Below are 56,493 nucleotides of genomic sequence, written 5' to 3' on the forward strand. Positions count from 1 at the left end.
TGTCTTTGTGCCTTCGTCTTTGCGCGACCAAATAAATAATCCCTGCGTCCCGCATCTTCTGTAATTCAGTCAGCGTCCCGGCCCCACAACGACTTGATCCAGGCCCGATATCGGGCTGGGCCTATCAGATAAAAGGCGGAACCTATATGAGTTTGCAGCTGCCAGGAAACACCTGAAAACGAGCATCTCGCGTTTCGGTGCAGTCGTCCCAAACGTCCTGGTAGTGGCTAATCCTTTATAAACGGTTCCGCCCGGCAGACTTATCTGATTGCCGATTTCAGTGTGATCAAGGCATCTAGGCAAACGGCGCCATCCTGCCTCAGGATGAAGGGGTTGATGTCTATCCCCGATAGAACGACCCGCCAGTCATTGGCCAGGTGGGACAGCGCGACCAAGGCGTTCGCCAGTACTGGGATATCGAGTGGGGGCTTTCCGCGCCAGCCGTTCAACAGTTTGTACGACTGTACAGACTGGATCAGCGCGAGGGCTCGTTGCGTCGTGAGCGGTGCGCTGGCGAACGCGACGTCTTTGAAGAGCTCAACTGACACGCCGCCCAGGCCAAACATCACCATGGGGCCGAACCAGGGATCTACATGCACTCCCAGTATGGTTTCGGTGCCGCCTTTGCTCATCGGGGAAATCAATACGCCGGAGATGTGCGGATTGCCCGGCACGCTTGCGGCGCGCTGTTGCAGAGTGGCATAGGCATCCCGGACGGATTGATCATCCGGCAGCTCCAGCAGGACACCGCCCATCTCGGTTTTATGCAGAATGTCCGGCGATACGATCTTTGCGACGACAGGATAGCCGATCGTGTTGGCGGCCTGCACGGCTTGTTCGGCAGTCGTGCACAACGTTTCGCGCAGCATAGGCAATCCGTATTGCGCGAGGATATGCTTTGCTTGGGCTTCATCAAGTTGCGTACCGATAACAGGGGCAGCAACGAGAGGGACGCGATCTATTTCCTGATGACGAACCAGATGACGCCGACGTTCCACCAATGCAGCCAACCCTCCCAATGCGGCCATGGCACGCCCGGGGTCTGCAAAGATAACCAAATGGCGGGCTTCTATCTCTGCACGCATTTTTTCGCTGTGCGGCCCGACCAGAACGATGAGTTTGTCTGGATAGTCGCGGCGCAATTTCCCCAGCGATTCGAGCATGTCGGGAAAACGACGTTCGTCGCAGGGAATCTGCGCCAGATAAATACACAGAATGGACCAATCGGTGTCCTGCAGAAGCATCTCGGCCAGCCCCGGGACGCCTTGCTTGACTGTGCTGACTTGCGCTGTGGTGTCCAGCGGGTTGTCGCCGATGGCAAACGGAACGAGTCCGTGTATACGGTCTTGTAGCGCTGGCGGGATAGACGGAATATCAATGCCATGACGTTCCGCATCATCAGTCATGAGTACGCCGATACCGCCCGAGACGGTCAGGATGCCGGCCTGAGGGTTCGTGGGCAGAGGCAGATGGGTACACAGGTAGGCGATATCCAGCATTTGTTCGATGGTGTTCGCCCTATATGCGCCGCACTCGCGTATGACTGCGTCAAAGATGCGATCATTGCCTGCGACCGCGCCCGTGTGAGTGGCTGCCGCAAGCTGTCCGCGAGACGAGGTGCCTACCTTCATTAAGATGACCGGCTTGTTGGCAGCGGCGGCCTTTAACAAGGCTTGGCGGAGCATAGCGCCGTCTCTGCATCCTTCGATCGCAGCGCAGATAATGTGTGTGGCGGGATCGGAAGCCAGAAAATCGATGCACTGAGCAACGTCGACATCCGCCTCGTTGCCGGTGGCGACAATGCGTGAGATACCCAGGTTTCGCTGGATAGCCTGAGCATAGGCGCACGAGCCAAATGCGCCGCTTTGCGTCGCAAAACTAATGCCGCCGGGTTGAGGGGAGAGGGCTTCCAGGGCCGTGGAAAACGTGGCATAGAAGCGGTTGCTGGTGCTGACGATGCCCAGGCAGTTGGGGCCCAGCAGCCGCACGCCGTGTCTGGCTGCCAAGGCAACCAGCGCATCCTGCAGCACTTTCCCGTTGGGACCGTCTTCGGCAAAGCCCGAACTGAGGATTTGTACGTGACGTATCCCTTTGTCGATACAGGCCTGCAGAGCGTCGTACGCGCCCGTCGCAGGAACAATGATCATGGCGTGATCTATCGCATCGGGGACATCGTTCAGTGCGGGATAGGCTTTCAGGCCCTGGATCGTGTCGTATCGCGGGTTGATGGGAAAGATTTTTCCTTCATAGCCAGCCTCGCGCAGGAAACGAATCGGTCGCCCGCCGAGCTTATCGGGGTCCGACGAAGCGCCGATGATGGCGACGGATGTCGGATCAAAGAAACATTGCAAAGGATGTGCGATCGCAGTCATCTGTCGCCTCAAGAGACCTGGGTATTTACACCATGGGAAAAAGAGTTGTGCTCGGCAGACCGCAGATGATGAATTTTCTGCTCGTAAGTCAGCGGGTCTCCATAGCGCAATGCGTTGGCCAATAGCCGAGTCGCCAGTTGTGCAGCCGGCATTTCCCGGGTCATGCCCATACCGCCGTGCAGCTGGATAACCGTTTCCGCAAATCGAATGGCTTCCTGCCCTATGTACAGACCCAGCAGATCTAGCGCTGACGTATCAGCGTCGTTTGCTTGCGTTTGTTCCAAGGTTCTCAGGGTGGCTTGCAGCAAGCTACGGCAAAGTTCGTAGGTGACATATAGCCGAGCCACGTCATGGCGCAGCGCCTGGAAATCGGCAAGCGCATGGCCGAACTGTTTGCGCTCCAGCAAATACGAAATGGTGCGGCTCAGGGCGCTGCCCATGCTGCATACCGAGTCGGTGGCCGTGGCCGCGGCTGCGATGCGCCACCCCGCATGGATGGAGTGTGCTGCGGCTGCGCCGCTGGCGAGAATATCATCGTCACGCACGGGAAACTTATCCAGATCAAAGACGGCAATCTGGCGGTCATCCATCGTGCGATAGACGGTGTTGCTGCAGCTCAAGTGCTCTGTGGCGACGCATATCAGAATGGCTTTGTTGTCGATGGCATCTCGGCCGATCAATAGCACATGGGTGCAATCATCTGTCAGCTCGATGCCGGTGGTTGTTCCCGATAGCAGCCAGCTGTCTTTGCCTTTGCTCGCTGATAGAGCGGGAGTCGGATCGCCGGGATGAAGCGGCCCTCCTAGTTCAACGACCAAAGCGCCTTCGGCGATACCGGTTTGCATGGTCTGGACAGAAGGCTGTTTGGGCAATGCGCTCAATATGGCAGGTATCACGCCGCATCGCGTCACGACGGGGAGGTTAACAGCATGCGTCGCGAGGCCCTCGATGATCGCCGCCAGGTCTTGAAGATCGCCGCCGGCGCCGCCTTGTGCCTCTGGAATGAGTACCGCGTTCCATCCCATTTCACTGATGAGCGCGGCAGCAGGGTGGCCGCCAGGATGATTGGCAGCGTCCTGCGCGACGCGGGTAGCGCTTTCCGATAACAATCCCGGGAACAATGTGTTCGGTTCAAACGGCATATCTCATGCTCCAAACAACGATTTTGCGATGACGTTCAGCTGGATCTCGGTCGTGCCTCCTGCGATCGTTTTGGATCGTGAAAACAGGTAGTTTTGCACCCATAGTCCGTCGGTTGTTGATGCTTCGTCATTACGCACGAGCTGTTGTGCACCGATGGGTCCAGCGACGAGCAAGGCGATTTTCGTCAACGATTGCGCAACGGCGCTGCATGCCTGTTTCAATGCGGAAGGTTTGGCGCCTAGCGGTTCGCGGCGCATCATGGCATCAATAGCCGAGGCCAACATTTCGCGTGCGCCTTTTATCTGCGCCGACAGCATGGCCATTTGATGCTCGAGCGAGGAGAAATCGCGCAGAGGCTGTTTAGCTTGGTGCTCTGCGAGCAGGCGCGCCACGCGTCGCCATTGTCGTATCAATTGCGAAACACTGGCCGGCGGTAGCCGCTCGCGCTCCAACAGATATTTGGCGCAGGCCCATCCTTGACCCTCTGTGCCGAGGAGCCTGTCCGCAGGAACACGGACATTGTCCAGAAAGGTCTCGTTGACATGATGCCAGCCGTCTATCGTGCGTATTGGTCGCACGGTGATGCCAGGCGTATTCATGTCGATCAGGAAAAGCGAAATGCCTTCTTGTTTTTTAGCCTCGCGCGATGTGCGGGCCAATAGATAAATACGGTCCGCTTCGTGGGCATGCGACGTCCAGATCTTTTGGCCATTGATGACGTAGTGATCGCCATCACGTACCGCCGGTGTGCTCAACGAGGCGAGATCCGAGCCCGAGCCAGGTTCGGAATAGCCTTGGCACCACCAGTCGGTGGTGTCCAGAATGCGCGGCAGGAAATACGACTTCTGCGCGTCGGTGCCGAACTGCATGATGACAGGGCCAATGTGGCCCAGGCCATGGTGATACAGCGGCGGGCAGTCCAGGTCGGCCATGACCTCTTCAAAGATCATGCGTTGACGCAGGCTCCAGCCCGTACCGCCATACTCGACGGGCCAGTTTGGCGCAGCCCAGCCGCGCTGATAGAGAATCGCTTGCCATTTGCTGTAGACAGGGCGTGTGATTTTTTCGCCGGACGCGACGATTTGCCGGATCTCGTCGGGGCAGTGAGCCTGAGCGAATTGGCGCAGTTCTGCACGGAAAGCGGCGTCTTGCCCGCTTTCGCGATGACCGTCGGACAAGAGCGAGAAATATCGGGAATTCAGCTCTGGTGGCATATCAACGGCCTTTGTAGACGGGAGTACGCTTTTCCAGAAACGCGCGTTGTGCTTCGTTGGCGTCTTCGGTTTTTGATAGTGCGACGGTGATGTTTTGTTCGAAGCGGTAACCTTCCCGCGGTGGCATGGACGAGGTGACCTGCGAGGCCTCCTTGGCGTAGCGCAAGGCGATGGGTGCTTTGCTGGCGATCTCCTGTGCGAGTGCCATGACGTAAGGCATGAGTTCTTCCGGGGGCAGGCTGGCCTCGATCAACCCCAAGCGATAGAGCTCGTCGGCCGAGACTTTCATGCCGGTAAAGAACATGCGGCGTGCGCGCGATTTGCCGAATACGCGCTGCAGCAGCGCAGTGCCGCCGGCCAGTCCAACGTTGATTTCCGGCATGGAGACGTAGGCATTGTTGGACGCGACCCAGATGTCGCACGAGGTCATCAAGCCAAAGCCAGCGCCCAGTGCAGGGCCATTGACGGCGGCAATCACGGGCTTGTTGCATTCTTGTATCGCCAGCGACGATTCACGCACCAGGCGGTTGTGCCGCCAGTAGGCGCCAGGGCCCTTTTGTTTGATCGCCGGCCTTTCCGATACGTCCGCACCGGCGGAGAACACGGCTGTCTTGCTGGCCAATACGACGCAGCGGACATTATCATCATCGTTGAAGCTATCGAAGACCTCCACGATTTCCGCACGCATCTGCGCATTCTGTGCATTGACGGGCGGGCGGTTCAAATACACGATGGCAACGTGACCGTCGCGTTCGACTTCCAGGCATTCATAGGTCATGCTTTACTCCTCGTTCAGGGTCAGTACGGCATTCGTGTTGCCGACAGGCGTTATTGCAGGCGCAGGTCGGCGCTCGTCTTGGCGAGTTTTTGCAGACGTTCCGATTCGTAGTTCAGGAAATCGGAAAATTGTTGGGGTGATCCGGCGGATAACAGCAGCCCCGTTTTGTCGATGGCGGCTTTCACGGTGGGGTCTTCTACGGCGCGGCGCAGGTCGGCATTGATCTTGTCGACGATCGCATCAGGCGTGTCTTTCGGGACGAGAAATCCGAACCAGCTGCCAAAGACCAAATCGATACCCAACTCCCGGAAGGTAGGAACACCGGGGGCAAAGGGATGCGGGTTTTCGCTGGCGATGGCAATTGCCCTGAGCTTGCCCGCCTTGACGTTGGGCATGGCCGACGGGCCATCGAAAATCCCGTCGACTTCTCCGGCAAAGACATCATTCATTGCCGGTGACGTGCCGCGATAAGGTACGTGCGTAATCTGAACACCGACTTCGCGGGCCCATAGTTCAGCGGCAATATGCGGGCTGGACGCAATCCCCGACGAGGCCAATCGTAAGTTTCCCGGGGATTTCTTTGCTTTGGCGACGACATCGGCCAGCGTATGCAGATCGCTGCGGGCCGATACCACCAGCATGTTGCGGCTATTGCCCAATAGCATCACCGGGCGCAATGCATTCTGGTCGTACGAAAGATCTGTGCGCAAGATGGGGTTGGATGTGTACGCATAGCTCGTCAGTAGAATCGTGTTGCCGTCGGGGGCGGCCCGCGCCGCAGCCGAGGTGCCGATCATGGTGCCGCCTCCCGCTTCGTTCTTGACGATGACCGGCACTTTCCATTGGCGTCCCAGATAGTCCGCGATGACGCGGCCATAGACATCGGTGACGCCGCCCGGAGCATATGGAACGATGATCGTTACCGGTTGATCGGGATAGTCCTGGGCCGCGGCGGCCGTTGCCGTGATTGCGGATGCACTAAAGATAGCGGCACATAGATGCAGCAGTTTTTTCATGGTTTGTCTCCGTCCTGCTTGAGGGGTGGCGCCTATTCGATTTTTATATTGGCGCTTTCAATGAGGGCTTTCCATTTCTTGCTTTCCGAACGGACCAGAGCATCCATCTGTTCGGGGGTACTGCCTTGCGGTGTCGTGCCCACGGCGATCAAGTTCGCGCGCAACGCGGGGTCGCGCAATGCCTGGTTCAGCGTGGTGTTGAGCTTTTTGATGATGGCTTCAGGCGTGCCGGCAGGGGCCGTGATGTAGTTGATGGGGTAGGCCTCAAACCCGTGCAGGGTCTCCGAAATGGCCGGGATGTCGGGGGCAGTGGGATTGCGTGCCAAGGTGGACACGCCCAGAGCGCGTACAGCGCCTGATCGGATATCGGGCAGATAGACGCTGAGCGTGTCTATCGTCATCGGTACTCGTCCGCCCAGGACATCAGTGCGTGCCGGCCCCGTGCCTCGGTAGGGAACGTGAAAGATATCGACGGCCGCTTCTTTCTTGAAGAGTTCACCCGCCAAGTGGCTGCTGGAGCCGACCCCCGAGCTAGCAAACCCCAGCTTGCCGGGGTGCGCACGGGCGTAGTCGATCAACGACTTTACGTCGCGGACGGGCAAATCTTTGGACACCACCAGGACGTTTGCGCCCTCGGTGACTTTGCCGACAGAGACGAGATCGTCAAAAGGCCGATAGGATAAATCCTTTAACAGATAGGGCGCGGTCATCTGTTGCCCGGGAGTGGTGTAGAGCAGGGTGTAGCCATCGGCGGTCGCGTGGGCGACGTAGCTCGCACCGACGGTGCCGCCTGCTCCGGGCTTGTTTTCAATCACGATCGTCTGGCCCAGCGCCCTGGACCAAGGCTCGGCGATTTGGCGGGCGTTGTTGTCGGCGCCGCCGCCCGGCGCAAAAGGAACAATCAAATGGATCGGGCGCTGCGGAAAAGCGTCTGCTGCCTGGGCCTGTGGCATGGCCGTGAATACTGCGAGCATCAACCACAAAGTCAGCGGAACGCGGACATTGCTATTCATGTTGTCTCCACCTATCTACTTGTTTTATCTGAGAAAAACTTGTGCTTTAGGCGTATGCTGCTAGGTATTACGCGAACTGACCGACCGGTCGGTAAGTTCGGATATGATAGATCGTTTCTTCAGAAATTCAAGTCATTGAATTCCCGTATCATCCATTTCGTGTTTTCCAGGACAGATCGTCAGCTATGACCACACGTGAGCCCGAACGTAATAATCAGATCATTGACGTTGCCCGCCGGTTGTTTGCCCGCCACGGTTATCGCGGTACGTCGTTGAACATGATCGCGGCCGAGGTCGGGGTGTCGAAGTCGGCGCTCTATCACCATTTTCCGGATAAAGAGACGCTGTATCGAAACCTGGTTGCCAGCGGCATGCAGGTATTGTTCGAGTATGTGCGTGACCGGATGCCCTCTGCGGAAAGTGGCGCGGCGCAGCGCTTGTATGGTTTCATGAGAGCGTCGATTCAGTACTACGAGCAGTCCCACGATAGCTGGGTGTCCGGCTCGCAACTTTTTTGGTCCGCCGAGAACGAGGAAACCCGAGCCCTGGTGCTGAAGTGGCGCGACGCTTATGAGGAGCTGTTGAAAGCAGCGATTCGCGATGGCATTGCGACGGGGGTATTTCGACCCGACACCAACGTCAGTTTGGCCAGCAAATTTCTGCTGTCATCGCTGAATCAGTTGTCTCGTTGGTATCGCCCCGATGGCGAAAAGACGGCGACAGAGATCATGGACAGTTTTGTGACGATGTTCTTGCAGGGGATCGAGGAGCCGCCGAAGATCTCTTGAGTGTGTTGGACTGAATCAGGGTATACCCCCCACTTTTCGCTTTGCCGCTGCAATGGCACTAATTGGATACGGAGCCATCGTTGTTACCTTGACGGCAAGGTTGGATGGAACCAATGCGAGACGAAAGGCACTCACGAACATAGAAACCTGGGTGGCTACGCTGGTGGACATGCCGGGGCCCTCTAATTTCCTGTTCAGGAAGTGCCTCCATGATTTCCTCTTCGCTCTCCGCTATTAGTGCCGCTTGGTCATATCTCGTCGGTACGGGTGCTGCTGCCCAAGCCGGTGACAGACTGCCGTTGTCGATGGACAAGCTGTTCGATGTGCTGCAGCATGCCGACGTCGAGACATTCGAGTATGTCCTCTCTATGCATGCCGATATGGACCTCACGCAGTGCAATGACGAAGGCGAAACGCTGTTGCATGTGGCGGCGGCCGATGGTAATCGTGAGGCAATCGAGGCGCTGTTGCGTACGGGCAAGCTGGATGTCGATGTCCGCGCGACTCGTGCTGGGACGAGCGCGCCTGCGTCCACCGACGTGACGCCGTTGATCCTTGCTATCAAAGGCGGCCATAGGGACGCTGTGCTGGCGTTGATCGAGGCTGGGGCGAATATTAATGCCGTTACCAGCCAGCAATACTCGGTGTTGATGCTCGCCGTCTGCCTGAATAAGCCTGACGTCGTCGATTTGCTGCTAAAGAAGGGGGCGTGGGTGGATAACGTGGAGCCGCCTGAATTCACCCTGTTATCGGCAGCCGCCCGCTATAGCAGCGATCGTGTCATGAACGCTTTAATAGCTGCCAATGTGGGCGTGAATGCCACCGACGGCGAAGGGAACAGCCCTCTGATGGTGGCGGCGCGTTACGGCACGAAAAAGATGATCACGGCGTTGGTACAAGCGGGTGCCAAGGTCAACGCAACCAATTACGCGGGGGACACGGCGCTTCTCATTGGCGCTGCACATGGGCGCGAGCGTGCGGTGCACGCGTTGATAGCAGCCCATGCCGCGGTCAACGTTGCAAATCTGGCGGGAGACACGGCATTGATTCTTGCCAGCAGATTTGACCGGAATGCCGCGATACAGGCCTTGCCAAAGCCGCACGACTATGACAGCGCCTGCGTTTGGGACGCTCTGGCCGCGGATATGCGTTTGCGGCCGCAAAGGATCGTAGGGGCATTGATCTGTACTCATGCGGATATCCATGCCGCAAACCACGAGGGAGAAAACGGCGTGATGGCCGCTGCCCGAGTCGGGAACACTCAAGTCGCAGTCAGATTGATACAGGCAGGGGCGGATATCCATGCCACGGATAATTTAGGTCGCACCGCCGTGGAGTACGCGGCGGCGCACGGTCATGTCGCCCTGGCTGCTCAATTGCACGACTTGATGGAGCAGACTGAGCCCGTGGCCCCGGTGGGAATCGCGTGAGGCCGGTTCCGCCTGCTACCGGGAGGGCTCCTTCGAGCGGAAATGTTTGACAGACCAGATATGTGCGACCAGTGCCGGGGCAATCTATAGCGTACTCAACGACGCTTGCCATGGGGCATTGTCTTGTGTGTTGCCACTCATGCGTTTGCCTGACACTCGACCGGTGTATTGCTGATCTCCCGCCGTAAATTGAATCGTCTCTCCCTCGAGCCTAGCATCGGTGATCGGCGTGACGTTATCCCCGTCGCGTAGTGATCCGTTGAGCATTTGATAGGTTTGTTCCAGCACCAGCTCTTTGTCGCCGAGTTTCCAGGTGCCAGCGACTTTGGCGGGAACGATCCATTTGTGGGCGTTGCAGTAAGCGGTGCAGTTTTCGCTGACTTGCGCGGATTCGTCGGGTTGCCAGTCGCCCATGGTGAATGAGTTCGAGACGACTCGTGTGCCGGGTTTCATCTCCAGGATGATGGGGCGTAGACGTTCGTTCAGGCTGGGCAGCAGGAACAAGGTCAGTACGGTGGCTTCGGAGAAATCCGATTTGAAAATATCCGCTTGTTCGAATGTCGCTTTGTCTGCGACGCCCTCGGCTTTTGCCGCGCGTTGCGCCAGGGCTACCATGTCGGGATTGAATTCGATGCCGCGTGCCGTAGCGCCACGTTTGGCGGCGGTGATGACGGTGCGGCCATCGCCCGAGCCCAGATCGACCAGGCGGTCTTTGGGGGTGAGCTCGGCCATTTCCAGCATGCGGTCGACGAGTGCTTGAGGAGTGGGCACCCACACCACGTCTTTACCCGATTGACCTACGGTGGGCTCGTAGGTCGAGGCCTTGTCGGCCGTCGTTTGAGCGGCTACGCTGGCATGCCAGGCCATGGCGCACAGCACGGCAGATACTAGGGATTTTTGCAGCGTTTGCATTGACGTTCTCCTTGTTGAGAGGGCAAGTCAGAGGGCGGCATCGTCCCGCGGTTGGGCGGTGGCGACGGGGTCTACAGCTTTGTTTCTGAGCAACAAGAGCGGAGTGCCTGCGGCCAGTACGGCCAGTCCGATCCAGGCCGCAGCACCAGTGTGCAGAATGCTCGCGTGCAGCATGTACAGGCACGTCAGGCAGAACACGATCGGCGTGAGCGGATAGAGCGGGACGCGGTAGGGCAGTTGGCGTTCAGGGTGCCGCCAACGCAGCACGAATACGGCGAGCCCGATCAAAAGCAGGAATCCCCAGAACACCGGTGCGGTGTAGTCCACCATGGCTTTGAAGCCATCGCGGGTAATGGCGCCCATGCCTATCAGGGCCAGTGCGATGGCGCCTTGCACCAATTGCCCGTTGGCGGGTGTTTTGCCGCGGCCGTCCCAGACGCCCATCCAATGCATGACCGAGAGGTCTTGTGCCATGGCATAAAAGACGCGGGCTCCGGTAAAGATGGTGGCGTTCAGCGTGGATATGGCGGCGACGATAATGGCCAGCGTGACGATGGTTTCGCCCGTGGGGCCGGCGACTTGCCGCATCATGTCGGAGGCCACGGCATCCGAGGCGCGTAAACCGTCCAGGCCCAGAATGGAAACGAGGGCGAGATTGGCCAGCACATACAGGAGAATCAGAATGAGTGTGCCTGTGACGAGGACTTTCGCGATGTTGCGCGGCGCGTCTTTGAGTTCGCCGGTCAGATAGGACGCCTCGTTCCAGCCGCCAAAAGTGAGCAGTACAAAAATCATCGCCAGCCCTATCGCGGCGGTGTCGGGTGGGATGGGTGTTGTGGATGCAGCGACCTCCGCCGGCGTGCCGAATAGTCCAAAGAGAATGACGGCAGCGAGAGCGCCCACCTCGACGAGCGTCACGACGACCTGCAGCGTTTTGCTTTGCGCCGTGCCGATGATGTTGATACCCGTGAACAGGATGACCGAGAGGGCGGCGTAGAGTGCCGGGCCATAGGGACCTAACGGAAATAGTTGAGCAACATAATCGCCCAACATGAAAGCGACGCCTGCGATAGCGCCAGTCTGGATGACGGTGCCTCGTGCCCAGCCGAACAGCATGGCGACAGGACGTCCATAAGCGCGCGAGAGAAAGTGATATTCACCTCCTGCATGAGGATGCGCCGCAGAGAGTTCGGCATAACACAGCGCGCCGATCAGCGTGACCACGCCACCCGCCACCCAGACCATGATGAATGCCCATTCAGAGTCGACATTCGCCGCGACGATGGATGGTGTCCTGAAAATACCGATGCCGATGACCAAGCCTACGAGAATGACGACGGCGTCGAAGACCGAGAGCAGAGCCGCAGGCTTTGCCTCGATGTGATGAGCGTCTTGGGTGGGCTTCGGCCCCGCATGACGAACATTACCGGAGAGCGCGAGAGAGTCCGTACTATGCTGGTGTGGATTGTTCATGAGTTTGTAAGCTTCAGGACAATAAGCCGCCAGCGTGGCGGGGCGGAACTGCGGGAATTAAACGGACTTCAACAGGGAAAAGCCGAAGGTGTTGATGCCGTGTTCGCTACGGATACAGACAGACCCGCCATGCATGGAAGCGATGGCACGCACGATGGATAGACCGAGGCCGTGATGGACGCCGCTATGGGTGCGTGCGGCATCGCCACGGTAAAAGCGTTCGAATAGACGAGCCTGTTGTTCAGGCGGGATCGGGTCGCCGTGATTGGAAACGGAAACCCATGCATAGTCGCCGCGCATTTCAATGGCGACAACGACTTCGGTGCCGGCATACGCATAGCGCACGCTGTTCGAGAGCAGGTTGGCCAGTGCGCGATGGAACAGGCGTTTGTCGGCGTGTATGTGCGCATCGCCATCGACGCGGACAGTGAGATCGCGCTCGAAGAAGGTGTCCTCGACGTATTCCACGGTTTTACGAGACTCGGTCAACAGTGAGATATCGCTGAGTTCCGCGGCACGATGTCCGTTCTCGGCGCTGGATAGGAACAGCATGTCGTTGACGATGCTGCTCATTCGCTCGAGCTCTTCCAGATTGGATTCGAGCAGGTCTTGAAGTGCGCCGAGATCACGTTCGCGGACAAGGGCGACTTGCGTCTGACCTATGAGATTGGTCAGCGGTGTACGCAGTTCGTGGGCGACGTCGGCGTTGAATCCCTCAAGCTGCAACCACGCGGCCTCGCGGCGTTCGAGCGCGTTATTGAACGACACGGCGAGCTCGCGGATTTCCGGTGGCAGGCCGACGACGTCCAGCCGCTGCCGCGGATTATTGGGCGGCAGGCGGTTGGCCTGCCGGCTGAGCCGGCGCACGGGGCTTAGGCCCAGTTTTGCGATCCAGTATCCCAGTATGGCGACCAGCAAGATGCCCAGGGCTGAGGCGATGCTCATGACCCGGGTGAATTTTTCTTTGGTGTGGATGTAGGCCGAGCAGTCGAGTGCGACGATGAATTCCACTTCGGGCCGGTCACCGGAGGCGGGAATGATGCGGCTCAACGTTGCCCAGATGTTGGACGGCTCGCGGACTTTGATGAATCCGAACGGTTCGTCGGGCATTTTCCAGCCGTCCTCGAGCAACAAGGGGGCGCCGTATGCAAAGCGCTCGTCCGAGGAGCGTATCCAGTAACGAACCCGCGCACCTTCTTGGGAAAAACCGTCGAGTTTGCGGCGTACGGTCTCCCATTCGGGTTCGGTAGCGCGCGAGTGGATGTAGGGATCCAGCAACGTATGGTGATATTCAAGCTCACCGCGCACCTGTTCGCGTACGGAGTCGGTCAGTACGCAGTACAGAAAAAAAGCCACGCCGGAAAAGACCACTGCGGCGGTGATGGCGAACATCGTCGCCAATCGCCATGCAATGGGCAGGCTGCGTCTGGGCCGTATCATGCGGCGTCGTCCGATTGATCGCTATGCCGGTTTTCGAGTACGTAGCCCATGCCGCGAACGGTGTGCAGCAATTTGCGGCCATAGGGGGCATCGACCTTGGCGCGCAGGCGTTTGACGGCGACTTCGACGACGTTGATGTCGCTATCGAAATTCATGTCCCAGATCTGCTCGGCGATCATGAGTTTGGAGAGGACTTCCCCCTGATGGCGGGCGAGCAGGCTGAGCAGCGAAAACTCTTTGGCGGTGAGATCCAGGCGCTGGCCTGCACGGGTGACTTTACGCGCGAGGAGATCGATCGTCAGATTGTCGATTTGCAGCGTGGTGACCTCGTGGCCCTCGGTGCGGCGTCGCGTCTGGGCTTGCAGGCGGGCTACCAGCTCTGTGAACGAAAAGGGTTTGGGCAGATAGTCGTCGGCGCCTTTGCGCAATCCGGTCACGCGGTCGTCGACGGCGCCGCGAGCCGATAGCATGATGACGGGCGTGGATTTCTGGCGGCGTAACTGAGTCAGCACCCCATAGCCATCCAGGCCAGGGAGCATCAGGTCCAGGACGATGGCGTCATAGTCGAACTCGAGTGCCAGATGCAGCCCATCGACACCCGTGTCGGCGACATCGACGGTATAGCCGAGTTCGGTCAGTCCTCGCAGAATGTAGGAAGACGTTTTCGCTTCGTCCTCGACGACAAGTACTCGCATGGTGGAATGTGGCTTTTGTACCAGGGGAAAAATGGCTCGTACAGCAGGGAATCAGTTTACGCAGGCCCGTAGGTCATCGCGCTGACGATACGCTGACATTTTTGTCAGCCGGAAGGCGGTGCTGCCCGGGGGCAGCGCGCCGGGTCTCTGGCCGTGGCAAACGCCCGGTATCAAACCATGCCTAGTGTAGGCCAATCAGCGATGTTCGCCGTCCACATAGAGCCAATGTCCGCCAACGCGCAGAAATCGACTGAGTTCGTGCAGGCGCGTCGCACGGCCGGCCTGACGGCAGCGAGCCACGAATTCGACTGTGGCGTGATCGGCGTCTGGCTGGTGGTGTTGCTTGATCTGCAAGCCTAGCCATTTCAGATCGGAGGGGTTGCGCTCTAGTTGAGCGGGACGTGTGTCGGGGTGCCAGGTGTCCAGCAGGTATGGCAAGTCGTCCAGCACAAAGGCGCTGTAGCGCGAGCGCATCAAGGCGAGGGCATCAGGGGCGAGCAGGCGTTGCGGGCCGCGATGCCATCGCTCGCAGCAACGCGCATAGGCCAGGCCGCTTTCGCACGGACAAGCGGGCATCGTTCAGGCCACCAGATCCTGATAGTCGGGGTGCCGGGCAATATAGGCTACGGCATAGGAACACAAGGGCAGGACGCGCCAGCCGCGTTGGCGAGCCGTGTCCAGGGCATGGCGAGTCAGTGCCGCTGCGATGCCCCGGCCGCCGACGGCACTGGGGACACCGGTGTGCTGGATGATCATGGTGTTGTCGCGCAACTGATAATCCAGGACGCAGGCGTGGCCGTCGACGCGGGTTTGGAAGCGGCCTTGCGGCTCGTTATGATCAATGATGAGCGTGGTGTCGGACATGGTCGTAAAGCCAGGAAGACAAGCCGGTTTGCGATGACCGGCGAACCGGCCGCGATATGCAGATCAACGATACAGGAACAGGATAACCCAGACTGCGATCATGGCGGCAAGGCCCACCCAGCACGACACCCAGAAGCCTACGATGGGGACTTTTACACTGAACGGCACGCGTTTGGGCTCAACGTGGCTGAGTTGCTTGTTGGCGTGGGCAAACAGGCCGAAATTGAATCCCGGAAAGGCCAGGCGAAAGAAATAGTCCTGCAAGATGGAGGTCTTGATGACCAATGGGAATTGCCGAAACGATCCGTGCTTCAGCAAGGGATGTTTCAACGTCGCGTTGATTCTGTCCGTTTGTATAAAGAACAGCAAAACGCCGCAGATCGAGCAGACAAGGAAGCACAACGTGACGAGACTGAATGCGTAGGCGAGAACGGGAGTGGACATGAGATGCAGTGCAGTAATGCAGTAATGGATGGCTAGGCGTGCTGGGCGGTGAGGCGGGAGCTACCCGCGTGTCTGTCCTTCGCCGCTAAGTACCCATTTCAGGGTGGTCAGGCCTTCGAGGCCGACAGGGCCGCGTGCGTGCAGCCGGTTGGTCGATATGCCGATTTCAGCGCCCAGGCCATATTCGAACCCGTCTGCGAAACAGGTGGGCAGATTGACATAGACTGAGCTGGAGTCGACCTCGCGTTGAAAGCGCTGGGCGGCCGAGAGGTCTTCGGTCACGATGGCGTCGGTATGTCCGGAACCCCAGCGAGCGATGTGTTCGATGGCCTGGTCCAGCGAGTCGACGATGCGCACGGCCAGAATCGGGCCCAGGTATTCAGTGGCCCAGTCTTCGTCGGTGGCGGGCTTGGCGGCGGGCACGATCTCGCATGTGCGAGGGCAGCCACGCAGCTCGACGCCGTGTGCGGTAAACGCGGTCGCCAGGCGCGGCAGGATCGAGATGGCGGCGCCGGCGTCGATCAGCAGAGTCTCCATGGCGCCGCAAATGCCGTAGCGATAGGTCTTGGCGTTAAAGGCAATGGTGTGGGCCTTTTGTGGATCGGCGGCGGCATCGATGTAGACGTGGCAATTGCCGTCCAGATGTTTGATCAAGGGCACGCGGGCTTCGCGCGCCAGCCGGGCGATCAGGCCTTTGCCGCCTCGGGGAACGATGACGTCGATGTGCTCCGTCATGGTGATGAGCTTGCCCACGGCGGCGCGGTCGGTCGTGCCGACGACCTGGACGGCTTCGGGGGGCAGATTGGCGGCTTGCAGGCCGGTTTGTACGATCTGTCCGAGCGCGACATTGGAATGAAAGGCTTCGCTGCCACCGCGCAGGATGGTGGCATTGCCGGATTTCAGGCACAGCGCCGCCGCATCGATGGTGACGTTGGGGCGCGATTCGTAAATGATGCCGATCACGCCCAGCGGCACGCGCATTTGAGCTACGCGCATGCCATTGGGGCGGACGGTGCCTGCCGTGGTGCTGCCAATTGGGTCTGGCAGATTGGCGATCTGACGCAAGCCTTCTGCCATTTTGCCGATGGCGTTGTCCGATAGGGTCAGGCGGTCGAGCAGTGCGGGCTCCAGGCCGTTGGCGCGTGCGGCCGCGAGGTCTTTGGCGTTGGCGGCCTTCAGGGGAGCGCGATTTTCCAGGAGCGCGTCGGCCATGGCGAGCAGCGCCTGGTTCTTGGCCGCGCCACTGGCACGCATCATGGCCCGCGAGGCGCGCCGGGCGTTTTCGCCCAAGGCCTGCATGGCGTTATCGATATCGGAAGAGGACATGAGAGTGTCTGGCATGATTCGGAAGACGGTGCAGCATGCACCGGCAGATAGCCCTAAGTGTATCGTGCTGGGCGGCAGTGAAGGGAGGGCCGCCGCTGCGCGGCACCAGGTCCACCAGTGCACGGCGCCAGGCCGCTATGGGAGAGTGCAACCGCAGGGAGCGGCAGCGCGGTGTGGCGGCTGGACGGCACAGCATGCAGCAGCCTGGGCCGCGAGCCGCAAGACCTGACCGTCATCGGGCACGGCTGCCGGCGGCCGCGACGCGCAGCGCCAGTCGGGTCATTTCTTCCCACGCGTCTGCGAGGCGTCCGGGGACGGTCAGGCCCTTGATCAGCCGGTCTACCTCGTGCGCATGCTGGACCGCCGCCGGCCAGGCTTTGGCGGGGATGCGGCCCAGGGCTTGCAGGGCCAGTTTCTCGTGAGCGCCAAATATCCTCAGCCGGCGCATCAGTGCGCCGGCGTCCTGGCCCGTGGCGCGGGCTTCGGCAACTCGTGCCAGCAGGCGGATCTCGTCGCCAACGGCCCACAGGACCAAGGGCAGGGCCTCGCCTTCGGCGCGCAGGCCCTCCAGCATGCGGATGGTGCGCGGTGCGTCGCCCGCCAGCATGGCATCGCGCAGGCCGAAAACATCGTAACGGGCGACGTTGAGCACGGCACGTTCGACGTCCTCAGCGGCCAATTGGCCCTCTGGATAGAGCAGGCCCAGTTTCTGGATTTCCTGGTGGGCGGCCAGGAGGTTGCCTTCGACTTTGTCAGCCATCCATTGCATTGTGGCGGCGTCGGCACGCTGGTTCTGGCGCGCCAGGCGGGCGCCGACCCAGGCGGGCAGGCGGCTGCGTTCGATCGAGGCGATGTCTATCATCATGCCGCTCTGCGCCAGCGCCTGGACCCACTTGGACTCGCGCGTCGCCTTGTCCAGGCGGGGTAGGGCCACGACGATCAGAGTGTCGTGATCGGGTTGCGCTGCGGCTTGCGTCGCCAGTTTCGTCAGTGTGTCCGCGCCAGTTTTTCCAGGTTTGCCGGTGGGAAGCTTGATTTCCAGAATGCGCTTGTCACCAAAGAGCGAGACGCTTTGTGTTGCGGCGAAAACCGCGCTCCAGTCACTGCGCGCATCCATGATCATGGACGTGCGATCGGTGTACCCGGCCTGGCGTGCAGCGGCTCGCAGGGCGTCAGTGGCTTCTATGACGAGCAGAGGTTCGTCGCCAGATATGGTGTACAGCGGCGCCAGGCGCTGCCCGGCGCGTTGCAGATGCTCTGCCAATCGGTCAGCGTCTAGCGACTGCCCCATGCGTCACCACGTGCCCGTGCCGGGCGTTCCAGGTGTTTGCCATGTTTCCGGTCGATTGTCGGACGGCACGGCATTCGGATCGTAGACCGGCGATTCGGGATCGCTTTCGCCACGCTGGGCGGCCTCGTACGCATTATGTACGTCTGGCGCCGTCAAGCGTCGGAGCAAGCGGCTGACCAGGGCTTGCTGCATGGATTGGTACAGGGTCTCCATTTGCGCTTCTTTGGCCTGGACGACTTGATCGTCGTACGGCATTTCGCGATAGATCGAGAGCGTGGTGTCGGGCAGGATGGCCACACCCTTATTGGTGATCAGGCGAAATGTGAAGTTGATGCCGAGTTCGTATTCCTCGACACGGCCTTGTGCATTGAGCGATACCTCGCGCAGTGAGCGGCTATTGTCGACCACTTGCAACACGGCGTCCGCTTCTTTGGTTTGCTCTACCAGGCGCGTGTTCGGTGATGCTGCGCGTACTGCCCGCCGGACGTCGGCACCGAAGCGCGTGTTTTCGGGAATGCCGACATAAAGCGTGCTGAACGGCAATGGCGTTACGCCACGCATGGCGAAGCCGCACGCCGCCAGCAGCATGACGGTCGCCAGGCTGGCCGCGCGCAGCCACCAGCGTGAGCGGAAATGTTGCAGACGGGGCGGAGCAAAGTGCATGCGTGACCTCTTAACCAACGACGTTGACGAGCTTGCCCGGCACGACAATCACGCGCTTGGGCGGGCGGCCTTCGAGGAAGCGGGAGACTTCCTCCTGACTGGCGGCGAGTTGTTCGATTTCTGCTTTCGAGGCCTGTGCGGCGACGCGGATCGAGCCACGCAGTTTGCCATTGACTTGCAGCATGAGCTCGATCTCGTCGGCTACCAGCGCGGCCTCGTCGACGTGCGGCCAAGGCGCATCCAGCAGATCGCCCAGCGGAGCTGCGTAACCCAGATCACGCCACAGATGCCACGTGATGTGCGGTACGACCGGATACAGCACGCGCAGCAGGATGCCGATGGTTTCGGCGCGAGCGGCATCGGCATGGGTTCCGTCGGGGAGCTTGGCGCTGTCGATGGCGTTGAGCATTTTCATGCAGGCAGACACCACCGTGTTGTATTGGATACGCTGGTAATCGTAGTCGGCTTGCTTGAGCAGGCTGTAGACCTCGCGGCGCAGATCCTTGACGGGGGCGGGGGCTTGCGTCCAATCGCTGCCGGCAGCCAGGCCGCGGGCAATGGCCTCGTGTTGGCCATGGCACAGCGCCCACAGGCGGCGCAAGAATCGATTCGAGCCGTCTACACCAGAATCAGACCACTCCAGCGTTTGCTCGGGCGGGCTGGCGAACATGACAAACAGGCGCGCGGTATCGGCGCCCAGGGTATCGATGAGCGCCTGCGGATCCACGCCGTTGTTTTTCGACTTGGACATGGTGCCCACGCCGCCATACTGCACGTCGGAACCGTCGGCCTTGAGCTTGGCGCCGATGATGGCGCCCTTGGCGTCGTACTGATTTTCGACTTCTTCGGGCCAGAAATACTCGATGCCGCCCTGGGCGTTTTTACGCGAGTAGATGTGGTTCAACACCATGCCCTGGCACAGCAGCTTGGTGAAGGGCTCGTCAAAGTTCAGCAGGCCCATGTCGCGCATGACGCGCGTCCAGAACCGGGCGTATAACAGGTGCAGCACGGCGTGTTCGATGCCGCCGATGTACTGGTCCATGGGCATCCAGTAATCGTTGCGGGTGTCGACCATGGCCTCGTCGTTGCCCGGCGAGGTGTAGCGCATGAAATACCACGACGAGTCCACAAAGGTGTCCATCGTGTCGGTTTCGCGCCGCGCGGGCTTGCCGCAGCTGGGGCACGAGCACGACAGAAATGCCTCGTTTTTGGCCAGCGGGTTGCCGCTGCCGTCGGGAATCAGATCATCGGGCAGAACGACTGGCAGGTCTTTTTCGGGCACGGGGACCGGACCGCAGTCGGGGCAGTGGATGATGGGGATGGGGGTGCCCCAGTAACGCTGGCGCGAAATTCCCCAGTCGCGCAGGCGCCAGGTGGTTTGTTTTTCACCGAGGTCCTGGGCCGTCAGGTCGGCCGCAATCGCGTCCACGGCTTCGCGGAAGGTCAGGCCATCATATTTGCCGGAATTGACGGTACGGCCGCTTTGTTTGTCGCCGTACCATTCTTGCCAGGCATCGGTGGAATAGGTCTTGCCCTCCAGCGCGACGACTTGCTTGATGGGCAATTGGTATTTCTGAGCAAAGGCGAAATCGCGCTCGTCGTGTGCGGGCACGCCCATGACTGCGCCGTCGCCGTAGCTCATGAGCACGTAGTTGCCTACCCAGACGTCAACTTGCTCGCCTGTCAGAGGGTGAGTGACGGTCAAGCCCGTAGGCATCCCGGATTTTTCGCGGGTGGCGATTTCAGCTTCGGTCGTGCCGCCGAGCTTGCATTGTTCGATAAACGCGGCGAGCTCTGGATTGGATTGCGCAGCGTGTGTGGCCAACGGGTGTTCAGGCGCAACGGCGCAGAACGTGACGCCCATGATGGTGTCGGCACGCGTGGTAAAGACGTACAGCTTGCCATCCTGGATGAGTTGGCCGTCCGTGCCGGCGATCTGGTGCGGGAACGCAAAGCGCAGGCCCTCGGATTTGCCGATCCAGTTTTCCTGCATGATCCGCACGCGCTCCGGCCAGCCGGGCAGGCCGGAGCGGACTTGTTCCAGCAGCTCGTCGGCGTAGTCGGTGATGCGCAGGTAGTAGCCGGGGATCTCGCGTTTTTCCACGAGGGCGCCCGAGCGCCAGCCGCGTCCGTCAATGACTTGTTCGTTGGCCAGCACGGTCTGATCGACCGGATCCCAGTTGACGACCTGCGTCTTGCGATAGGCGATGCCTTTTTCGAGCATCTTCAGGAACAGCCATTGGTTCCATTTGTAGTATTTGGGGTCGCAGGCGCACATTTCGCGCGACCAGTCGATCGCCAGACCCATCGATTTCATCTGCTTTTTCATGTAAGCGATGTTGTCGTAGGTCCATTTGGCCGGCGGAACTTTGGACTTGATGGCGGCGTTTTCGGCGGGCATGCCGAATGCGTCCCAGCCCATCGGCATCAGTACGTTGTAACCGCGCATGCGCAGCTGGCGCGCCATCATGTCGTTGATGGTGTAGTTGCGGACGTGACCCATGTGAAGCTTGCCGCTGGGGTACGGCAGCATGGAACACGCGTAGAACTTTGGCTTTTCGGAGCCGTCGGCGTTCTGGGCGTGCTCGGTGACACGGTAAGCGTCGCGGGCCTGCCAGTCTTGGTGGGCGGCTGCTTCGACGGCGGTGGGGCTGTAACGTTCCTGCATGGGCTCGTGCGCGTATCTATAGAAAGAAAGTGGGCCGCCGTTGCGTAACGCAACGACGGTCAAACCCCTGATTATAGAGAGTCCCTAGCCGCGAGGGGCCGGGGGCGGGTTTTCGGGGATGCGAGCCGACGGGGACCAGGCGGCATAGGCCAGGCCGGCCAGGCTCACAGCCAGTCCCCCGGCCGAGACCGCCAGCCATCCGCCAGCAGCGTACAGGAACGACGATATCAGTGAGCCGGCTGCGCCGCCGATAAAATAAGACGTCATGTAACCAGCGGTGAGTCGGCTGCGGGCGTCGGGTTGCAGTCGATAGATGGAGGTCTGGTTGGTGACATGAACGCCTTGGATCATCATGTCCAGCATGACGACACCGATCAGCAGCGCTGCCAGCGAGTGTGCTCCCAGTGCGAGCAGGATCCACGAGGCCGCCAACAGTATCAGTCCGATCCTCGTCGCCAGATTGCCGCGTCCACGATCGTTGAGACGGCCGAATCGATTGGCGGCAAAAGCGCCTGCCGCGCCCGCCAGGCCAAATAGGCCAATGGTGCTGTCACTGTACGAATAGGGGGGATTGGCCAGCAGGAACGTCAGTGGCGTCCAGAACATGCTGAAAGAGGCGAAGATCAACGCCCCCAGCAGCGAGCGTGCCCGAAACAGGGGCTCACGTGCGTAGAGATGAAAAATAGAGGCCAGCAAGCTTGTGTAGCTGAGATGCGTGCTGGCCTTATAACGCGGCAATACGCGCCACAACGCCGCCGCCATGATGAGCAGCAATCCTGAAGCGACCCAGTAGACCGTGCGCCAACTGCCCAGTTCAGCGAGCCCTCCTGCTACCGTGCGTGCCAGCAGAATGCCGAGCAACAGGCCGCTCATGACTGTGCCCACGGCCTTGCCGCGCTGGTGAGGGGCAGCCAATGTGGCGGCGAATGGCACGAGGACCTGGGCGACTACGGACACAATCCCTGTGGCGGCGGTGCCTGCCAGCAGCATCGGAAAGCTGTTGGCAAAGCCTGAAATCAACAAGCCCAGCGCACTCAGCAGGGTCATGGACACGATCAATGCGCGGCGTTCAAGCATGTCGCCCAGGGGAACCAGCAGCATCAGACCGGCGGCATACGATAGCTGGGCCGTCATGACGATGCTGCCGGCAGCGGTTTCGTTCAAGCCGAATTGCTGACTGATGGTATGCAGCAAGGGCTGTGCGTAGTAATTGCTGGCGACGATCAGCCCGGTGGCCGCGGACATCAACAAAATGATGGGCGTGGTCAATGTGGGGGCGCGGACGGAGGGGGCGTGAGACATGGGAGGGACTGCAGTCAAGAAGAATGGGCGTTGGCGTCATGCGCGCTGAGCAGTTGGCGCAGCAGCGTCGCGAGATGCTTGCGATCGGCTGCAGATAGGGGGCTCAATAGCTCCTCTAGCTTGATCAGGTAGTCATCCAGCACGGCTTTGATGACGCGCAATCCCTGAGGTGTCAGAGACACCATGACGCTGCGGCGATCGTCGGGGTTCGGCGCACGGATCAGCAGACCGGCTTGTTGCAAACTATCCAGACGATGCGTCATGGCGCCGGAAGACAGCAAGAGGGCGCCGACCAAGGCCTGCGGGTTCAATGCATGTGGCGGGCCCGCGCGATACAGCGTGGCCAGCACGTCGAATTCACCTTGATGCAGGCCATATTCGCGAAAAGTGGTGTCCACCTCGCGGGCAGCCAGCGTATGCAGGCGAAACAGCCGGCTGAAGACTGCCATGCTGGAAACGTTCAGTTCGGGGCATTGCTCGTGCCATTGGCCGAGTACGAAATCGACGTGATCGCGCATGGTTATCTTTACATGAAGTATTTTGATATAAAGATAAAAGGACTGGCTTTGAATGTCAAACGCCGGGCGCAAAAACGGCAAGGCCCGCCTCTTGCGAGACGGGCCTTGCCGATCAAACTGTAGGGACTATGCGCAGATTTACTGAGCGGCGTCTTTCAGTTTTTTCAGAGGACGGACCTTGACCTTGACCGAAGCGGGCTTGGCCGGGAACCAGCGCTCTTGGCCGGTGAACGGGTCTTTGCCGAAGCGCTTGGCCTTGGCAGGAACCTTTTGCACGGTGACTTTGAGCAGGCCAGGCAGAGAGAACTCGCCAACGCCTTTTTTGTTTACCGAACCCAGTGCAGCGTTTTCCAGTCCGGCCAGAACGGCCTTGACCGATTTGGCTTCCACGCCGGTCTGTGCGACCAGGTGAGCAACCAACTGCGACTTGTTCAGCGCTTCTTTGATGACGGGAGCCGCAACCGTTTTTACTGCAGCGGTCTTGGCAGCGGTTGCCTTTTTGGCAGGTGCTTTCTTAGCCGCAGCCTTGGTGGCAGGGGCTTTGGCAGCGGTCTTGCTGACTTTCTTGGCGGGAGCTTTTGCTTTGGTAGCCATGGTCGAAATCCGTATGTTGAGAACGCGAGTGAGCTCGGTACCGAAGATCGGCACGTGGCACCTCGCGCCCGATGATAGCGGAACTTCAGGCGCTGTGTGCGTATTTCTTTGCGTTGACCCCTTAAAACATGTTGTTTTCGTGACAAAGACACGGCCGATTGCAATCTCAGTTAGCTGTAATTTATATCGTGATACGATATTTTTCGGGATCGGTTTGGCGGCCGATCCTGTTTGCTTTTGTCGCTGCGATCTCTGTTCTTTAATCCTGCGTTTCTCATATGGCTCCTCTTGCTTCTATGTCTTCTGCGCGTACGCCTGGCACGTCGCGCTTAGGTGATTTCACGACGGACCGCCGGGTCCTTTTATTAATGTTGATGGCGGTGCTGGTTGGTTTGGCTGGCGTGGGTGCCGCGTGGCTGTTGCTGCGCTTGATTACGCTGTGTACCAACCTGGCCTATTTCGGCCGCCTGTCGTTGGAGGAGCTGCCGATTGCGAGTCATGCCTTGGGGTGGTGGGCCGTTGCCGTACCGGTGGTGGGTTGCATCATCATCGGCTTCATGGCGCGCTACGGTTCAGAGAAAATTCGCGGTCATGGTATTCCTGAGGCCATGGAAGCAATCCTGATTGGCAAAAGCCGCATTCAGCCCAAGGTCGCAGTGCTCAAGCCCGTATCGTCGGCCATCTCTATCGGTACGGGTGGCCCCTTTGGCGCCGAGGGTCCCATCATCATGACTGGCGGCGCGATCGGTTCGTTGCTGGCGCAGATGGTGCATATGAGTTCCGGCGAGCGCAAGACGCTGCTGGTGGCCGGTGCCGCGGCCGGTATGACAGCGGTGTTTGGCACGCCTGTTGCCGCGATTTTGCTGGCGGTTGAACTGCTGCTGTTTGAATGGAAGCCGCGCAGTTTTTTGCCGGTGGCTGTGGCAGCCATCGTGTCGGCAGCGGCACGGCCTTTGTTGTTGCACAGTGCTCCGATTTTTCCGTATGCAGGTGTGGGCGAGCCGTCGTTGCCCCATGTGGTGGCGTGGGCGGGCCTTGGTGTGCTGGCGGGATTGGGGTCTGGCGTACTGACCTCATTGGTGTATCTATTTGAAGACTGGTTCGAAAAACTGCCTGTTCATTGGATGTGGTGGCCGGCCTTGGGCGGTTTGGTCATCGGCATCGGCGGCATGATCGAGCCCTCTGCGTTAGGCGTGGGATACGACAACATCACGGATTTGCTGGCCGGCAAACTGGCGATTCAAGCCGTATTGCTGCTGTTGGTCGTGAAAGTGGTGATCTGGTCTGTCGCGTTGGGTTCAGGGACTTCGGGTGGTGTGTTGGCGCCGTTGTTGATCTTTGGCGGTGCGCTGGGGGCATTGATGACGCCATTGCTGCCTGAGGCGAGCCCGGGATTCTGGGCCTTGCTGGGAATGGCGGCCATGATGGGCGGCACGATGCGCGCACCGTTGACGGCCACATTATTCGCCGTGGAGCTGACGGGTAATTTCAGTGTGCTGTTGCCTGTGCTGACAGCCTGCGCGTTTGCTTATGGCCTGACCGTACTACTGCTGAAGCGTTCGATCCTGACTGAGAAAATTGCACGCCGCGGCCACCACGTCACGCGTGAATATCACGTGGATCCTTTCGATCTGGTGCGTGTGTCAGCGGTGATGACGACCACGGTACAGACGCTGCCGGCCTCAATGAGCGTGGCCGATGCCATTGCACATTTCACGACATCGCAGCGGCGCCATACCGCTTATCCTGTGGTGGATGCACAAGGCAAAGTGGTGGGGGAAATGACGCGCGCCGATAGCCTGGCATGCACCATGGAGGACGAAGACAGCGCACGTCCGTTGGGCGACATGATGGCCGAGCGTGAACTTTTCCTGGGTTATCCTGACGAACTTGCCAGCCAAGTGGCTGATCGTATGGCGTTGACAGGGGTTGGCCGCGTGCCGATTGTCGAGCGTGCGACCGGACGCTTGGTGGGATTGGTGGGCCGCAAAGACCTGCTGCGTGTGCGGGCTGGCCGGCTGCGCGACGAGCGTGAGCGTACCGCCTATTTCCGTTGGCGTAGTGTGCGCCGGCGTCCGGTTGATTCCCAGTAGGAGTTCTCTTGTTCAAGAAAGTATGTGCCAGCTGGCTGCTCGTTGCAGCCTGCGTGGCGGGTGTGCCTGCGCAAGCCGCGGCTGTTGTGCCACCGCCGGTGACGGCCAAAGCGTGGTTGTTGCTCGATGCCACGAGCGGTCAGGAAATCGCGTCATTCAATCCTGATACGCGAATCGAGCCGGCGTCGTTGACCAAGGTCATGACGGCTTATCTGGTGTTTCAAGCGTTGCGCGATGGACGGCTGTCGGCACAACAGCAGGTGACAGTTTCGACACGAGCCTGGAAAGTCGCGCCGGGCAGCTCCAAGATGTTTCTCGAGCCAGGCAAGCGCGTGTCGATCAATGACTTGCTGTATGGCTTGTTGGTGCAGTCGGGCAACGATGCGGCGATCGCGTTGGCCGAGGCGACCTCGGGTTCGGTCGAGGCGTTCGTGCAGCGGATGAACGAGCAGGCTGGGCAGATGGGGCTGCACGGAACGCGTTTTGCGAGTCCGCATGGCCTGCCCGATCCGGCGACCTACTCGACAGCTCGCGATCTGTCGGTGTTGGCGCAGCGTCTGGTTAGCGATTTTCCCGATCTGTATAAGACCTATGATTCGGTGCGGACCTTTACCTATAACAATATTTCGCAGTCGAATCGCAATCGCCTGTTGTGGTTGGATCCGAGTGTAGATGGCTTGAAAACCGGCCATACTGACTCGGCGGGATACTGTCTGATAGCCTCGGCGGAGCGGCCCGATGGCCAGATGCGCCGGCGTTTGATCAGCGTGGTGCTGGGCACGGGCTCTGACAAACTGCGTACCCAGGACAGTCAGGTGTTGTTGAACTGGGGGTTCCAGAGCTTCAAGACCGTCAAGCTGTATGCTAAGGGTGAGGCGATGGACACGCCGCAGGTCTGGAAAGGCGAACTGGATGCTGTGCGTATCGGACTGGCGCGCGATGCTTACGTGACGGTTCCGCGGGCATCGGAGGTCAAACCGGTCGTGACGCAACAGCAGCCGTTGATCGCGCCGATTGCCGCGCAGGCTGAGGTAGGATCGTTGCAAGTGTTGGTTGACGGCCAGCCCGCCGGGCAGTGGCCGGTCGTGGCGCTGGATGCGGTGCCGCAGGCCGGGATCATGGTACGCACCTGGGATACGGTGCGGCTGTGGTGGCGGCAGGCCATGGGGTAGATGCGAGCGGCGCCGTTCAATAGCGAGGACGGCCGGTTTGAGCGGTGCGCTGCCATGACAGAAAGGTCGTGAGCCGCGCGGCACAATAACAGGAAAGGAGCGATCATGACCGTCGATATTCCTGGATTTTCGTCACCGGCCGTTGGGCTGGATGCGCCGTTGGAATTGCTTTCGGCGTGCCATGATCGTATGGGCCGCCAATGCGCCACGCTGCGGCGGTTGGCTGCGCATGTGGCCCAACATGGTTCCGATGCCGTGGCGCAGACGGCGGCCGCCAGCGTGCTGAGATACTTCGATACGGCGGCCGTGCTGCATCACCGTGACGAAGAAGCCGATCTCTTTCCCGCGCTGATCGATTCCATGGCCGGTTCGGACGCGAGATGTCTGCATGAGATGGTGGATGGCTTGACGCAGGAACACCGTCAATTGGAGGCCCTGTGGCGCCGTTTGCATGATCCCCTGGAGGCCGTCAGTGCGGGGCAGCCTGCCGAACTCGACGAGGCCGGTGTCGAGCAGTTTTGTGCGCAGTATGCCGAGCATATTCAGCGCGAGGAAGACGAATTGTTGCCCATGGCTGCGCGATTGCTGGACGATCTGGCGCTGTCAGATATCAGTCAGGCGATGCGGGCGAGGCGCGGTGGCGGGACGAGCTAGGTGCGGATATGCCGTGTCCTGCAACAAAATCGGGCCGCTCATTGGATGGTAGCGGGTACCCGCCCGTAAGAATGTCCATGTGATTGCCACTGTGCATTGCACGCATCAATGCATGGGATTACCCTATATGCCCGCTGGTTATAAGCGGTGCGTTGTCGCTGGTCTATCGCCTGCCCATTAATATGAACTCGTGGCGTTGAATCGGACCCGGCCGACAATCCTCATCACAATAGGAAGATGCAGCGCGTGGCTAAGTTGGCAAATCGCATATTTGGTACGTGGATTCATGATGTCGGACCTGCCTCGCTGCGGGCCGATGCTTTTGCCGGGCTGCTGGGGGCGTTGCTGGTGCTGCCGCAAGGGGTGGCGTTTGCCACCTTGGCGGGCTTGCCGCCCGAGTATGGGCTGTATTCGGCCATAGTGCCCTGTGTGGTGGCTGCGTTGTTTGGTTCCAGCCGCCATGTGATGTCGGGCCCGACGAATGCCAATTCACTGGCGCTGTATGCCGTGCTGGCGCCATTGGCAATGGCCGGCAGTCACGACTATATCCAGATGGCGCTGGCGGTCACGATTCTGGTGGGGATTCTGCAGTTGTTGGTCGGCGCGCTGCGGTTGGGGGCATTGGCGAATTTCATTTCGCCTTCTGCGCTGTTCGGCTTTACCAGCGGCGCAGCCTTGTTGATCGCGGTGCATGCGTTGAAAGACGCGTTGGGCCTGGACGGTATTCACGCGCATGGCGCGGGGGCTGTATTACTGGGCGTGGCGAGGGGGCTTGGCGAGCTGCATTGGGGGGCGCTGCTGGTGGCGCTGGTGACGATCGGCGTGTCATTGGTAGCGCGCCGTTGGGATCGTCGCAAGCCGCATATGCTGATCGGCCTCGCAGCGGGAACCGCAGTGGCTGCTGCACTGAATGCCTGGGTGTTTTCCGAGCCGGGCAGCGGCATTCGGGTGTTGGGCAAGCTGTCTCAGCCTATCCCGCCATTTCATGTGCCTGAGGTCCCGTGGAGTTCCTTGCCGGATTTGCTGGGCCTGGCCTTTGCCTTATCCATTGTGGCGCTGGCGCAATCGATTTCGATTGCCAAGGTGGTAGCGTCGCGGTCGGGGCAGGCGATCGACGCCAATCGCGAATTCATGGGGCAGGGGCTCTCGAATATCGTGGGCGGTTTTTTCTCGTCCTATTTGTCCTGCGGCTCGCTGAATCGCTCGATTCCCAACTTCGAATCAGGGGCGCGTACCCCCATGGCTGCGGTATTTGCCGCGGTGTTGTTGATGTTGCTGGTGACGGTGAGCTCGCCTTTGCTGGCACAAATTCCGTATGCGGCGATTGCAGGGCTGCTGTTGCTGGTGGCGTGGAATTTATTGGAGTTGCCGCACTGGCGGCGTATCGCGGGTGTGCAGCGCAACGAGTTCTTGATTGCGCTGGCGACCATGGTGGCGACGGTGACGATCCGTATGGAGATCGCGATTTTGCTGGGGACCTTGCTGTCGCTCATGACATATCTGCATCGTACCTCGCACCCTGCCATGCGCACGATGGGATTCAGGGCGAGCGATCCCGATCGTCATTTTGCCGTGCTCGAAGGGAACTCGGACGAGATGCCCGAATGTCCGCAATTGAAATTGCTGCGCATGGAGGGCTCGGTCTATTTTGGTGCTGTGGCTCACGTCGCTGATCGGCTGCAGGCGTTGCGTAGCCAGTCCAATGCGCAGCGCCATCTGCTGGTGATGACGAAAAGCATGAATTTCATCGATCATGCAGGGGCGCTGGTGTGGGAATACGAGCTGCGTAAGCGGCGCGAAATGGGGGGCGACCTGTATTTTCATCGACCCCGGCCCGAGGTGATGCAAATGTGGCACCGCATGGGGTTTGTCGACTATCTGGGCGAGGACCATATCTTTCCGGACAAGGCGACCGCGATCGCACAGATTTTCCAGCGTTTGGATCCCGATATCTGTGCGGGCTGTACGGCGCGTATTTTCCGAGAGTGCAATCAACGGCCGTTCAGGCCCACTGGCGATGTCGGCGGCAATGATGCATGATCCGCAATGAAAAAGGCCTCGCGATGGTGCGAGGCCTTTTTTACGACGTCGAAAACAGGCTGGATTACTTCAGCTTGGTTTCTTTGTAGTCAACGTGCTTGCGAGCGACGGGATCAAATTTCTTGATCAGCATCTTTTCGGGCATGTTGCGCTTGTTTTTGGTGGTCGTGTAAAAGTGGCCCGTGCCGGCAGTCGACTCGAGCTTGATCTTTTCGCGGATACCTTTGGCCATGTCTTGCTCCTAGATTGTGATGGGGCCGGATCAGGCCAGTTCGCCACGGGCGCGCAGGTCGGCCAGGACAGCGTCGATGCCGTTCTTGTCGATGATGCGGATGGCCTTGGTGGAAACACGCAGGCGAACCCAGCGGTTTTCGCTCTCGACCCAGAACCGGCGCGATTGCAGGTTGGGCAGGAAGCGACGCTTGGTCTTGTTGTTAGCGTGGGAAACGTTGTTGCCCGTCATCGGGCCTTTGCCAGTTACTTGGCATACGCGTGCCATGATTTTACCTCTAAGTATTCTGGCCGCGTATGGCGAAGCTGGGGAAGGAAAGACAGGTAGATAGGCTTTACGCCTGTGCTTATACCCGCTACCCGCCGCCCGCTGTACCTATACACGGGGTGCTGGTCGAAAGTGGTAGCTACAAAGCATAGTAGGCTACTCACGGGAAAACTTCATACGAAGCTCGCCATTCTAATACGAAAAGGCGAGAAAAATCAATAGCTAGGCCAAGGAGTGTTGGTCAAAGGGGAAAACATCCCAGTTTCCCTGCGCGCAGGCTGGCTCTACAGCGAGAGGGGCGGGCCCCGGCGGGCGATGCGGCCGGATAGCCAGGACAGCGTGGCGCAACAGGCCAGGACAGTGGCCAGCGGCAATGGCCCGTCTGCCTGCCAAGTACTCACAACCACGCCGGCGATCGCGCCACAGGACATTTGCAGCGTGCCGAGCAAAGCCGATGCGGCGCCGAGGCGCATGCCTTGTTCCGACAAGGCCAGCGCGGCCGAGTTGGGATTGACGAACCCCTGGCTGAACATATAACCGATCAGGCACGCCATCAGCAGCGGTAATGTCATCCATCCGGTCACAGCCAGGACCAGGGCCACGAGACTGGCGACAGCCAAGGCATTTTGGGCGACGCGCTGTAATTGTATGGGGGAACGTTTGCGTAGCAGCCGGGCGCTGACTTGCGAGCCGATGATAAGCCCGGCGGCGTTGGCGCCGAACAGCAGCCCGTAGTGCTCGGGCGCGATACCGTAGTACTCGATAAATACCCGAGGGGAACAAATGATGTAGGCAAACATGCCGGCGGAGCCCAGCCCGCCGGCCAGGCTGTGTGCGATAAAGCGTCGGTGCCTGAGCAGAGCCAGATAGTTCTCAGCGATGACGCTGGCGCGTAGCGGTTGTACGCGCGCCGGGGGCAGGGATTCCTTCATGATCCGCATGGTGGCGATGATCATGGCCAGCGAGACGGCCGCCATCAGCCAAAACAGGCTGCGCCAGCCGACGAAGAAAAGCAATTGTCCACCGACCAGCGGCGCCAGAATCGGTGCCAGGCCCATGATCAGCATCAGCATGGACATGGCGCGTGCCGCGTCCTGGGTTTCGTAGTGGTCGCGAATCACTGCGCGGGGAATAACAATGCCGGCCGCGCTGCCCAAGGCTTGCAGTACGCGGCATAGCGTCAGCATCTCGATAGTGCTGGCCAACGCGCAGCCCAACGAAGCGAGGGTGTATATGCCCAGTCCCGCCAGCATGGGGAGTTTGCGGCCGTAGCGGTCGGCGAGAGGGCCGTAGACAATTTGAGCCAGGGCCAAGCCAACCAGATAGGCTGCCAACGTGCGCTCGACGTCGCCGCGCGGCACCTGCAGCCCAGCGGAGATTGCCGGAAAAGCCGGCAAATACATATCAACGGAGAATGGCCCGATGGCGGTGAGCACGCCCATCAAAATGAGCCAGCCGGGCATACTGCGAGGTAAAGACTGCGATGGCATGAATGCTTGGGGGAGGGGCTGTGCTACTGATAATGCGCGTGCCGCACAGAAACACGGCGCATGGATAGGAAAATTGACGTTTCGCTGAATTAGATAGCAAGCTAACTATTCTAGCATGCGTGCAGGACTGGCAGTGAGTGGGGATTTTCGGCTAGAGTTGCTCAGTTCTTTCATGTAGGGGAGAAGCTGTGAATCCTATGCTGTCTGCTGTAGAACGCAAGTTGCATGCATTGCCAGTCACCGTACAGTTAGAGTTGCCTGATGGCACCGTCGTCGGGCCCGCCGATCCAAAGGTACGGTTCGTTGCGCGAGATAAATCGGCGTTGGCTCACTTGGCCGAAGGGGCGGTCGGGGTGTTGGGCCAGGATTACGTCGAGGGGCGCATCGATATCCAGGGCAATATGCGCGATGTCATGGCCGCCGCGGCGGCGCTGTTGCCGGGTTCTCCGGTCGATGCGGCTCGGGGGGGCTGGTTGACGGATCTGGTGCGCAAGGTGATCTCGGTGTGGCGCCACTCCGTCGAGCGTGACGCCAAGCAGATCGAGTTTCACTACGATTTATCCGACGAGTTTTATGCGCTGTGGCTGGACCCGCGCCGCGTTTATTCCTGCGCGTATTACCGTACGCCCGAGATGAATCTGGCCCAGGCTCAAGAGGCCAAGCTGGACCACATTTGCCGCAAGCTGCGTTTGAAGGCGGGCGAGCGTTTTCTGGATGTGGGAGCAGGTTGGGGCGGACTGTTGCTGTGGGCCGCGGAGAACTACGGCGTCGATGCGACGGGCATCACGTTGTCGCGCAATCAACATGCCTATGTCAATAAATTGATCCAGGAGAAGGGCCTGTCGGGCCGGGTCCGGATGGAGCTGCTGGACTACCGCAAACTCGACGAGTCTCAGCCCTACGACAAATTGGCGTCAGTCGGGATGTTCGAGCACGTGGGGCGCGCGCAACTGCCGGGGTATTTTGCCAAGCTGCGCCGCCTGGTCAAACCGGGTGGGTTGATCATGAATCATGGCATTACCGCGGCCGGCTTATATAACGCCGAGCTGGGCAGTGGGATGGGTGAATTCATTGAAAAATACATCTTCCCGGGTGGTGAGCTAACCCACATCAGCAGCGTGATGGAGGCCATGACCAACGGTGGCCTGGAAGGCGTGGACGTGGAAAATCTGCGCCCTCATTACGCACGTACCCTGTGGGCATGGAGCGATGCGCTGGAGGCGCGTCTGCCCGACGCCGTCCAACTCTTGCAAGGTGACCAGGGCGCCCGTTCGCTGCGGGCCTACCGGCTGTATTTGGCAGGTTGCGCGATGGCGTTCGAGCATGGGTGGATTGCCTTGCACCAGGTGCTGGCCGCGACGCCGGCGACGGGGCGGCCGGACGAGTTGGATAACCCGGCAGATCTCGCCTATCCGTGGCGACGAACCTATATGTATACCGACACGTGAGGTTGATGCCTGTCCGCCTGTCTCATCGCTGGCATGGGCGGACAAGTCGTGTACGGGGCGGCCAGAGTGGCGGCCCCGAGTTCCGTTTCGTGAAAAATCGGCGGAAAAATTGACCGAAAGCTCCTGGCGGCCGGCAAATTTTTCGCTCAATAATAACTATTAGAAACTCGAAGAAACTAAAAGTGTCTTATTTATATTGCAGTGCAACACCGCGTAGACAGGGGCTTTGCGCCTGATCGATGCGTGGTTTCCCTAGCTATTTTTTGGTTTTTTGTATCAAAATGATTCGGCGCGGCGGTTGGTCGGATAGTCAAAATCAGCTAAGATGCTGGCTTCTTCATTTAGTTGTATTCAAATTTCTGTCATCCCGACAGGGGCCTTTCGTAGGCTGCTGTTTGGGTTTGCTGTCTGATGAGGCTGACGTCCCCTGCGACGCCACGTCTCGCTGCTAGTGTCGGTTTGTATTGGCGGTTCTGCCCGTCTTCCGCACAACCCCCTTAGCTCCACGGCATCACGCAACCTGATTGGGTCAGCGGGGTGTCCTTGAACCTATGGAGGCAAAAGCCAATGCGTTTCAATCCTGTCAAAACCCTGTCCGCTGCAGCGGTGTTCCTCGCGTTTGCCGGTACTGCTCAAGCAGCTGACGCACAATGCGAAATCGACCGTCCCGTCAAGTTTGGCGGCATGAATTGGGAATCCAATCTGGTCCTGGTCGATGTCCAACGATTCATCATGGAAAAGGGCTTTGGTTGCAAAACCGAAACTCTGCCTACGGAAACGCTGCCGGCGTTGGCCGCCCTGGAGCGCGGCGATCTGGATATCAATACCGAGATTTGGCTCAATAGTGTGGCCGAGCCTTGGGAAAAAGCCGAGAAAACCGGCAAGGTCAAGCGCATCGGTGATGTGTATATGGGCGGCGAGGCCTGGTTTATCCCCCGCTATACCGCAGAACGTCTGCCCGAGCTGAAGTCGGCGGCGGACCTGCCGAAGTTCAAGGATGAGTTCAAAGATCCGGAAGAGCCCTCCAAGGGGCGTTTCTATGGATGTCCGGCAGGCTGGGGTTGCGAAGTCGTCAGCACGAATCTGTTTCATGCTTTGAAGTTGGACGATTCGTACACGCTGTATTCGCCGGGCACCGGCGCTGCCCAAAAGGCCGCATTGACATCGGCCTACAAGCGCAAGCAGAACGTGGTTTTCTATTACTGGTACCCCACGCCGCTGGTGGGAGCACTGGATCTGGTCAAGCTGGAATTGCCGGCATATGACGCGGAAAAGCATAAGTGCCTGACGTCGCCGCAGTGCAAGGATCCTCAGCCTAGCGCTTATCCGGAAAACCCCGTCTTTACAGCTGTAAATTCTGGTTTTGCAGAGAAAGCACCGAAGTTGACCGAGTTCTTGTCCAAGGTTTCCGTGCCGCTGCCCGAGATGGATGCGACGCTGGCCTATATGGAGGAGTCGGGGGATGAGTCGTCTGATGTTGCCCAATGGTTCCTGAAGAATAAGTCTGATGTATGGAGCAAATGGGTGCCTGCAGAGGTCGCGACGCGGGTTAAGGCTGCGCTGTAAGCCTGGCTTGGCGGTGTGAGCTGCTAGGCTGCTCTGCTGTGGCGAGGGCTTTTAGGGCTCGCCGGTTCGAGAGTGGCATGGGGCTGTTGCCGAGATTTGCTCGGGGCTGTTTGTCATGTCGACGGCGGCTGGGTTTTCGAGGGCACAGTGGTGCTGTTTAATGCGGCGGGTGTCTCTGCTTTGGCGTCCCTGCTGGGTGCCGGGCAGTTGCCCGCCGGCCCTATCGCCGCGACTCGGCCCGTGAGCAGGGGCCTCGGCCTCGCTGCGCGAGGCTACATCGCGGCTCTACGGGCGGGCGGGCAACTGCCCGGCACCCAGCAGGGACTCGCAGTAGGGGCTGGCCGCGGCATTGATTGGGTTTTTCTGTGGTTCTCGTATGTGTTACGTATGTGGCGTGCGTCCGGCGACATGTGTGTGCGGCGCCTGCTACGTTGGGTGTGAGCATGAGACGTGTTGTGTGAATGTTCGTACGGCATGTTCATGGGCAGGGGCGAATGGCTGTTGCGGTCGTTGGTTCCCGTACGAGAAGCGCATTGCGTGACTAGGGTCATGCAGCTGATTGCTTTATCTGTTTATCGGCTGCATCGCTCTACGGCATGCCCGTAAGGAGGTTTTATGTTTCCAGAAATTATTCCGCCACGCGCTGTGCGTGGCGCTATTGATTCGTTCGTCGATCACTTGGTGACGCAGTATGCGGACACGTTGGAGTCGATGTCGCAGCCGTTCCTGAGCGCGTTGGTGTGGCTGGAACAGGTCTTGCGCAGCACGCCATGGTGGCTGGTCGTGTTGGTCACGATCGCGATTGCATGGGGCGTCAGCCGCCGTATCGGCCTGAGCATTGCCATGGGCGCGCTGTTGTGCGTGATCGGGCTGCTGGGGCTGTGGGATGCGGGGATGCAGACGCTGGCGCTGATGATCATGGCGGCAGGGCTGTCGGTGATTATTGGTATCCCAGTAGGAGTGCTGATGGCGCGGATCAATTGGCTGCGCTCCATCATGCTGCCGATTTTGGACGTCATGCAGACGATGCCGAGTTTCGTTTATCTGATTCCGGTGGTGATGTTGTTTGGTCTGGGCAAGATTCCCGCGATTATTGCTACAGTGATTTATGCGGTGCCGCCGCTGATTCGCTTGACGGATTTGGGCATTCGCCTGGTCGATCGCGAGGTGCTCGAGGCGTCGCGTGCGTTTGGCGCGAATGCGCGCCAGCAGTTGTTTGGCGTGCAGTTACCGCTGGCGCTGCCCAATATCATGGCTGGTATCAACCAGACCACGATGATGGCGTTGTCGATGGTGGTGATTGCCTCGATGATCGGGGCGCGCGGCCTGGGTTACGAAGTGTTGTTGGGTATCAATCGTCTGGAGGTTGGCCGTGGCCTGCTCGCAGGCCTGGGGATTGTGGTGTTGGCGGTGCTGTTTGACCGTATTACGCAATCTTATGGACACCGCGTACGTCGTCAAGGAGGCCAACGATGAGCAAGATCGAAGTCAAAAACATTTATAAGGTCTTTGGCCCGCATCCGCAAAAGTGGTTGTCTGCTGCGCAGAGCGGCATCAGCAAGGAAGACCTGTTGGCCAAGAGCGGTCATACGCTGGGGTTACGTGATATCAGCCTGTCGATCGAAGAGGGCAGCATTTACGTCATCATGGGCTTGTCCGGTTCGGGCAAGTCGACGTTGATCCGCCATTTCAATCGTTTGATCGAGCCCAGCGCCGGCCACATTCTGGTCGACGGTGTGGATGTTGTCAGTCTGGGCAAGCGTGAGCTGGAGACGTTTCGCCAAAAGAAAATGAGCATGGTGTTCCAGCGCTTTGGCTTGTTTCCGCATCGCACAGTGCTGGATAACGCGGCGTACGGCTTGACAGTGCAAGGTGTATCCAAGGCTGAACGCGAGGAGCGGGCGCGCCATTGGCTGGACCAGGTCGGGTTGAATGGGTTTGAAGCGCAGTATCCTCATCAGTTGTCGGGTGGGATGCAGCAGCGCGTGGGCTTGGCTCGCGCCTTGGCGACCGATGCCGAGATTTTGTTGATGGACGAGGCATTTTCGGCACTGGATCCGCTGATTCGCCGGGAAATGCAGGATCATCTGTTGCAGTTGCAGGCCAAACTGAACAAGACCATCGTGTTCATTACGCACGATCTGGACGAGGCTTTGCGTCTGGGTAATCGCATTGCGATTCTGAAGGACGGGGAGTTGGTGCAGGAGGGCACGCCGGAAGACATCTTGCTGAATCCGGCGAATGACTACGTGCAGGCGTTCTTGCAGGACGTCAACCGCACGAAGGTTCTCAATGCGGCGCATGCTGTGAATCCGCCGCGGTTGACGTTGACCATGCGTTCTCGTCCGGCGCATGCATTGGACCGTATGCATGCGTTGAGTTTCGAGTATGCGCCGGTGCTTGATGGCAAGCGATTGGCGGGCGTGCTCACGAGCGCAGCAGCGCAGCGCGCAGTCGAAGCGGGTGTGCGCGATGTGTCGGCCTATGTCGAGGATCTGGCGTCGGTGCCTGCCACGGCTGGTCTGGACGAGGTGTTGGCTCGCCTGGTGCACAGTGATCAACCGGTCGCTGTGACGGGCGAGGATGACGAGTTCATCGGTATGCTGTCACGTAAGAAGGTCGTGGATCTGGTCACGCCGGCATTGCAAGAGGCCGCGCCTGAGGCGGCAGCGTCGTCAACGGCTGATGACGAGCCGAATCAGAATACTGTCAAGACGACCGAGTCTGCTTAGCGCGGCGAGCCTTTGGGGGTTCTGGATTGAATCCTGGACACCTTGATGAATTTGGGGCGACTTAGGTCGCCCCGATTCGTTTCTGGCTGCATTTAATCCAGCCGTACGTTGGCGGCCTTGACGACTTCGTGCCAACGCTGAATCTCGTCGCGAATGTATTGTTCGTATTCCTGTGGTGAGGCGCCCAGTGGTTGCGCACCTTGAGCAGCTAACTGTTTCAGGACGTCGGGTGATTGCAGGGCTTTGCGGATCTGTGCGTTGAGGCTGTTGATGATCTCCGGCGGCGTGCCCGCCGGGACGACGATGCCTTGCCATGCGCCCATTTCGAAATCGGGAACGACGGTCTCGGCCAGGGTCGGCGTATCGGGTAATTGAGGGCTGCGCGTTTTGCTGCTGACAGCCAAGGCGCGTAGTTTTCCTTCGCGGATAAAACCCAATGAGTCGTTCAGAGTGTTGGTCATGAATTGCACTTGGCCGCCGACCAGATCTGTCATGGCCGGCGCGCTGCCGCGATAAGGGATATGGGCGGCCTCTATGTCGACCGAGCGCAGGAATAGCAGCGCGCCCAGATGGGTCACATTGCCCGCGCCTGCTGAGGCATAAGACAGTTTGCCTGGACGAGATTGGGCATAGTCGACGAATTCTTTGACGTTGCGGACAGGCACCGAGGGATGCGTCAACAACACGAGAGGGATCACCGCCGTCGACGAGACCGCATCGAAATCCTTGACGGGATCGAACGACAGGTTGCGGTATAGATTGGGGCTTAACGCAATGGACGAGGTGTTGTACAGCACGGTATAGCCATCTGGTTTGGCCGCTGCCGCATACTGCATGCCGATGTTGCCGTTGGCGCCACCTTTGTTTTCGACGACGAAGGTCTGACCCGTTTGGTCGGATAGTTGCTTGGCCAGTACCCGGGCGACCAGGTCCGTGGGGCCGCCGGGCGGGAAAGGTACCACCATGGTGACCGGGCGTTCAGGCCAGGCGGCCAGTGCTGAGCAGGAAAGACCGATGCCTGCCAAGGCCACCAGGGCAGCGAACAGGCGGTGAATGCGTTTCATGAGTTTGTCTCCTTGAGTTGTTTTTTGTTTGGCAACGCGAAGGTGGTGCGCTGTTGTTGCTTTTGTCTCGGGCGGGCAGCACTGCGTTGTTGTTGTTGTTGTTGTTGTTGTTGTTGTTGTTGTCTGGCGTTTAGCGCCTGTTTTTATTTCCGGCGCACCTGGCTGAATGCGCCGGGTTGGCGATTCAATCAGGCTTGCCAGCGAGCAAACGCGTCGCTGTGTAAGTCATCACGGGTTGTCCGTGTTGGTTGCGAACTTCGATCGATGAGTTCACCACGGCGCGATTGCTTTTAGAGGTGGGGCGTATGCCGGTGACTTCGACTTCTGCCCAGATGGTGTCGCCCGCAATGACCGGCGCCAGCATTTTTTTATGTACCTCCAGCAATGCGAGGCCCGTGCCCTGGACCATGCCTTGCATCAGCAACCCCTCGATCAAGCCGTAAGTCAGTGCGCCCGGTGCGGGGCGGCCGCGGATGGCGCCGTGTTCGAAGGTGGCATCGATAAAGATCGTCTCCAGCATGCCGGTAGCGCTGATGAAGTTGACGATATCGGTTTCGGTAATGGTGCGGCGGAATGTATGAAAGCGCTGGCCGACTTGCAGGTCCTGCCAGTAGTAGCCTCGTCCTAGCACGGTAGGGGTTTGGGGAGTTGTCATTGCTCAACCTCGGGTGGCGTGGAAAGGGAAATGGAGAGTGAGCTGTCGCGAGCACTGCCGCTCGCCAGCAGCTGCTCGATGCGTTCGGCCGACAGCCCTGCTTGTTGCAGCACCTGGCAGGTGTGTTCGCCCAGCCGAGGCGGCATGGCAGGTGGCACGTGCGAGCGTTGCAGGCGAACAGGATTGCGCGTAAAGCGATAGTGGTGTCCGGCAGCGCTGGTCAGCGGTACGAAGAAATCCACGCTGCGCAGATGCGGATCTTGTTCCAGGTCTTCCAGGCGGTTGACGGGCGCAGCCGGGATTTCCAGGCGCTGGCACAAGGCGAGCCAGTGGGCCGTAGGATGATCCGCGACGATGCGGCCTACCAGGGCATAGAGGTCTTCGATGTGCTGGGTGCGTGCTGCGATGTCGGCAAAGCGTGGATCATCGGCCAACGCTTCGTGGCCTGTTTCGTTAAAGAAGCGACGCCAATGGGCATCGGTGTAGGGCATCATGCACAAATAGCCGTCGGTGGTTTGATACGGGCGTCGCCATGGGGCCAATACGCGCGGATAGCCGGCGGTACCAGGGCTGTCTTGCAGGTGGCGGCCGTAAAAATGCTCCACCAGCAGATAGGACGCCATGGATTCGAACATCGGGACTTCGAGTTGCTGTCCCAGGCCTGTGCGTTCGCGTTGAAACAGCGCCGCCAGAATGGCGTGGGCCGCGACCAGGCCGCAAGTTTTGTCGGCGGCTATGGTGGGCAGATAACGCGGTTCGCCGCTTTGGCGCTGCGTGATATCCGCGATGCCTGTCAGGCCCTGCACGATGTCGTCATAGGCGGGCTGATCGGCATAGGCGCCGCCTGCACCAAAACCATACAGGCCGGCGTAGATCAGTCGTGGATTGCGGGCGCACAGCGTTTGCGGGTCCAAGCCCAGCCGCGCCATTTTCGCCGGGCGCATGCTGTGCATGAGGACATCTGCGCTATCAACCAGGGCCAGCAGGGCTTCGCGCGCATCGGCTTGTTTCAGATCCAGGACGATGCTGCGCTTGTTCCGGTTGATACCCAGGAAAATCGCGGCGAGATCGTCCTCTTGTTTAGGCCCGGTGCGGCGCGTCGAGTCGCCCTCTGGCGGTTCGACCTTGACGACATCCGCGCCGTAGTCGGCCAGGATCTGCGAGGCATAGGGACCGAATACCACGGCCGTCAGGTCCAGGATGCGTACACCGGCCAAGGCGCTGCGCTCGGAGGGGCTCTTTGTCATCTCGATTGCTGCTCTGCGATAGGGGACATCTGATGCATGTCATCCTAATCACCCGGCAGATAACCGTCTAATATGGCGTTGGTATGACGCGATATGGAATTTGTTATGGCTGTGGACTTGAGGCAGTTACGCCAGTTCGTCACGATCGCCGAGCTCGGCAGCTATCGGCGTGCCGCCGAGGCGCTGCACATTGCGCAGCCTGCGCTGTCGGTCTCGATACAAAAGCTGGAGCACAGCGTAGGCGTGTTGTTATTGGAACGTGGCGCAAAAGGGGTGTCGTTGACCCCTGCCGGGCAAGCGTTGATGGCTGATGCCCAACGCGCCTTGTTCCATGCTGATCAGGCGCGGCAGTCGGCGCGGCGTGTGGCGTTGGGCGAGCTCGGACGCTTGCGTCTGGGGTTTGTCGGCTCGGCCACGTACATGCTGCTGCCGCGTTGCTTGCCTGAGTTCCGGCGCCGTTATCCCGATGTCGCGTTGGAGTTGCGCGAAGACAGTACGAAGCGCTTGGCGGAAATGTTGCGCGCCAACGAGATCGATGCGGGTCTGGTGCGTGGCCCATTGGCCGAAGACGCGTCGTTATCGGCCTGGGTAGTCGAGCGCGATAGCTTGATCCTGGCGTTGCCCGCGACGCATCCCTTGGCCGATGGCGGGCCTATCACGCTGCAAGCACTGCGGGCAGAGCCATTCGTGATGTATGCGCCCGACAAGGTCCCGGGGTTGCACGGCGTTGCTCAAGCACTTTGCCGCAAAGCCGGTTTTTCACCGCAAATCAGTCAGGAGGCGATCCAGGTGCAGACGCTCGTGAGTCTGGTGGCCAGCGGTCTGGGTGTGGCCTTGGTGCCGGGAGTGACGCGCGCGTATTCCACACCGCATGTGAAATTCGTGGATTTGCTGGACGCCGATGCCCATGACGCGCTGGCGTTGTCGTTGGTGGCGCACCGAGATACCTCGTGTGCGCCGGTATTGCGGCTGCGCGACTCCATGCTGTCGGCGCAATGATGCGCTATTGAAAATGATGGAGCGGCAGAGGGGCTGCTTTAGCGTCCCGCAGCCAGGGCGGTGATCCCGCCTGCGACGCCCATGTCGGTCTTGGGCACATCGGTGACAATGACGCGCACGTCTTGTTCTGAAATGTCGAGGCTGTGGTGGACAGCGCGGCTGACCGCGGCGATGAGTGCGGCTTTTTTCTCGGGCGTGCGGCCTTCGATGAGGCGTGCGATGACCAGAGCCATGGGCTTGCCGATTTCGCCTGCGACGATGACATGTTCGGCGGCGACTTCCTCCAGCACGATACGGATGGAGGGCAGGGGCGCTGCGATGCTGTCGACGACAGCCTGCGAGCAATTCTGCAGCAATTGCGCTTTTTGAGCGGTGCTATGGCCTTGCATGATTTGCATGTTCAGGATGGGCATGGCGATTCCTGGCGAGTCAGGCGAGCCTGTGGCTCGCTGGGGTTGAGATGAGTTGCATCATAGCAATCTTGGCAGGCGAGGATGCGATCACTCAATGACGGCAAAGAGATGCTTGCGCACGTAGTCCAATGCGGACGTAGACGCTGCCAGCGCGTCCGCCCCGATGCGGGCGTTCCAATACGGCTCGCCGCCAGCGGCGCGACGCCATTCGCGTAATCGGCGCGTGCAATATTGCAGCTCGTACTCTGCCGTCACACCGATTGCGCCATGCACCGCATGCGCAATGTCCGCAGCCCGCGTCACGGCGGCGCTGGCGCGCGCTTTGCCCAGCGCGGCCAACAAGGGGGCGGGGCGCCAGTCCGGGCTTTGATACGCCAGTTGTGCCGCCGTGCGCACCGCCCATACCTGCTCGGCCAGGACGCTGATCTGTTGCTGCACCGCCTGAAAACGCCCGATGGGTTTGCCAAACTGGGTGCGTTGGTTGGCATAGTCTATGGTCAACGCCAGGATCTGTTCCAGTGCACCAGCGATCAGGCCGGCGTAGGCGACAGCCGCCAAATCCGCCAAGCTGACGTCGGCGATGTTCAGCAGGGCGCTGTCCGGCAGTACGGCGGGTGGCCAGTGTAAGTCCGCATCGAGGCTGCCATGGCCACCCGAGGGCGCGATCTCGGCTTGTGCGACTGGTAGCAAACGAGCCCCGTCCGGTGTCGCCGCCAACACCCATTGCGCGACGCGAGCGGCGCCGACGGCATGGGCCTGGATGCCGGCAGTGGTGTGGTGCACCTGAAAGGGAGCGAGGGCGATGGGGCCTGACGGCGGTTGATGGCCGGCGTGATGCAGCCAGGCGCGCGCCAGCAGGGTTTGAATCACTGGCGCGCCCACGGCGTGCCTCCCCGCCGATTGGGCTAATGGCACGATGTCGGCCAGGCGCAGGCCGGCCCCGCCGGCGTCCTCGGGTAATAGCGCATCCAGAAAACCGGAGTCTTCCACCGCTTGCCAGGCTGCGGTGGCCGACTGGCCGCGCTCGATGGCATGTAGAACCTCTGTGGAATAGGCTTGTGCAAACAAGCGCTGGGCGGCATCGCCGAATAAGGTATCCATCATCAGTCGCTTCGAAAAACCTCGGCGCCGATGCCGAGATAACAAAACATGCTGCAGCAAGACCGCAGCGTTAATTTGACCTGAGCCCCAGCCCTCGCGCGATGATGCCGCGCAGGATTTCGCGCGTGCCGCCACGCAGCGAGTAGGTCGGGCTGACTTGTTCTACGTAAGCCAAGGTGCGCAGCAGTTCGGGTGGTATCGCGTGATCAGGCGTTTGGCTTAAGATTTGTGCCAGCAGATCGGGGATGCGTTGTTCCAGTTCTGTGCCCAGGTCTTTGACCAGGGCGGCCTCGATGGCGGGGCTGCGGCCGCAGGCGAGTTGCCCTGCGATGGCCAGCGACATGGCGCGCAGCGTGGCGAGTTGCGTGAGGATTTCACCGAGCGCAGCGGTGGTGTGGGCGTCGTTGATCTGGTTGGCACGGCAATGCGACAGCCAGCATTGCACCAGCGCCATGCTGGAATAGATGCGCTCGGGCCCGCTGCGTTCAAACGCGAGTTCTGCATTGACTTGCTGCCATCCATCGCCCTCGGTGCCGATCAATGCCGACGCATCGAGCGCGACATTGTCGAAGAACACTTCGGAAAAATGGGCGTCTCCTGCCAGGTCTTCGATGGGGCGTATGGTGATGCCCGGCAGCGACAGATCGATGATCAGTTGCGAAAGCCCCTGATGCCGGTCGGCTGCCGTGCCCGAGGTGCGCACCAGCGCAATCATGTAATGGGACCGATGGGCGTTGGTGGTCCAGATCTTGCTGCCATTGAGCAGCCAGCCCCCATCTTTGGACTCGGCCCGCGTACGAATGCTGGCGAGATCCGAGCCTGAGTTCGGTTCGCTCATGCCGATGCAGAAAAACGCCTCTGCGCGGCAGATGCGAGGCAGGTAAAACTGGCGCTGCGCTTGCGTGCCGTACTTCAGAATCAACGGGGCGCTTTGGCGGTCGGCAATCCAATGGGCCGATACCGGCGCACCGGCGCACAGCAGTTCCTCGGACAGGACGAATCGCGCAAAATGCCCACGTGCGGCGCCGCCGTATTCGCGGGGCAAGGTCATGCCCAACCAACCGCGGGCAGCCAAGGCCTGACTGAATTCGGCATCGAAGCCCATCCAGGATCGAGCGCGCTGATCGGGCGGCATATCGGCCAACGCGTCGTTCAGAAAGGCCCGTATGTCTGCACGCAGAGATTCGTCTTCGGTGGGAATGGCGGTCAGTTCAAGCGTATCTATCATATTGTGGATTAGCGGCTCCTTGGTGTCGGACTATCCCTCTGGAGGCGGGTCCTTGTCTAATATTTTTTTTTGGCGGGCCGATACATATTTCGTATCGGGCAGCGCCAGGTCCGGTTTGCCGCAGCGCAGTATGATGAGGGGGTTGCTGCCGGTATGGTGCCGGCATGTCGTGCTCCAGGAGATATTGCATGAATGAAGTCATCATTGCCGCAGCCGCCCGTACCGCTATCGGCGATTTCGGCGGTGCGTTGAAAGATGTGCCGCCCATCGATCTGGGCGCGGCAGTCATCAAAGAGGCATTGGCCCGCGCAGGCGTTGGGGGCGACGAGGTAGGACACGTCGCCGTCGGGCATGTGATCAACACCGAACCGCGCGATATGTATCTGTCGCGTGTGGCGGCCATGAATGCCGGCATTGCCAAAGAAACGCCCGCCTTTAACGTCAACCGTCTGTGCGGCTCCGGCCTGCAGGCCATTGTGTCGGCCGCGCAGACCGTGTTGCTGGGCGATACCGACATCGCCATCGGCGCGGGTGCGGAAAGCATGAGCCGTGCGCCCTACATCGCGCCGGCGCAGCGCTGGGGCGCGCGGATGGGTGATGCCGCGTTGCTGGACATGATGACCGGCGCGCTGTCGGATCCTTTCGAACGCATTCACATGGGTGTGACGGCTGAAAACGTGGCGGCGAAATTCGGTATCAGCCGCGCCGACCAGGATGCGTTGGCGGCGGAATCGCACCGCCGCGCTGCGGCTGCGATCGACGCGGGTTATTTCCGGGATCAGATCGTGCCCATCGTCCAGAAAACCCGTAAAGGCGACGTCGTCTTTGATACCGACGAGCACGTTCGGCGCGACGTGACGGTCGAAGGGTTGGCCGGGCTCAAGACCGTGTTCAAAAAAGAGAACGGGACAGTGACGGCGGGCAATGCCTCGGGCTTGAACGACGGCGCAGCTGCGGTCGTGCTGATGAACGCCTCGGTCGCTGAAAAGCGCGGCGTCAAACCGTTGGCGCGGCTCGTGGCCTATGCGCATGCAGGCGTCGAGCCGTCCATCATGGGTATTGGCCCCGTGCCGGCAACGCAGGCGGTACTCAAGCGTGCAGGCCTGACGGTGGACCAGTTGGACGTCATCGAGGCCAACGAAGCCTTTGCTGCACAGGCGTGCGCGGTATCGCGCGAGTTGGGCCTGGATCCGGCCAAGGTGAACCCGAACGGCAGCGGGATCGGCCTGGGTCATCCGATTGGCGCGACGGGGGCCATCATCACGGTCAAGGCGCTGTATGAGTTGCAACGCATACAGGGCCGTTATGCTCTGGTGACGATGTGCATCGGCGGCGGGCAGGGGATCGCCGCGATCTTTGAGCGCGTGTAATTTCGCACAAGCACTTCGACGGGCAGGCTCGCTACAATCACGCGATTATTCGCTGAGACTTTCCGATGCCTGCCCTTACCCGCCCCGCTGCCGCCGATCAGCCTACGCTTTCCGAATCCGACGGCATTCGTTATCTGCATTTCGGCACAGAATGGATCCAGGGCGCCATGCGCATCAAGGCACCCGCGGAACTGGTCCTGGAATACACCTCGCAGATGTTGGCCTGGCTGCTGTTTCTGGAGCCGCCCAAAGAGGAGTCGATCGGCCTGTTGGGACTGGGGGCGGGATCTTTGACGCGGTTCTGCCTGAAACACACGCGTAGCCCGCTGACGGTCGTGGAATGGAATCCCCAGGTCACGGCCGTGTGCCAGATGTTTTTCCGCCTGCCGGCATCACCGCGCCTGACCGTGCATCACGAGGATGCTGCGGTGTGGGTGGCGGATGCGCAGAATGCGGGAAATTGCCCGGTGCTGATGGTGGACCTGTACGATGCCGCCGCGCGCGGGCCGGTGCGGGATTCCGTTTCGTTCTACCGCGCCTGCCGCCGCGTGCTGGGCGAGGTCGGTGTGTTGTCGGTCAATCTATTCGGCCGGCACGAGAGTTTTGACCGCAATATCGAAAATATACGCCAGGCATTTGATGACCGCATTGTGCTGTTGCCCGAGATCGATGCCGGGAATCAGATCGTGCTGGCGTTCAGTGGGCCATCGCTGGCCATTACGCCGGCGCAATTGCTGGCCCGGGCGGAAATCGTGGAAAGCCAATATGGGTTACCGGCTCGCCGTTGGGCTCGGGCGCTGACGAGCTACGCCGTTGATGGAATGCTGTACTTTTAAAGCGAGGCGGGTATGCGTCCCCGCCTTCAGTCTCTAGCCCGAAAACGTTAGGGTGGGGTGCCAAACAGGGCACCGATGCTGGCTGTCACGGCCATGGCCAACGTGCCCCAGAAGGCCACACGCAGTGCGCTTTTGACAACGGATGCGCCACCGATCATGGCGGCGATTGCGCCGAGCAAGGCCAAAAAGAAAATGCTGGTGGCCACGGTCCATGTCAGCAATGACTGTGGCGGGGCTAGTACGACCACGGCCAGCGGCAGCGCCGCGCCCACCGCAAAGCTGGCGGCGGAGGCCACCGCTGCCTGCAACGGGCGCGCGCGCAGGGTTTCAGTGATGCCTATCTCGTCGCGAGCGTGAGAGCCCAGCGCATCATGTTCCATCAACTGTGTTGCGACTTCGGCCGCCAGTTCAGGATCCAGCCCACGCCGGACGTAAATCCCTGTCAATTCCCTATGCTCGCCCGCCGGATTGGCCAACAATTCCCGACGTTCCTGCGCGAGGTCTGCCTTTTCAGTATCCGCCTGCGAATGGACGGATACGAACTCGCCGGCTGCCATCGACATGGCGCCGGCAGCCAGTGCGGCAATGGCGGTGGTCAGGACGCTGGCGTGGCTGGCATTGGCCGCCGCGACGCCCGCAATCAGGCTGGCAGTGGAAATGATGCCGTCATTGGCGCCTAGCACCGAGGCGCGCAGCCATCCAATACGCCCCGTACGATGGGGTTCAGCGTGAGCGCGGTAGTGAGAATGCGGCACTGGAAAGAGAAGCTTGTGAGTTGAGAGGTAGTCTGTGCCTGGAAAGCATACGCGAAATTTCCTGACAGGATGTTGCGCGCCTGGCGGCGCAACGGGGCGAAACCAGGTGCCAAGGGATTTCCCAGGGGACGGGGGCTATCGCTTTAGCGCCGTAATGGCTATGATCAAGATTCCTATAATTATGAATTACAGGATTCCCCACAGGCCTGCCATGACCGCACCTATTGTTCGTCAAGCGCTATACCTCGAGGTCGCCGACCGATTGCGGGACATGATTCGCTCGCGGACGTTGGCCAGCGGCGAGTGGATAGACGAGGTGTACCTGACGGGCGTGCTCGGCATTTCCCGCACGCCGTTGCGCGAGGCGCTGAAAGTCCTGGCGACCGAAGGACTGGTGCGGTTGGAGCCGCGCCGCGGGTGTTTCGTCAACGAGTTGTCGTTGCAGGACCTGGAAGACATCTTTCCCTTGATGGCCATGCTGGAGGGGCGCTGCGCGCACGAGGCGGCATTGAAAGCCTCCGACGCGGAACTCGCAGGGCTGGAATCGCTGCATCGAGCACTGCAAACGCATGCTGCGGCAGGCGAAGTGGATGCCTATTACGACACCAATGCGCAGATCCACGAGGCCGTTCAGGCGCTGGCGAACAATCGCTGGCTGTCGGACATGGTGGGGAATTTACGCAAGGTGCTGAGCCTCTTTCGTCACAAAAGCCTGACCGTGCCCGGACGAATCACCGAGTCCTGCGCCGAACACATGGCCATTTTTGCCGCGCTGAAAGCCCGTGACCCGGAAGCCGCCGAGGCGCTGGCCCGTAAACATTTGCTGCGTCAGCTGGACGCCTTGCGTCTGCTGGCCCGGCGGGCCGAGGCCGCGCCCCTGACGGCAACAGCCCGTTCATCATCACCGTCATCCTCAAATACGTCTGCTATCCAGGAGGTTTCCCATGACAGCCCTAGACTCCAGTCCGCTCGCACGCGGCGCTCGGCCGCCTGAGGGCGATACCGTGTCAGATGAAAAAGCGGTTGCAGAGAGCGCAGGGCTGATGGCCCGGCTTGGCCGCCTGTGGGATCGCGACCGCCCGCCTACTGCCACGGAAATCCTGCCCCTGTTCCAGGCACGCCTGACGGATGTGGCCGCGAACAGATTGGCACGCACCTGGTGTGCTGCGTACACGGCGGCGGACGGTAAGCGTCGGCGCGAATTGCTGACGGGCCTGGCGCAAGTCGATGCCGGTTTACAGCCGCGTGGCGATCGTGGGCTGGCGTTCTTCAAGCGTCTGAATGCATTGCCCGATGGTTTGCGTTTCCTGGTGGCGTTGCGTGCGGATATGCTGCGCTGGCGTAAACAGGTGGCAGGCCTGCAGGCTCTGGACAAGGATCTGGAAAGCCTGCTGTCGGCCTGGTTTGACGTGGGGCTGCTGGAGCTGCGTCCCTTGACGTGGGACTCGCCGGCGTCGTTGCTGGAAAAACTGATCATCTATGAGGCCGTGCACGAAATCCGGTCATGGGATGATTTGCGCCATCGCGTCGCGCCGGATCGGCGCTGCTATGCCTATTTCCATCCGCAAATGCCGGATGTGCCGTTGATCTTTGTCGAGGTGGCTTTTGCCACGCAGATGGCAGACAACGTACAGGTCGTGCTGGATACGGCCGCACCGCCAGCCGATCTGGACAAGGCCCGCTGGGCGATTTTCTATTCCATCTCGAATACGCAGCCCGGGTTGCGCGGGATCAGTTTTGGCAATTTTCTGCTCAAGCGTGTGATCGAGCGCCTGGTCGAGGAGCTGCCCAAATTGCGTTTCTTTGCCACCTTGTCGCCGATTCCCGGTTTGGTCGACTGGCTGTCGCGTCTGAGTGCGGCGGAAGTCGAGGCGGTTGTGCGCGACAAAGGCCGTACGAGAGCCGGCGCACCCGATGGCGCCCGCTGGGTGGCCAGACTGTCCAAAGCGGCGACAGGCAAGTCGTCCGAGGTAGTGCAGCGGGCTGGCATGAAGCTGGTGGCGCACTATTTGATGACGATGAAAAACAATCAGCCCATCGATCCTGTCGCGCGTTTTCACCTGGGCAACGGTGCGCGTATCGAGCGACTGAATTGGGCGGCAGATACGTCGGCCAAAGGGCTGGGCCAATCCTGCGGCATGATGGTGAATTATCTGTACGACTTGGATGACCTGGACGCCAATCTCGAACAATTAGGGCAGGGCAAGCCGCGTGTCAGTCGCGGTATTGCGCGGATTGCATAGTGAGTGGACACAACAATGAACGAGCATGACGCATCATCTGTAGCGCGTGGGCAGGGCAGCGTACAACTGACACGCGAGGGCGCTTTGGCGTGCGTGACGTTATCGCATCCCGGGCGGTTGAACGCCATTACCGTGTCGATGTGGAATCAGTTGCGCGCGGTGTTCGACACGCTGTCCGCAGATGACACCGTGCGCTGCGTGATCGTCCGCGGCGAGGGCGGTCAGTTTGCCGCGGGAGCGGACATTCGCGAGTTTCCCGAGGTACGGGGCGATTTATCTCAAGTGCGCCACTATCACCAGCATATTCTCGCGCCAGCGCTACAGGCAGTGGCGGATTGCCCGCATCCCGTCGTCGCACAGTTGGAGGGCGTCTGCGTGGGGGGCGGGTTGGAAATCGCCTGTCAGGCAGATCTGCGTATCGCGGGGGCGTCGACGCGTTTCGGGGTGCCGATCAACAAGCTGGGGTTCCCGATGGCGCCCGACGAAATGCGGGGCTTGCTGGCGTTGGTCGGCCGTGCGACGACCATGGCGATTCTGCTTGAGGGGCGCGTATTCGATGCGGCCGAAGCGCTGTCGTTAGGGCTGTTGACCCGTGTCGTGCCGGATGCCGAGGTTGCCGGCCAGACGCACGCCTGTGCCGAGCGTATTATGCGTGGCGCGCCGTTGGCCGCACGTATCAACAAGCGGCAGTCTCGCCATTTGCAGCAAGGCGCGCCGCTGGACGAATCCCATTATCAGGACTTTTTTTCTTATGCCGAGAGTCATGACCATCGCGAAGGCGTCGACGCCTTTCTGGCTGGCCGGACGCCGGTATTCACTGGAGACTAAATAAGGTGAGCAACGCCAATCTGTATACCGTGCTGGCTAGCGGCTTTCCCGCAGATCGCAGTCAAATCGCCCTGGAAACGCCTGAGCTGCTGTACACCTGGGACGATATCGATCACGCCAGTGCGTGCCTGGCTAATTTGTTGACCTCGCTGAATTTACCCGAGGGATCGCGCGTCGCGGTACAAGTTGAAAAATCCCCCGAGGCGCTGTTGCTTTACCTGGCCACGTTGCGGGCCGGACTGGTGTACTTGCCTTTGAATACGGCTTATCGCGAGTCGGAAATTTCGTATTTCCTGGGCGATGCGGAGCCCGCGGTGGTGGTGTGCTCCAGCAAAAATCTGGGCTGGGTGAGCAAGGCCGCCGCGCAGGCCGGTACCGCTCATGTCTTTACGCTCGATGAGGATCGCACAGGTACCTTGCTGGATGCGGCCGCGGGCCAAAGCCAGTCGTTCAAGGACGTCGTGCGTAACGCGGACGATTTGGCTGCGATCCTGTACACGTCGGGGACCACGGGCCGTAGCAAGGGCGCCATGCTGTCCCACGGCAACCTGGCCTCCAATGCGCAGGTGTTGCATCGGTATTGGGGCTGGCGTTCGGACGACGTGCTGCTGCATATGCTGCCGATCTTTCACGTGCATGGTTTGTTTGTGGCCTCTCACGGCGCGCTGTTGGCTGGTGCTCGCATGATTTGGCTGCCCAAGCTGGACGTCGAACAAGCATTGCATTACCTGCCGCGCTGTACGGTGATGATGGGTGTGCCCACCTATTACGTCCGTCTCCTGGCCGAGGCGCGCTTTAACCGCAAGGTATGTGCGCGCATGCGTTTGTTCATTTCCGGGTCGGCGCCGCTGTTGATGGAGACCTTCGACGATTTCCGCGAACGCACAGGGCAAACCATTCTCGAGCGTTATGGCATGAGCGAGACCGTGATGCTGACCTCCAATCCCTATGATGCGGCCGACGGCGAACGCCGTGGCGGCACCGTGGGCAAAGCCTTGCCGGGTGTGCAAGTCCGTGTGGTCGATGATAATGGGTCCGAGCTGGGCACAGGCGAGATTGGCAATGTGCAGGTGCGTGGCCCGAACGTGTTCTCGGGCTACTGGCGCATGCCGGAAAAAACGCGCGAAGAGTTCACCTCGGATGGTTGGTTCCGCACGGGCGATGTGGGCCGCTGGGGCGGCGAATCGGGCGGCGCAGCGGTGCCGGACGATTACCTGTCCATCGTAGGCCGCAGCAAAGACCTGATCATCTCGGGCGGCTACAACGTCTATCCCAAAGAAATCGAACTGATCATTGATGAAATGTCCGGCGTATTGGAGTCGGCCGTCATCGGTGTGCCCCATCCGGATTTCGGCGAAGCCGTAGTTGCCGTGGTCGTCCCCCGTGAGGGCGCTGCCCTGGACATCTCCGCGATGCAGGCAGAGCTGAAAAGCCGGATTGCCAATTTCAAAGTGCCCAAGCAATTGCATCTGATCGATCAGTTGCCGCGCAACACGATGGGAAAAGTACAAAAGAACGTTCTGCGCGAGTCATACAAGACTGCGTAACCTTCTATTAACCGCCCCAGACAGGAGGCTCGCTCACCAGCTCATTTTTATTGGACCCACGTCCGTCGCACTGACAGATTCGCAGGCCTGGGCCGGATTCGATTCCGGTCTGCGAGACGATGGAAATCCGAGACAGTCCCGTGGCCGCTGGACCGCGGCGCGGGTTGTCCGGCGACACACTGATGCATTCATATAAAACCAAATACGGGCAGCATTTTCATGCTGTATCAATCGAGGAGACGAAATGAAGCATTCCATGATTCGTGCATTGAGCTTGGCAGCCGCGCTAGGGGTCAGCGCGGCTTTGGCACCGACCGCTGCCTTGGCCGATTGGCCTGAGCATCCCATCAACTTGATCGTGCCGTTTCCCGCTGGCGGCGGCACGGACACGTTTGCGCGGCCGTTGGCTCAGCAACTGAGCACACAGTTGGGGCAGACCGTCGTGGTTGACAACAAAGGCGGGGCCGGCGGCACTGTCGGAGCCTCCGTGGCCGCAAAAGCCAAAGGCGACGGCTACACGTTCTTTATGGGCGGCGCCCACCATGTCGTGGCGCCTGCGCTCTACAAGAACCTGACGTACAACATTCAGAAAGATTTCATCCCGGTAGCGCTGCTGGCGCAGCCGCCCCAGGTGGTGGTGATCAACACATCCAAATTGCCGGTGAAAACCTTGCAGGAGTTCATTGAGTATGCGCGCAAACGCCCGGGCGAAATCAATTTCGGCACGGCAGGCAAGGGCAGCACACACCATCTGGCTGGCGAGCTGTTCGCGATGCAGACGGGGATCAAGCTGATCGATGTGCCCTATCAGGGTGCGGGCCCGATGCTGTCAGCCTTGATCGGTGGGCAGGTCGATCTGGCATTTGACGGCTTGGGCTCGTCGGCAGGCCATATTCGAGCCGGCAGTATCAAGCCTCTGGCGGTGGCTGCCGCCAAGCGTTCGCCATCGTTCCCCGATGTGCCGACGGCCGCCGAGGCAGGCGTGCCGAACTATGAAGTGTCGACCTGGTATGCCTTGTGGGCGCCGGCGGGCACGCCGAAGCCCATCGTCGACAAGATGATCGCCGAGGTGACGAAAGCCTTGAATACTCCCAAGGTCAAAGAAACATGGGCAGGCAACGGTTCGGCCACGCCGGATCTCACCGGCGAAAAATTCGGCGCCTTTGTCGATAGTGAAATCGTCCGATGGGGCAAGGTCGTCAAGGATTCGGGGGTGACGCTGGATTGATGACAGGCAAACGGCTGGCACGCATGCCAGGCGTGCTGCAGCGGTTTGCCCGGTCTTGGAGCGAGCCGCTGCACTGCCTTGAATGAGTCGTGCAATAACGGGTGTCAGCCGTGTTTGGGGCGTGACGTGAGGCCAACTGTCGTGGCGACAGCATTTTTCAGGGATTACCCCCGCCACCAAGTCCGCCGCGACACGTTAGACTTAGCGGTTTCACTGGTATGTGGGCTTGGCAGTCAGTTGACAGGCTCACACGCTGATAAGTAAACCAACACCCAAACGGTGCAAGGAGTAGACCCGATGCTGATCGGAAAAAAACATTTTCTGACGGTGGGCGCAGTGGCGGTGGCGTTGGCTATCCACGCTGTCCCGGCCGTTGCGGCGCAACAAAAATCGGTGGCCGTGACGGCCATCGTCGAGCATCCCGCCCTGGATGCCGTACGTGATGGCGTCCAGGACGCCCTGAAAAAAGCCGGCTACGAGCCGGGTAAGAATCTGAAATGGCAATACCAGAGCGCGCAGGGCAATACCGGCACCGCCGCGCAGATCGCGCGCAAGTTCGTCGGCGACCGTCCTGACGCCATTGTGGCCATCGCGACGCCGTCGGCCCAGTCGGTCGTCGCTGCGACCAAAGACGTGCCGGTGGTGTACTCGGCGGTGACCGACCCTGTTGCTGCGCAATTAGTGCCCAGCATGGAGCCCTCGGGTACCAACGTGACCGGCGTGTCCGACCTGCTGGCCTTGGACAAACAGGTCGAGCTGATCAAAAAGGTCGTGCCCAACGCCAAGCGCGTCGGCATGGTCTACAACCCCGGCGAGGCCAACTCGGTGGTGGTGGTCAAACGGTTGCAGGAACTGCTGCCCAAGGCTGGCTTGACGCTGGTCGAGGCGGCCGCGCCGCGCACCGTCGATGTGGCCTCCGCCGCGCGCAGCCTGATCGGCAAAGTCGATGTGATCTATACCAATACCGACAATAACGTGGTGTCGGCCTACGAGTCTCTGGTCAAGGTCGGCAACGACGCCAAGATTCCCTTGGTGGCCTCGGACACCGATAGCGTAAAGCGTGGCGCCATTGCGGCGTTGGGCATCGACTATCATGATCTGGGCGTGCAAACGGGCAAGATCGTGGTACGCATCCTCAAGGGCGAAAAACCGGGCGCAATCGCCTCGGAAACCAGCTCGAACCTCCGCCTGTTTGTGAATCCGGGCGCGGCTACCAAACAAGGTGTTACGCTGCCGGATGCGCTGGTGAAATCGGCGGCAGAGATCATCAAATAATGACAGTCACTGCTGGCCCGCTGGGCCAGCAGTTTGTTTTCACTGAACATAATTCAAGGTAGTGCCAGCCGGGTTCACAAGACCTGGCGGGTCAGATTCTATTCATGTCCTTATTCTCTTTGCTTGGCGCACTGGAAATTGGCTTGATTTTCAGCCTGGTCGCGCTAGGCGTCTTTATTTCCTTTCGGCTGCTGCGTTTTCCCGATCTGACCGTGGACGGCAGCTTTCCCTTGGGCGGCGCGGTCGCCGCGACATTGATTTCCGGGGGCGTGGATCCCTTTACCGCCACGCTCGCTGCAACAGCGGCCGGGGCGGTGGCGGGACTCATCACCGGCTGGCTGAACGTCAAGCTGCGCATCATGGATCTGCTGGCCAGCATCCTGATGATGATTGCGTTGTATTCCGTGAACCTGCGCATCATGGGCAAGCCCAATGTGCCGCTCATCACCGAGCCCACCGTCTTTACCATTTTGCAGCCTGAATGGCTGAGCGACTATGTGGCGCGTCCGCTGATCCTGGTCGGCGTCGTCCTGATCGTCAAGCTGCTGCTCGACTGGTTCCTGTCCACGCAGTCCGGTCTCGCGATGCGCGCGACGGGCTCCAACGGCCGCATGGCCCGCGCCCAGGGCGTGAACACCGGCGGCATGATCCTGGCAGGCATGGCCCTGTCCAACGCCCTCGTGGGCCTGGCTGGCGCCTTGTTCGCGCAGACACAAGGCGGCTCGGATATCTCCATGGGGATCGGGACCATCGTGATCGGCTTGGCGGCTGTGATCGTCGGCGAAAGCATCCTGCCGTCTCGCAAGCTCGTATTGGCCACCTTGGCGGTCATCATCGGTGCATTGGTGTACCGTTTCTTTATCGCCTTGGCGCTCAATAGCGATTTCATTGGCCTGCAGGCCCAAGACCTGAATCTCGTCACTGCCGTATTGGTCACCATCGCTCTGGTGATTCCGATGTTGAAGCGCCGCTTGATCGGCAAGAAAGGAGCCTGATCATGTTGCGCGCACAAGATCTGAAAATGACTTTCAACGCGGGAACCCCGATCGAAACCCGCGCGTTGCGTGGGTTGTCGCTCGAGATCCCCAGTGGCCAGTTCGTGACCGTCATCGGTTCAAACGGGGCAGGCAAGTCGACGTTCCTGAATGCCGTTTCCGGCGACTTGCCCGTCGACTCCGGCCGGATCGAAATCAACGGCGAAGACGTCACCCGCAAACCCGTCTGGGAACGCGCTGGCCGTGTCGCACGCGTATTCCAGGACCCGATGGCAGGCACTTGCGAGGATCTCACCATCGAGGAAAACATGGCGCTCGCTCAGATGCGCGGCGCACGCCGAGGCTTTGGCCGCGCGGTCAAAGTCAGCATGCGCGAGGGATTTCGGGAACGTCTCGCCACGCTGGGGCTAGGGCTGGAAAACCGCTTGTCCGATCGTATCGGTTTGCTCTCGGGTGGGCAGCGTCAGGCAGTCAGCCTGTTGATGGCGGCATTGCAGCCGTCGCAGATTCTGCTGCTGGATGAGCATACGGCCGCGCTGGATCCGCGCACGGCGGATTTTGTTCTGCAATTGACCGCTCGCATCGTGGCAGAGAGCAAGCTCACGACGATGATGGTGACTCACAGCATGCGGCAGGCGCTCGATGTGGGCGATCGTACTGTCATGTTGCATCAAGGACAGGTAGTGCTTGATGTTTCGGGGGACGAGCGCAAAGGGATGGATGTGCCGGATCTGCTGGCGATGTTTGAGCGGGTTCGGGGGGAGAAACTCTCGGATGATGCGTTGTTGCTGGGGTAGGGCGCGCCTCTTTGTTTGTTGTGACGGTTGTCGTTGTGATGTGCTCCGGAGGGGAGTCGCCTCTCAGCATCGGGTGTCTCGATTGAGACGTCCCTGCCGGGTGTCGGGCAGTTCTCCACCGGGCCTATCGCGCGGACTCGGCCCATGACCAGGGGCCTCGGTCCGCTTCGCGGACTGAATCCGCGCTCAACGGCCCGGCGGAGAACTGCCCGACACCCGGCAGGGACTCACAGCCGTGGCTGGCCGCGGATGTTGGTTGCCACCTACGGCACCC

The 56,493-nt window shown here is 60.1% G+C and carries 51 protein-coding genes; 21 read left to right on the forward strand and 30 right to left on the reverse strand.

Going from position 1 to position 56,493, the window contains the following annotated elements; genetic code table 11:
• Positions 1 to 260 precede the first annotated feature (260 nt).
• Genes ACYVIT_RS10065 through ACYVIT_RS10090 form a run of 6 tightly spaced genes read right to left on the reverse strand, consistent with a single transcriptional unit; the run spans position 261 to position 7,536 of the window.
• Positions 261 to 2,372 carry an acetate--CoA ligase family protein gene (locus ACYVIT_RS10065; RefSeq protein ID WP_415808510.1) on the reverse strand — a complete coding sequence of 704 codons (2,112 nt, stop codon included), beginning with the start codon at positions 2,370 to 2,372 and terminating at the stop codon, positions 261 to 263.
• 8 nt (positions 2,373 to 2,380) lie between these two features.
• On the reverse strand, positions 2,381 to 3,514 hold the full coding sequence (locus ACYVIT_RS10070; protein WP_415808508.1) for an acyl-CoA dehydrogenase family protein: 1,134 nt from the start codon (positions 3,512 to 3,514) through the stop codon (positions 2,381 to 2,383).
• Positions 3,515 to 3,517: 3 nt separating this feature from the next.
• Positions 3,518 to 4,729: an acyl-CoA dehydrogenase family protein gene (locus tag ACYVIT_RS10075; protein WP_415808507.1), complete on the reverse strand. Its 1,212-nt coding sequence runs from the start codon at positions 4,727 to 4,729 to the stop codon at positions 3,518 to 3,520.
• 1 nt (position 4,730) lies between these two features.
• Positions 4,731 to 5,507, reverse strand: a complete 777-nt coding sequence (locus tag ACYVIT_RS10080) for an enoyl-CoA hydratase/isomerase family protein (RefSeq protein WP_415808506.1) — start codon at positions 5,505 to 5,507, stop codon at positions 4,731 to 4,733.
• A 50-nt stretch (positions 5,508 to 5,557) separates the two neighbouring features.
• Positions 5,558 to 6,523, reverse strand: coding sequence for a Bug family tripartite tricarboxylate transporter substrate binding protein (locus ACYVIT_RS10085; protein ID WP_415808505.1), 966 nt, complete (start codon positions 6,521 to 6,523; stop codon positions 5,558 to 5,560).
• A gap of 32 nt (positions 6,524 to 6,555) precedes the next feature.
• On the reverse strand, positions 6,556 to 7,536 hold the full coding sequence (locus ACYVIT_RS10090; protein WP_415808504.1) for a Bug family tripartite tricarboxylate transporter substrate binding protein: 981 nt from the start codon (positions 7,534 to 7,536) through the stop codon (positions 6,556 to 6,558).
• Positions 7,537 to 7,721: 185 nt separating this feature from the next.
• On the opposite strand from ACYVIT_RS10090, the gene ACYVIT_RS10095 reads away from it, so the two are divergent.
• Positions 7,722 to 8,324, forward strand: a complete 603-nt coding sequence (locus tag ACYVIT_RS10095; protein WP_415808503.1) for a TetR/AcrR family transcriptional regulator — start codon at positions 7,722 to 7,724, stop codon at positions 8,322 to 8,324.
• A gap of 209 nt (positions 8,325 to 8,533) precedes the next feature.
• Positions 8,534 to 9,754 carry an ankyrin repeat domain-containing protein gene (locus tag ACYVIT_RS10100; RefSeq protein ID WP_415808502.1) on the forward strand — a complete coding sequence of 407 codons (1,221 nt, stop codon included), beginning with the start codon at positions 8,534 to 8,536 and terminating at the stop codon, positions 9,752 to 9,754.
• 84 nt (positions 9,755 to 9,838) lie between these two features.
• Here ACYVIT_RS10100 and ACYVIT_RS10105 read toward each other — a convergent pair whose 3' ends face one another.
• The 14 genes from ACYVIT_RS10105 to ACYVIT_RS10170 all read right to left on the reverse strand — a co-directional run bounded on the left by ACYVIT_RS10105 (position 9,839) and on the right by ACYVIT_RS10170 (position 23,944).
• Positions 9,839 to 10,666 (reverse strand): SAM-dependent methyltransferase, encoded by an 828-nt coding sequence (locus tag ACYVIT_RS10105; protein WP_415808501.1) that lies wholly within the window; start codon positions 10,664 to 10,666, stop codon positions 9,839 to 9,841.
• Between the two features lie 27 nt (positions 10,667 to 10,693).
• Entirely contained in the window at positions 10,694 to 12,139 is a 1,446-nt protein-coding gene (locus ACYVIT_RS10110; RefSeq protein ID WP_415808500.1) for an APC family permease, read from the reverse strand.
• A 57-nt stretch (positions 12,140 to 12,196) separates the two neighbouring features.
• On the reverse strand, positions 12,197 to 13,579 hold the full coding sequence (locus ACYVIT_RS10115; protein WP_415808499.1) for a heavy metal sensor histidine kinase: 1,383 nt from the start codon (positions 13,577 to 13,579) through the stop codon (positions 12,197 to 12,199).
• On the reverse strand, positions 13,576 to 14,274 hold the full coding sequence (locus ACYVIT_RS10120; protein ID WP_094822316.1) for a heavy metal response regulator transcription factor: 699 nt from the start codon (positions 14,272 to 14,274) through the stop codon (positions 13,576 to 13,578). Before ACYVIT_RS10120 ends, ACYVIT_RS10115 begins: the two co-directional genes overlap by 4 nt.
• Positions 14,275 to 14,469: 195 nt before the next feature.
• Positions 14,470 to 14,850: a YchJ family protein gene (locus tag ACYVIT_RS10125; RefSeq protein WP_415808498.1), complete on the reverse strand. Its 381-nt coding sequence runs from the start codon at positions 14,848 to 14,850 to the stop codon at positions 14,470 to 14,472.
• Positions 14,851 to 14,853: 3 nt separating this feature from the next.
• Complete coding sequence (locus ACYVIT_RS10130; RefSeq protein ID WP_415808497.1) at positions 14,854 to 15,138, reverse strand: GNAT family N-acetyltransferase; 285 nt, start codon at positions 15,136 to 15,138, stop codon at positions 14,854 to 14,856.
• A gap of 63 nt (positions 15,139 to 15,201) precedes the next feature.
• Complete coding sequence (locus ACYVIT_RS10135; RefSeq protein ID WP_415808496.1) at positions 15,202 to 15,582, reverse strand: hypothetical protein; 381 nt, start codon at positions 15,580 to 15,582, stop codon at positions 15,202 to 15,204.
• Positions 15,583 to 15,642: 60 nt separating this feature from the next.
• A complete protein-coding gene (locus tag ACYVIT_RS10140; protein ID WP_415808495.1) occupies positions 15,643 to 16,908 on the reverse strand; it encodes a glutamate-5-semialdehyde dehydrogenase in 1,266 nt (421 codons plus the stop codon).
• A gap of 232 nt (positions 16,909 to 17,140) precedes the next feature.
• Positions 17,141 to 18,199: a DNA polymerase III subunit delta gene (holA, locus tag ACYVIT_RS10145; RefSeq protein ID WP_415808494.1), complete on the reverse strand. Its 1,059-nt coding sequence runs from the start codon at positions 18,197 to 18,199 to the stop codon at positions 17,141 to 17,143.
• A 3-nt stretch (positions 18,200 to 18,202) separates the two neighbouring features.
• Positions 18,203 to 18,862 (reverse strand): LPS-assembly lipoprotein LptE, encoded by a 660-nt coding sequence (locus ACYVIT_RS10150; RefSeq protein ID WP_415808493.1) that lies wholly within the window; start codon positions 18,860 to 18,862, stop codon positions 18,203 to 18,205.
• 10 nt (positions 18,863 to 18,872) lie between these two features.
• Positions 18,873 to 21,530, reverse strand: coding sequence for a leucine--tRNA ligase (gene leuS, locus ACYVIT_RS10155; protein WP_415808492.1), 2,658 nt, complete (start codon positions 21,528 to 21,530; stop codon positions 18,873 to 18,875).
• Positions 21,531 to 21,614: 84 nt separating this feature from the next.
• The gene (locus tag ACYVIT_RS10160; RefSeq protein WP_415808491.1) at positions 21,615 to 22,832 is read right to left on the reverse strand and encodes an MFS transporter; all 1,218 of its coding nucleotides are present in this window, start codon (positions 22,830 to 22,832) and stop codon (positions 21,615 to 21,617) included.
• 14 nt (positions 22,833 to 22,846) lie between these two features.
• Complete coding sequence (locus ACYVIT_RS10165; protein WP_415808490.1) at positions 22,847 to 23,350, reverse strand: MarR family winged helix-turn-helix transcriptional regulator; 504 nt, start codon at positions 23,348 to 23,350, stop codon at positions 22,847 to 22,849.
• A 138-nt stretch (positions 23,351 to 23,488) separates the two neighbouring features.
• Positions 23,489 to 23,944 (reverse strand): HU family DNA-binding protein, encoded by a 456-nt coding sequence (locus tag ACYVIT_RS10170; protein ID WP_415808489.1) that lies wholly within the window; start codon positions 23,942 to 23,944, stop codon positions 23,489 to 23,491.
• Between the two features lie 296 nt (positions 23,945 to 24,240).
• On the opposite strand from ACYVIT_RS10170, the gene ACYVIT_RS10175 reads away from it, so the two are divergent.
• From ACYVIT_RS10175 to ACYVIT_RS10190, 4 genes are all read left to right on the forward strand, one after another.
• A complete protein-coding gene (locus tag ACYVIT_RS10175) occupies positions 24,241 to 26,037 on the forward strand; it encodes a chloride channel protein (protein ID WP_415808488.1) in 1,797 nt (598 codons plus the stop codon).
• A gap of 8 nt (positions 26,038 to 26,045) precedes the next feature.
• Positions 26,046 to 27,209, forward strand: a complete 1,164-nt coding sequence (locus tag ACYVIT_RS10180) for a D-alanyl-D-alanine carboxypeptidase family protein (RefSeq protein WP_415808487.1) — start codon at positions 26,046 to 26,048, stop codon at positions 27,207 to 27,209.
• A 105-nt stretch (positions 27,210 to 27,314) separates the two neighbouring features.
• Complete coding sequence (locus ACYVIT_RS10185) at positions 27,315 to 27,863, forward strand: hemerythrin domain-containing protein (protein ID WP_460478192.1); 549 nt, start codon at positions 27,315 to 27,317, stop codon at positions 27,861 to 27,863.
• Positions 27,864 to 28,100: 237 nt separating this feature from the next.
• Complete coding sequence (locus ACYVIT_RS10190; protein WP_415808485.1) at positions 28,101 to 29,903, forward strand: SulP family inorganic anion transporter; 1,803 nt, start codon at positions 28,101 to 28,103, stop codon at positions 29,901 to 29,903.
• 64 nt (positions 29,904 to 29,967) lie between these two features.
• Here the strand turns inward: ACYVIT_RS10190 and rpmG are convergent, their stop codons facing one another.
• The 3 genes from rpmG to ACYVIT_RS10205 all read right to left on the reverse strand — a co-directional run bounded on the left by rpmG (position 29,968) and on the right by ACYVIT_RS10205 (position 31,892).
• Positions 29,968 to 30,135: a 50S ribosomal protein L33 gene (gene rpmG, locus ACYVIT_RS10195; RefSeq protein WP_003810296.1), complete on the reverse strand. Its 168-nt coding sequence runs from the start codon at positions 30,133 to 30,135 to the stop codon at positions 29,968 to 29,970.
• A 30-nt stretch (positions 30,136 to 30,165) separates the two neighbouring features.
• Positions 30,166 to 30,402, reverse strand: coding sequence for a 50S ribosomal protein L28 (rpmB, locus tag ACYVIT_RS10200; RefSeq protein WP_415808484.1), 237 nt, complete (start codon positions 30,400 to 30,402; stop codon positions 30,166 to 30,168).
• A 284-nt stretch (positions 30,403 to 30,686) separates the two neighbouring features.
• A complete protein-coding gene (locus ACYVIT_RS10205; RefSeq protein ID WP_415808483.1) occupies positions 30,687 to 31,892 on the reverse strand; it encodes a Bcr/CflA family multidrug efflux MFS transporter in 1,206 nt (401 codons plus the stop codon).
• A gap of 188 nt (positions 31,893 to 32,080) precedes the next feature.
• Here ACYVIT_RS10205 and ACYVIT_RS10210 point away from each other — a divergent pair, with 188 nt between their 5' ends.
• The 4 genes from ACYVIT_RS10210 to ACYVIT_RS10225 all read left to right on the forward strand — a co-directional run bounded on the left by ACYVIT_RS10210 (position 32,081) and on the right by ACYVIT_RS10225 (position 37,638).
• Positions 32,081 to 33,340, forward strand: a complete 1,260-nt coding sequence (locus tag ACYVIT_RS10210; RefSeq protein ID WP_415808482.1) for a class I SAM-dependent methyltransferase — start codon at positions 32,081 to 32,083, stop codon at positions 33,338 to 33,340.
• A 567-nt stretch (positions 33,341 to 33,907) separates the two neighbouring features.
• On the forward strand, positions 33,908 to 34,906 hold the full coding sequence (locus ACYVIT_RS10215) for an ABC transporter substrate-binding protein (RefSeq protein ID WP_415808481.1): 999 nt from the start codon (positions 33,908 to 33,910) through the stop codon (positions 34,904 to 34,906).
• 615 nt (positions 34,907 to 35,521) lie between these two features.
• Positions 35,522 to 36,382 (forward strand): ABC transporter permease, encoded by an 861-nt coding sequence (locus ACYVIT_RS10220; protein WP_415808480.1) that lies wholly within the window; start codon positions 35,522 to 35,524, stop codon positions 36,380 to 36,382.
• Positions 36,379 to 37,638: a quaternary amine ABC transporter ATP-binding protein gene (locus tag ACYVIT_RS10225; protein ID WP_415808479.1), complete on the forward strand. Its 1,260-nt coding sequence runs from the start codon at positions 36,379 to 36,381 to the stop codon at positions 37,636 to 37,638. The genes ACYVIT_RS10220 and ACYVIT_RS10225 overlap by 4 nt, the downstream gene beginning before the upstream one ends.
• 92 nt (positions 37,639 to 37,730) lie before the next feature.
• Here ACYVIT_RS10225 and ACYVIT_RS10230 read toward each other — a convergent pair whose 3' ends face one another.
• The 3 genes from ACYVIT_RS10230 to ACYVIT_RS10240 form a co-directional block, all read right to left on the reverse strand.
• A complete protein-coding gene (locus ACYVIT_RS10230; protein ID WP_415808478.1) occupies positions 37,731 to 38,702 on the reverse strand; it encodes a Bug family tripartite tricarboxylate transporter substrate binding protein in 972 nt (323 codons plus the stop codon).
• A gap of 184 nt (positions 38,703 to 38,886) precedes the next feature.
• Positions 38,887 to 39,357 (reverse strand): MaoC family dehydratase, encoded by a 471-nt coding sequence (locus ACYVIT_RS10235; protein WP_415808477.1) that lies wholly within the window; start codon positions 39,355 to 39,357, stop codon positions 38,887 to 38,889.
• Positions 39,354 to 40,604, reverse strand: a complete 1,251-nt coding sequence (locus ACYVIT_RS10240; protein ID WP_415808476.1) for a CaiB/BaiF CoA transferase family protein — start codon at positions 40,602 to 40,604, stop codon at positions 39,354 to 39,356. Before ACYVIT_RS10240 ends, ACYVIT_RS10235 begins: the two co-directional genes overlap by 4 nt.
• 105 nt (positions 40,605 to 40,709) lie before the next feature.
• Between ACYVIT_RS10240 and ACYVIT_RS10245 the strand changes: the two genes are divergently transcribed.
• On the forward strand, positions 40,710 to 41,603 hold the full coding sequence (locus ACYVIT_RS10245; protein WP_415808475.1) for a LysR family transcriptional regulator: 894 nt from the start codon (positions 40,710 to 40,712) through the stop codon (positions 41,601 to 41,603).
• 38 nt (positions 41,604 to 41,641) lie between these two features.
• Here the strand turns inward: ACYVIT_RS10245 and ACYVIT_RS10250 are convergent, their stop codons facing one another.
• The 3 genes from ACYVIT_RS10250 to ACYVIT_RS10260 form a co-directional block, all read right to left on the reverse strand.
• On the reverse strand, positions 41,642 to 42,016 hold the full coding sequence (locus ACYVIT_RS10250) for a tautomerase family protein (RefSeq protein ID WP_415808474.1): 375 nt from the start codon (positions 42,014 to 42,016) through the stop codon (positions 41,642 to 41,644).
• Positions 42,017 to 42,103: 87 nt separating this feature from the next.
• A complete protein-coding gene (locus ACYVIT_RS10255) occupies positions 42,104 to 43,120 on the reverse strand; it encodes an acyl-CoA dehydrogenase family protein (RefSeq protein ID WP_415808473.1) in 1,017 nt (338 codons plus the stop codon).
• Between the two features lie 67 nt (positions 43,121 to 43,187).
• Entirely contained in the window at positions 43,188 to 44,345 is a 1,158-nt protein-coding gene (locus tag ACYVIT_RS10260) for an acyl-CoA dehydrogenase family protein (protein WP_415808472.1), read from the reverse strand.
• 188 nt (positions 44,346 to 44,533) lie between these two features.
• On the opposite strand from ACYVIT_RS10260, the gene bktB reads away from it, so the two are divergent.
• Positions 44,534 to 45,715: a beta-ketothiolase BktB gene (gene bktB / locus ACYVIT_RS10265; RefSeq protein WP_415808471.1), complete on the forward strand. Its 1,182-nt coding sequence runs from the start codon at positions 44,534 to 44,536 to the stop codon at positions 45,713 to 45,715.
• A 65-nt stretch (positions 45,716 to 45,780) separates the two neighbouring features.
• A complete protein-coding gene (locus tag ACYVIT_RS10270; protein WP_415808469.1) occupies positions 45,781 to 46,551 on the forward strand; it encodes a class I SAM-dependent methyltransferase in 771 nt (256 codons plus the stop codon).
• 47 nt (positions 46,552 to 46,598) lie between these two features.
• On the opposite strand, the gene ACYVIT_RS10275 is transcribed toward ACYVIT_RS10270, so the two are convergent.
• A complete protein-coding gene (locus ACYVIT_RS10275) occupies positions 46,599 to 47,306 on the reverse strand; it encodes a VIT1/CCC1 transporter family protein (RefSeq protein WP_415808468.1) in 708 nt (235 codons plus the stop codon).
• A 211-nt stretch (positions 47,307 to 47,517) separates the two neighbouring features.
• Here ACYVIT_RS10275 and ACYVIT_RS10280 point away from each other — a divergent pair, with 211 nt between their 5' ends.
• From ACYVIT_RS10280 to ACYVIT_RS10315, 8 genes are all read left to right on the forward strand, one after another.
• Positions 47,518 to 48,300 (forward strand): GntR family transcriptional regulator, encoded by a 783-nt coding sequence (locus ACYVIT_RS10280; RefSeq protein WP_415808467.1) that lies wholly within the window; start codon positions 47,518 to 47,520, stop codon positions 48,298 to 48,300.
• The gene (locus tag ACYVIT_RS10285; protein WP_415808466.1) at positions 48,251 to 49,549 is read left to right on the forward strand and encodes a malonyl-CoA decarboxylase domain-containing protein; all 1,299 of its coding nucleotides are present in this window, start codon (positions 48,251 to 48,253) and stop codon (positions 49,547 to 49,549) included. Before ACYVIT_RS10280 ends, ACYVIT_RS10285 begins: the two co-directional genes overlap by 50 nt.
• 15 nt (positions 49,550 to 49,564) lie before the next feature.
• Entirely contained in the window at positions 49,565 to 50,377 is an 813-nt protein-coding gene (locus ACYVIT_RS10290) for an enoyl-CoA hydratase/isomerase family protein (protein WP_415808465.1), read from the forward strand.
• Positions 50,378 to 50,382: 5 nt separating this feature from the next.
• Complete coding sequence (locus tag ACYVIT_RS10295; RefSeq protein WP_415808464.1) at positions 50,383 to 51,924, forward strand: malonate--CoA ligase; 1,542 nt, start codon at positions 50,383 to 50,385, stop codon at positions 51,922 to 51,924.
• A gap of 244 nt (positions 51,925 to 52,168) precedes the next feature.
• Entirely contained in the window at positions 52,169 to 53,152 is a 984-nt protein-coding gene (locus ACYVIT_RS10300) for a Bug family tripartite tricarboxylate transporter substrate binding protein (RefSeq protein WP_415808463.1), read from the forward strand.
• A 297-nt stretch (positions 53,153 to 53,449) separates the two neighbouring features.
• Complete coding sequence (locus ACYVIT_RS10305) at positions 53,450 to 54,427, forward strand: ABC transporter substrate-binding protein (protein WP_415808462.1); 978 nt, start codon at positions 53,450 to 53,452, stop codon at positions 54,425 to 54,427.
• Positions 54,428 to 54,531: 104 nt separating this feature from the next.
• Positions 54,532 to 55,422: an ABC transporter permease gene (locus ACYVIT_RS10310; RefSeq protein WP_415808461.1), complete on the forward strand. Its 891-nt coding sequence runs from the start codon at positions 54,532 to 54,534 to the stop codon at positions 55,420 to 55,422.
• Positions 55,423 to 55,424: 2 nt separating this feature from the next.
• The gene (locus ACYVIT_RS10315; RefSeq protein ID WP_094822281.1) at positions 55,425 to 56,219 is read left to right on the forward strand and encodes an ABC transporter ATP-binding protein; all 795 of its coding nucleotides are present in this window, start codon (positions 55,425 to 55,427) and stop codon (positions 56,217 to 56,219) included.
• Positions 56,220 to 56,493 lie beyond the last annotated feature (274 nt).

The organism is Bordetella muralis (assembly GCF_054781015.1).

Bases quoted from the DNA above. Each gene is read 5' to 3' on its own strand.
- ACYVIT_RS10065 (WP_415808510.1), bottom strand. From the start codon at position 2,372: ATGACTGCGATCGCACATCCTTTGCAATGTTTCTTTGATCCGACATCC.
- ACYVIT_RS10070 (WP_415808508.1), bottom strand. From the start codon at position 3,514: ATGCCGTTTGAACCGAACACATTGTTCCCGGGATTGTTATCGGAAAGC.
- ACYVIT_RS10075 (WP_415808507.1), bottom strand. From the start codon at position 4,729: ATGCCACCAGAGCTGAATTCCCGATATTTCTCGCTCTTGTCCGACGGT.
- ACYVIT_RS10080 (WP_415808506.1), bottom strand. From the start codon at position 5,507: ATGACCTATGAATGCCTGGAAGTCGAACGCGACGGTCACGTTGCCATC.
- ACYVIT_RS10085 (WP_415808505.1), bottom strand. From the start codon at position 6,523: ATGAAAAAACTGCTGCATCTATGTGCCGCTATCTTTAGTGCATCCGCA.
- ACYVIT_RS10090 (WP_415808504.1), bottom strand. From the start codon at position 7,536: ATGAATAGCAATGTCCGCGTTCCGCTGACTTTGTGGTTGATGCTCGCA.
- ACYVIT_RS10095 (WP_415808503.1), top strand. From the start codon at position 7,722: ATGACCACACGTGAGCCCGAACGTAATAATCAGATCATTGACGTTGCC.
- ACYVIT_RS10100 (WP_415808502.1), top strand. From the start codon at position 8,534: ATGATTTCCTCTTCGCTCTCCGCTATTAGTGCCGCTTGGTCATATCTC.
- ACYVIT_RS10105 (WP_415808501.1), bottom strand. From the start codon at position 10,666: ATGCAAACGCTGCAAAAATCCCTAGTATCTGCCGTGCTGTGCGCCATG.
- ACYVIT_RS10110 (WP_415808500.1), bottom strand. From the start codon at position 12,139: ATGAACAATCCACACCAGCATAGTACGGACTCTCTCGCGCTCTCCGGT.
- ACYVIT_RS10115 (WP_415808499.1), bottom strand. From the start codon at position 13,579: ATGATACGGCCCAGACGCAGCCTGCCCATTGCATGGCGATTGGCGACG.
- ACYVIT_RS10120 (WP_094822316.1), bottom strand. From the start codon at position 14,274: ATGCGAGTACTTGTCGTCGAGGACGAAGCGAAAACGTCTTCCTACATT.
- ACYVIT_RS10125 (WP_415808498.1), bottom strand. From the start codon at position 14,850: ATGCCCGCTTGTCCGTGCGAAAGCGGCCTGGCCTATGCGCGTTGCTGC.
- ACYVIT_RS10130 (WP_415808497.1), bottom strand. From the start codon at position 15,138: ATGTCCGACACCACGCTCATCATTGATCATAACGAGCCGCAAGGCCGC.
- ACYVIT_RS10135 (WP_415808496.1), bottom strand. From the start codon at position 15,582: ATGTCCACTCCCGTTCTCGCCTACGCATTCAGTCTCGTCACGTTGTGC.
- ACYVIT_RS10140 (WP_415808495.1), bottom strand. From the start codon at position 16,908: ATGTCCTCTTCCGATATCGATAACGCCATGCAGGCCTTGGGCGAAAAC.
- holA (WP_415808494.1), bottom strand. From the start codon at position 18,199: ATGGGGCAGTCGCTAGACGCTGACCGATTGGCAGAGCATCTGCAACGC.
- ACYVIT_RS10150 (WP_415808493.1), bottom strand. From the start codon at position 18,862: ATGCACTTTGCTCCGCCCCGTCTGCAACATTTCCGCTCACGCTGGTGG.
- leuS (WP_415808492.1), bottom strand. From the start codon at position 21,530: ATGCAGGAACGTTACAGCCCCACCGCCGTCGAAGCAGCCGCCCACCAA.
- ACYVIT_RS10160 (WP_415808491.1), bottom strand. From the start codon at position 22,832: ATGTCTCACGCCCCCTCCGTCCGCGCCCCCACATTGACCACGCCCATC.
- ACYVIT_RS10165 (WP_415808490.1), bottom strand. From the start codon at position 23,350: ATGCGCGATCACGTCGATTTCGTACTCGGCCAATGGCACGAGCAATGC.
- ACYVIT_RS10170 (WP_415808489.1), bottom strand. From the start codon at position 23,944: ATGGCTACCAAAGCAAAAGCTCCCGCCAAGAAAGTCAGCAAGACCGCT.
- ACYVIT_RS10175 (WP_415808488.1), top strand. From the start codon at position 24,241: ATGTCTTCTGCGCGTACGCCTGGCACGTCGCGCTTAGGTGATTTCACG.
- ACYVIT_RS10185 (WP_460478192.1), top strand. From the start codon at position 27,315: ATGACCGTCGATATTCCTGGATTTTCGTCACCGGCCGTTGGGCTGGAT.
- ACYVIT_RS10190 (WP_415808485.1), top strand. From the start codon at position 28,101: ATGCAGCGCGTGGCTAAGTTGGCAAATCGCATATTTGGTACGTGGATT.
- rpmG (WP_003810296.1), bottom strand. From the start codon at position 30,135: ATGGCCAAAGGTATCCGCGAAAAGATCAAGCTCGAGTCGACTGCCGGC.
- rpmB (WP_415808484.1), bottom strand. From the start codon at position 30,402: ATGGCACGCGTATGCCAAGTAACTGGCAAAGGCCCGATGACGGGCAAC.
- ACYVIT_RS10205 (WP_415808483.1), bottom strand. From the start codon at position 31,892: ATGCCATCGCAGTCTTTACCTCGCAGTATGCCCGGCTGGCTCATTTTG.
- ACYVIT_RS10215 (WP_415808481.1), top strand. From the start codon at position 33,908: ATGCGTTTCAATCCTGTCAAAACCCTGTCCGCTGCAGCGGTGTTCCTC.
- ACYVIT_RS10220 (WP_415808480.1), top strand. From the start codon at position 35,522: ATGTTTCCAGAAATTATTCCGCCACGCGCTGTGCGTGGCGCTATTGAT.
- ACYVIT_RS10225 (WP_415808479.1), top strand. From the start codon at position 36,379: ATGAGCAAGATCGAAGTCAAAAACATTTATAAGGTCTTTGGCCCGCAT.
- ACYVIT_RS10230 (WP_415808478.1), bottom strand. From the start codon at position 38,702: ATGAAACGCATTCACCGCCTGTTCGCTGCCCTGGTGGCCTTGGCAGGC.
- ACYVIT_RS10235 (WP_415808477.1), bottom strand. From the start codon at position 39,357: ATGACAACTCCCCAAACCCCTACCGTGCTAGGACGAGGCTACTACTGG.
- ACYVIT_RS10240 (WP_415808476.1), bottom strand. From the start codon at position 40,604: ATGACAAAGAGCCCCTCCGAGCGCAGCGCCTTGGCCGGTGTACGCATC.
- ACYVIT_RS10245 (WP_415808475.1), top strand. From the start codon at position 40,710: ATGGCTGTGGACTTGAGGCAGTTACGCCAGTTCGTCACGATCGCCGAG.
- ACYVIT_RS10250 (WP_415808474.1), bottom strand. From the start codon at position 42,016: ATGCCCATCCTGAACATGCAAATCATGCAAGGCCATAGCACCGCTCAA.
- ACYVIT_RS10255 (WP_415808473.1), bottom strand. From the start codon at position 43,120: ATGATGGATACCTTATTCGGCGATGCCGCCCAGCGCTTGTTTGCACAA.
- ACYVIT_RS10260 (WP_415808472.1), bottom strand. From the start codon at position 44,345: ATGATAGATACGCTTGAACTGACCGCCATTCCCACCGAAGACGAATCT.
- bktB (WP_415808471.1), top strand. From the start codon at position 44,534: ATGAATGAAGTCATCATTGCCGCAGCCGCCCGTACCGCTATCGGCGAT.
- ACYVIT_RS10270 (WP_415808469.1), top strand. From the start codon at position 45,781: ATGCCTGCCCTTACCCGCCCCGCTGCCGCCGATCAGCCTACGCTTTCC.
- ACYVIT_RS10280 (WP_415808467.1), top strand. From the start codon at position 47,518: ATGACCGCACCTATTGTTCGTCAAGCGCTATACCTCGAGGTCGCCGAC.
- ACYVIT_RS10285 (WP_415808466.1), top strand. From the start codon at position 48,251: ATGACAGCCCTAGACTCCAGTCCGCTCGCACGCGGCGCTCGGCCGCCT.
- ACYVIT_RS10290 (WP_415808465.1), top strand. From the start codon at position 49,565: ATGAACGAGCATGACGCATCATCTGTAGCGCGTGGGCAGGGCAGCGTA.
- ACYVIT_RS10300 (WP_415808463.1), top strand. From the start codon at position 52,169: ATGAAGCATTCCATGATTCGTGCATTGAGCTTGGCAGCCGCGCTAGGG.
- ACYVIT_RS10305 (WP_415808462.1), top strand. From the start codon at position 53,450: ATGCTGATCGGAAAAAAACATTTTCTGACGGTGGGCGCAGTGGCGGTG.
- ACYVIT_RS10310 (WP_415808461.1), top strand. From the start codon at position 54,532: ATGTCCTTATTCTCTTTGCTTGGCGCACTGGAAATTGGCTTGATTTTC.
- ACYVIT_RS10315 (WP_094822281.1), top strand. From the start codon at position 55,425: ATGTTGCGCGCACAAGATCTGAAAATGACTTTCAACGCGGGAACCCCG.